This window comes from Nonomuraea sp. NPDC051191 (assembly GCF_044455665.1).
Classification (GTDB): domain Bacteria; phylum Actinomycetota; class Actinomycetes; order Streptosporangiales; family Streptosporangiaceae; genus Nonomuraea.
Genome location: NZ_JBITEZ010000006.1, coordinates 559,292 through 615,175 on the forward strand (window position 1 = coordinate 559,292; position 55,884 = coordinate 615,175).

General features: G+C 73.3%; 53 protein-coding genes (2 of these 53 only partly in view). 17 read left to right on the plus strand and 36 right to left on the minus strand.

The genetic code is table 11. The features are described 5' to 3' along the window. Together ACIA8R_RS20580 and ACIA8R_RS20585 are read right to left on the minus strand one after the other, a co-directional pair. Positions 1–421, minus strand: partial view of a transcriptional regulator gene (locus ACIA8R_RS20580; RefSeq protein WP_397039768.1) — the 5' portion only. It extends 206 nt beyond the left edge of the window; the window shows 421 of its 627 coding nt (coding positions 1–421); its start codon is at positions 419–421; the stop codon falls past the left edge of the window. A gap of 59 nt (positions 422–480) precedes the next feature. Beyond that, the gene (locus ACIA8R_RS20585; RefSeq protein ID WP_364098165.1) at positions 481–1,605 is read right to left on the minus strand and encodes a winged helix DNA-binding domain-containing protein; all 1,125 of its coding nucleotides are present in this window, start codon (positions 1,603–1,605) and stop codon (positions 481–483) included. Between the two features lie 239 nt (positions 1,606–1,844). Here ACIA8R_RS20585 and ACIA8R_RS20590 point away from each other — a divergent pair, with 239 nt between their 5' ends. Both ACIA8R_RS20590 and ACIA8R_RS20595 read left to right on the plus strand, forming a co-directional pair. Then, entirely contained in the window at positions 1,845–5,213 is a 3,369-nt protein-coding gene (locus ACIA8R_RS20590) for an OmpL47-type beta-barrel domain-containing protein (protein ID WP_397039769.1), read from the plus strand. Positions 5,214–5,303: 90 nt separating this feature from the next. After that, the gene (locus tag ACIA8R_RS20595; protein ID WP_397039771.1) at positions 5,304–6,719 is read left to right on the plus strand and encodes an amino acid permease; all 1,416 of its coding nucleotides are present in this window, start codon (positions 5,304–5,306) and stop codon (positions 6,717–6,719) included. A 9-nt stretch (positions 6,720–6,728) separates the two neighbouring features. Here the strand turns inward: ACIA8R_RS20595 and ACIA8R_RS20600 are convergent, their stop codons facing one another. Together ACIA8R_RS20600 and ACIA8R_RS20605 are read right to left on the minus strand one after the other, a co-directional pair. Next, the gene (locus ACIA8R_RS20600) at positions 6,729–8,858 is read right to left on the minus strand and encodes a hypothetical protein (RefSeq protein ID WP_397039772.1); all 2,130 of its coding nucleotides are present in this window, start codon (positions 8,856–8,858) and stop codon (positions 6,729–6,731) included. Next, on the minus strand, positions 8,855–9,238 hold the full coding sequence (locus ACIA8R_RS20605) for a hypothetical protein (protein WP_397039774.1): 384 nt from the start codon (positions 9,236–9,238) through the stop codon (positions 8,855–8,857). Before ACIA8R_RS20605 ends, ACIA8R_RS20600 begins: the two co-directional genes overlap by 4 nt. Before the next feature lie 367 nt (positions 9,239–9,605). On the opposite strand from ACIA8R_RS20605, the gene ACIA8R_RS20610 reads away from it, so the two are divergent. From ACIA8R_RS20610 to ACIA8R_RS20620, 3 genes are all read left to right on the plus strand, one after another. After that, positions 9,606–12,647, plus strand: coding sequence for a M4 family metallopeptidase (locus ACIA8R_RS20610; protein WP_397039775.1), 3,042 nt, complete (start codon positions 9,606–9,608; stop codon positions 12,645–12,647). A gap of 158 nt (positions 12,648–12,805) precedes the next feature. Next, positions 12,806–13,396, plus strand: coding sequence for a hypothetical protein (locus ACIA8R_RS20615; RefSeq protein ID WP_397039777.1), 591 nt, complete (start codon positions 12,806–12,808; stop codon positions 13,394–13,396). 44 nt (positions 13,397–13,440) lie between these two features. After that, positions 13,441–13,926 carry a DUF4232 domain-containing protein gene (locus ACIA8R_RS20620; RefSeq protein ID WP_397039778.1) on the plus strand — a complete coding sequence of 162 codons (486 nt, stop codon included), beginning with the start codon at positions 13,441–13,443 and terminating at the stop codon, positions 13,924–13,926. 186 nt (positions 13,927–14,112) lie between these two features. Here the strand turns inward: ACIA8R_RS20620 and ACIA8R_RS20625 are convergent, their stop codons facing one another. Further along, positions 14,113–14,685, minus strand: coding sequence for a dienelactone hydrolase family protein (locus ACIA8R_RS20625; RefSeq protein ID WP_357705518.1), 573 nt, complete (start codon positions 14,683–14,685; stop codon positions 14,113–14,115). A gap of 261 nt (positions 14,686–14,946) precedes the next feature. Between ACIA8R_RS20625 and ACIA8R_RS20630 the strand changes: the two genes are divergently transcribed. Together ACIA8R_RS20630 and ACIA8R_RS20635 are read left to right on the plus strand one after the other, a co-directional pair. Continuing rightward, a complete protein-coding gene (locus ACIA8R_RS20630; protein ID WP_357705519.1) occupies positions 14,947–15,330 on the plus strand; it encodes an STAS domain-containing protein in 384 nt (127 codons plus the stop codon). Then, positions 15,330–15,722 (plus strand): STAS domain-containing protein, encoded by a 393-nt coding sequence (locus ACIA8R_RS20635; protein ID WP_357705520.1) that lies wholly within the window; start codon positions 15,330–15,332, stop codon positions 15,720–15,722. Before ACIA8R_RS20630 ends, ACIA8R_RS20635 begins: the two co-directional genes overlap by 1 nt. A 21-nt stretch (positions 15,723–15,743) precedes the next feature. Here ACIA8R_RS20635 and ACIA8R_RS20640 read toward each other — a convergent pair whose 3' ends face one another. The 3 genes from ACIA8R_RS20640 to ACIA8R_RS20650 all read right to left on the minus strand — a co-directional run bounded on the left by ACIA8R_RS20640 (position 15,744) and on the right by ACIA8R_RS20650 (position 18,232). Further along, positions 15,744–16,310 (minus strand): YciI family protein, encoded by a 567-nt coding sequence (locus ACIA8R_RS20640; protein ID WP_397039780.1) that lies wholly within the window; start codon positions 16,308–16,310, stop codon positions 15,744–15,746. Positions 16,311–16,334: 24 nt separating this feature from the next. Continuing rightward, positions 16,335–17,510, minus strand: coding sequence for a macrolide family glycosyltransferase (locus ACIA8R_RS20645; protein ID WP_397039781.1), 1,176 nt, complete (start codon positions 17,508–17,510; stop codon positions 16,335–16,337). Positions 17,511–17,575: 65 nt separating this feature from the next. Continuing rightward, positions 17,576–18,232: a CatB-related O-acetyltransferase gene (locus ACIA8R_RS20650; protein WP_397039783.1), complete on the minus strand. Its 657-nt coding sequence runs from the start codon at positions 18,230–18,232 to the stop codon at positions 17,576–17,578. Positions 18,233–18,322: 90 nt separating this feature from the next. Here ACIA8R_RS20650 and ACIA8R_RS20655 point away from each other — a divergent pair, with 90 nt between their 5' ends. Then, positions 18,323–18,958, plus strand: a complete 636-nt coding sequence (locus tag ACIA8R_RS20655; RefSeq protein ID WP_397039784.1) for a TetR/AcrR family transcriptional regulator — start codon at positions 18,323–18,325, stop codon at positions 18,956–18,958. Positions 18,959–19,027: 69 nt separating this feature from the next. Here ACIA8R_RS20655 and ACIA8R_RS20660 read toward each other — a convergent pair whose 3' ends face one another. Beyond that, on the minus strand, positions 19,028–19,465 hold the full coding sequence (locus ACIA8R_RS20660) for an NAD(P)-dependent oxidoreductase (RefSeq protein ID WP_397039786.1): 438 nt from the start codon (positions 19,463–19,465) through the stop codon (positions 19,028–19,030). A 67-nt stretch (positions 19,466–19,532) separates the two neighbouring features. Next, positions 19,533–19,988: an SgcJ/EcaC family oxidoreductase gene (locus tag ACIA8R_RS20665; protein ID WP_397039787.1), complete on the minus strand. Its 456-nt coding sequence runs from the start codon at positions 19,986–19,988 to the stop codon at positions 19,533–19,535. 178 nt (positions 19,989–20,166) lie between these two features. Here ACIA8R_RS20665 and ACIA8R_RS20670 point away from each other — a divergent pair, with 178 nt between their 5' ends. After that, positions 20,167–20,592, plus strand: coding sequence for a MerR family transcriptional regulator (locus ACIA8R_RS20670; RefSeq protein ID WP_397039789.1), 426 nt, complete (start codon positions 20,167–20,169; stop codon positions 20,590–20,592). An 85-nt stretch (positions 20,593–20,677) separates the two neighbouring features. Here ACIA8R_RS20670 and ACIA8R_RS20675 read toward each other — a convergent pair whose 3' ends face one another. Beyond that, complete coding sequence (locus tag ACIA8R_RS20675) at positions 20,678–22,147, minus strand: MFS transporter (protein ID WP_397039790.1); 1,470 nt, start codon at positions 22,145–22,147, stop codon at positions 20,678–20,680. Between the two features lie 136 nt (positions 22,148–22,283). On the opposite strand from ACIA8R_RS20675, the gene ACIA8R_RS20680 reads away from it, so the two are divergent. Next, positions 22,284–22,628, plus strand: a complete 345-nt coding sequence (locus ACIA8R_RS20680) for a helix-turn-helix domain-containing protein (RefSeq protein WP_357705529.1) — start codon at positions 22,284–22,286, stop codon at positions 22,626–22,628. 146 nt (positions 22,629–22,774) lie between these two features. After that, positions 22,775–23,998, plus strand: a complete 1,224-nt coding sequence (gene fxlM / locus ACIA8R_RS20685; protein ID WP_397039792.1) for a methyltransferase, FxLD system — start codon at positions 22,775–22,777, stop codon at positions 23,996–23,998. A gap of 12 nt (positions 23,999–24,010) precedes the next feature. Here the strand turns inward: fxlM and ACIA8R_RS20690 are convergent, their stop codons facing one another. Both ACIA8R_RS20690 and ACIA8R_RS20695 read right to left on the minus strand, forming a co-directional pair. Continuing rightward, complete coding sequence (locus ACIA8R_RS20690) at positions 24,011–24,634, minus strand: GDSL-type esterase/lipase family protein (RefSeq protein ID WP_397039794.1); 624 nt, start codon at positions 24,632–24,634, stop codon at positions 24,011–24,013. Positions 24,635–24,655: 21 nt separating this feature from the next. After that, a complete protein-coding gene (locus ACIA8R_RS20695) occupies positions 24,656–25,201 on the minus strand; it encodes a YceI family protein (RefSeq protein ID WP_397039795.1) in 546 nt (181 codons plus the stop codon). A 90-nt stretch (positions 25,202–25,291) separates the two neighbouring features. On the opposite strand from ACIA8R_RS20695, the gene ACIA8R_RS20700 reads away from it, so the two are divergent. Continuing rightward, a complete protein-coding gene (locus tag ACIA8R_RS20700; protein WP_364098218.1) occupies positions 25,292–25,747 on the plus strand; it encodes a MarR family transcriptional regulator in 456 nt (151 codons plus the stop codon). Here the strand turns inward: ACIA8R_RS20700 and menC are convergent. The 11 genes from menC to ACIA8R_RS20755 all read right to left on the minus strand — a co-directional run bounded on the left by menC (position 25,731) and on the right by ACIA8R_RS20755 (position 39,862). Further along, positions 25,731–26,849 (minus strand): o-succinylbenzoate synthase, encoded by a 1,119-nt coding sequence (gene menC / locus ACIA8R_RS20705; protein WP_364098221.1) that lies wholly within the window; start codon positions 26,847–26,849, stop codon positions 25,731–25,733. The two genes, ACIA8R_RS20700 and menC, sit on opposite strands and share 17 nt — an antisense overlap. Then, the gene (locus ACIA8R_RS20710) at positions 26,846–27,643 is read right to left on the minus strand and encodes a GNAT family N-acetyltransferase (RefSeq protein ID WP_397039797.1); all 798 of its coding nucleotides are present in this window, start codon (positions 27,641–27,643) and stop codon (positions 26,846–26,848) included. The genes menC and ACIA8R_RS20710 overlap by 4 nt, the downstream gene beginning before the upstream one ends. 53 nt (positions 27,644–27,696) lie before the next feature. Continuing rightward, a complete protein-coding gene (locus tag ACIA8R_RS20715) occupies positions 27,697–29,313 on the minus strand; it encodes a PucR family transcriptional regulator (protein WP_397039799.1) in 1,617 nt (538 codons plus the stop codon). Beyond that, positions 29,310–30,860, minus strand: coding sequence for an amidohydrolase family protein (locus ACIA8R_RS20720; protein ID WP_397039800.1), 1,551 nt, complete (start codon positions 30,858–30,860; stop codon positions 29,310–29,312). The genes ACIA8R_RS20715 and ACIA8R_RS20720 overlap by 4 nt, the downstream gene beginning before the upstream one ends. Before the next feature lie 39 nt (positions 30,861–30,899). Further along, complete coding sequence (locus tag ACIA8R_RS20725) at positions 30,900–32,612, minus strand: oligopeptide/dipeptide ABC transporter ATP-binding protein (RefSeq protein ID WP_397039802.1); 1,713 nt, start codon at positions 32,610–32,612, stop codon at positions 30,900–30,902. After that, positions 32,605–33,462, minus strand: coding sequence for an ABC transporter permease (locus ACIA8R_RS20730; RefSeq protein WP_364098236.1), 858 nt, complete (start codon positions 33,460–33,462; stop codon positions 32,605–32,607). The genes ACIA8R_RS20725 and ACIA8R_RS20730 overlap by 8 nt, the downstream gene beginning before the upstream one ends. Further along, entirely contained in the window at positions 33,459–34,406 is a 948-nt protein-coding gene (locus tag ACIA8R_RS20735) for an ABC transporter permease (protein WP_364098239.1), read from the minus strand. Before ACIA8R_RS20735 ends, ACIA8R_RS20730 begins: the two co-directional genes overlap by 4 nt. Continuing rightward, positions 34,406–35,965 carry an ABC transporter substrate-binding protein gene (locus ACIA8R_RS20740; protein WP_364098242.1) on the minus strand — a complete coding sequence of 520 codons (1,560 nt, stop codon included), beginning with the start codon at positions 35,963–35,965 and terminating at the stop codon, positions 34,406–34,408. Before ACIA8R_RS20740 ends, ACIA8R_RS20735 begins: the two co-directional genes overlap by 1 nt. A 121-nt stretch (positions 35,966–36,086) precedes the next feature. Beyond that, the gene (locus tag ACIA8R_RS20745) at positions 36,087–37,655 is read right to left on the minus strand and encodes a serine hydrolase domain-containing protein (protein WP_397039803.1); all 1,569 of its coding nucleotides are present in this window, start codon (positions 37,653–37,655) and stop codon (positions 36,087–36,089) included. A 97-nt stretch (positions 37,656–37,752) separates the two neighbouring features. Then, the gene (locus ACIA8R_RS20750; protein ID WP_364098248.1) at positions 37,753–39,186 is read right to left on the minus strand and encodes an MFS transporter; all 1,434 of its coding nucleotides are present in this window, start codon (positions 39,184–39,186) and stop codon (positions 37,753–37,755) included. 64 nt (positions 39,187–39,250) lie between these two features. Next, positions 39,251–39,862, minus strand: a complete 612-nt coding sequence (locus tag ACIA8R_RS20755; protein WP_397039804.1) for a TetR/AcrR family transcriptional regulator — start codon at positions 39,860–39,862, stop codon at positions 39,251–39,253. A 69-nt stretch (positions 39,863–39,931) separates the two neighbouring features. Here ACIA8R_RS20755 and ACIA8R_RS20760 point away from each other — a divergent pair, with 69 nt between their 5' ends. Continuing rightward, positions 39,932–41,251: a M14 family zinc carboxypeptidase gene (locus tag ACIA8R_RS20760; protein WP_397039806.1), complete on the plus strand. Its 1,320-nt coding sequence runs from the start codon at positions 39,932–39,934 to the stop codon at positions 41,249–41,251. Positions 41,252–41,281: 30 nt separating this feature from the next. Here the strand turns inward: ACIA8R_RS20760 and ACIA8R_RS20765 are convergent, their stop codons facing one another. Genes ACIA8R_RS20765 through ACIA8R_RS20780 form a run of 4 tightly spaced genes read right to left on the minus strand, consistent with a single transcriptional unit; the run spans position 41,282 to position 45,460 of the window. Then, a complete protein-coding gene (locus ACIA8R_RS20765; protein WP_397039807.1) occupies positions 41,282–41,968 on the minus strand; it encodes an alpha/beta hydrolase family protein in 687 nt (228 codons plus the stop codon). Between the two features lie 2 nt (positions 41,969–41,970). Further along, complete coding sequence (locus ACIA8R_RS20770) at positions 41,971–43,296, minus strand: FAD-dependent oxidoreductase (RefSeq protein WP_397039809.1); 1,326 nt, start codon at positions 43,294–43,296, stop codon at positions 41,971–41,973. Continuing rightward, positions 43,293–44,558, minus strand: a complete 1,266-nt coding sequence (gene kynU / locus ACIA8R_RS20775) for a kynureninase (RefSeq protein ID WP_397039811.1) — start codon at positions 44,556–44,558, stop codon at positions 43,293–43,295. The genes ACIA8R_RS20770 and kynU overlap by 4 nt, the downstream gene beginning before the upstream one ends. Before the next feature lie 14 nt (positions 44,559–44,572). Next, entirely contained in the window at positions 44,573–45,460 is an 888-nt protein-coding gene (locus tag ACIA8R_RS20780) for a tryptophan 2,3-dioxygenase family protein (RefSeq protein ID WP_364098264.1), read from the minus strand. A gap of 152 nt (positions 45,461–45,612) precedes the next feature. Between ACIA8R_RS20780 and ACIA8R_RS20785 the strand changes: the two genes are divergently transcribed. Then, a complete protein-coding gene (locus ACIA8R_RS20785; protein WP_357705569.1) occupies positions 45,613–46,047 on the plus strand; it encodes an Lrp/AsnC family transcriptional regulator in 435 nt (144 codons plus the stop codon). An 18-nt stretch (positions 46,048–46,065) separates the two neighbouring features. Here ACIA8R_RS20785 and ACIA8R_RS20790 read toward each other — a convergent pair whose 3' ends face one another. The 7 genes from ACIA8R_RS20790 to ACIA8R_RS20820 are packed head-to-tail and all read right to left on the minus strand — an operon-like array spanning position 46,066 to position 52,203. Next, on the minus strand, positions 46,066–47,268 hold the full coding sequence (locus ACIA8R_RS20790; RefSeq protein WP_397039813.1) for a carboxylesterase family protein: 1,203 nt from the start codon (positions 47,266–47,268) through the stop codon (positions 46,066–46,068). Continuing rightward, on the minus strand, positions 47,265–48,242 hold the full coding sequence (locus ACIA8R_RS20795; RefSeq protein WP_357705570.1) for an amidohydrolase family protein: 978 nt from the start codon (positions 48,240–48,242) through the stop codon (positions 47,265–47,267). The genes ACIA8R_RS20790 and ACIA8R_RS20795 overlap by 4 nt, the downstream gene beginning before the upstream one ends. A gap of 2 nt (positions 48,243–48,244) precedes the next feature. Continuing rightward, complete coding sequence (locus ACIA8R_RS20800) at positions 48,245–48,787, minus strand: 3-hydroxyanthranilate 3,4-dioxygenase (RefSeq protein WP_357705552.1); 543 nt, start codon at positions 48,785–48,787, stop codon at positions 48,245–48,247. Further along, a complete protein-coding gene (locus tag ACIA8R_RS20805; RefSeq protein ID WP_364098270.1) occupies positions 48,784–49,212 on the minus strand; it encodes a RidA family protein in 429 nt (142 codons plus the stop codon). The genes ACIA8R_RS20800 and ACIA8R_RS20805 overlap by 4 nt, the downstream gene beginning before the upstream one ends. Further along, positions 49,209–49,955, minus strand: a complete 747-nt coding sequence (locus ACIA8R_RS20810) for a fumarylacetoacetate hydrolase family protein (protein WP_364098273.1) — start codon at positions 49,953–49,955, stop codon at positions 49,209–49,211. Before ACIA8R_RS20810 ends, ACIA8R_RS20805 begins: the two co-directional genes overlap by 4 nt. Further along, positions 49,952–50,761 (minus strand): fumarylacetoacetate hydrolase family protein, encoded by an 810-nt coding sequence (locus ACIA8R_RS20815; protein ID WP_364098276.1) that lies wholly within the window; start codon positions 50,759–50,761, stop codon positions 49,952–49,954. Before ACIA8R_RS20815 ends, ACIA8R_RS20810 begins: the two co-directional genes overlap by 4 nt. Before the next feature lie 8 nt (positions 50,762–50,769). Then, a complete protein-coding gene (locus tag ACIA8R_RS20820) occupies positions 50,770–52,203 on the minus strand; it encodes a 2-hydroxymuconic semialdehyde dehydrogenase (RefSeq protein WP_357705556.1) in 1,434 nt (477 codons plus the stop codon). 173 nt (positions 52,204–52,376) lie between these two features. Between ACIA8R_RS20820 and ACIA8R_RS20825 the strand changes: the two genes are divergently transcribed. The 3 genes from ACIA8R_RS20825 to ACIA8R_RS20835 are packed head-to-tail and all read left to right on the plus strand — an operon-like array spanning position 52,377 to position 55,346. Next, positions 52,377–53,687 carry an MFS transporter gene (locus ACIA8R_RS20825; protein WP_357705557.1) on the plus strand — a complete coding sequence of 437 codons (1,311 nt, stop codon included), beginning with the start codon at positions 52,377–52,379 and terminating at the stop codon, positions 53,685–53,687. A 31-nt stretch (positions 53,688–53,718) separates the two neighbouring features. Then, positions 53,719–54,687, plus strand: coding sequence for a LysR substrate-binding domain-containing protein (locus ACIA8R_RS20830; RefSeq protein ID WP_364098283.1), 969 nt, complete (start codon positions 53,719–53,721; stop codon positions 54,685–54,687). A gap of 5 nt (positions 54,688–54,692) precedes the next feature. Further along, on the plus strand, positions 54,693–55,346 hold the full coding sequence (locus ACIA8R_RS20835) for a GntR family transcriptional regulator (RefSeq protein ID WP_364098286.1): 654 nt from the start codon (positions 54,693–54,695) through the stop codon (positions 55,344–55,346). Positions 55,347–55,359: 13 nt separating this feature from the next. Here the strand turns inward: ACIA8R_RS20835 and ACIA8R_RS20840 are convergent, their stop codons facing one another. Beyond that, a protein-coding gene (locus ACIA8R_RS20840; protein WP_397039817.1) for an amidohydrolase crosses the window boundary here: on the minus strand, positions 55,360–55,884 show its final stretch. The gene runs 669 nt beyond the window's last position; only the last 525 of its 1,194 coding nucleotides appear in the window; its start codon lies beyond the right edge, outside the window; its stop codon occupies positions 55,360–55,362.

Here is a 55,884-nt window from a genome sequence, read left to right on the forward strand (position 1 = left end):
GGACGCGATCGGTCCAGTCCTGCTCGAACAGCGCCTCGGGGCGGGGCGCCGACGGCGCGGCGAAGGCGGCCAGCAGGGTCGCGGCCTGCTCCAGCGGGGTGCGGTCGAGGTTCACGCAGAGCACCGCGGACGGCTCGCCGTCGGGGTCGCGCAGCACGGCGCTCACCGACGACAGCCGCCGCCCGTCGGCCGTCAGCTTCTCGTAGGGGCCGTAGACGCCGTTGGGCGAGGAGTCGAGCCGGTCCAGCTCGCCGAGCAGCGAAGGGGCGCCGGGGGCGCGCCCGGACATCGGGTTCCACACGCCCAGCACCCGGTCGCCGCGGACGTCGTGCAGGATCACCTCGGCGTACGGGGCCAGCAGCGCCGCCACCGCCTCGCACACCGGTGACCACAGCCGCACGCGGGCATCCGTCTCCGTCACATCTCGGATCTTATGTCCAGTTCGGACAGTCTGTCCAAACGGGACGGCCGGGCCGACCGTCAGGCGTGCGCGCCCACGGTCACCGGGCCGATGGTCAGGCGCGGCCTGCCCTCCAGGATCTCCGCCACCCGTTCCACCTGCTCGTCGAGCTCGCGGAGCTGGGCGGCGGTCAGGCCGGACAGCGGTTCGACGGTGACGTCGATCCTGCCGCCGGAGCGCCGCTGGTGCCACACGCCGCGGACCTCGCCGTCCACGAGCAGCACGGGGAAGTTGCCCGCCTGGCCGCCGGCCAGCGCCCGCCGGAAGGCCGGGCCGGGATAGAGCAGCTCGCGCGGGCGGCCCGCGACCAGGTACGCGTCGAAGTACGGCAGCAGCCGCACACCGCGCGGCGGCCCGTCCGGCACCGCCGTGTCCCCCGCCAGCACCTGGGCCGGACGCCCGTCGAACAGCACCTCCTCGGTCTCCACCGACGCGAACCCCTCGGCCGCCCACCGCACCGGCGCCCCGGCCCACTGGGCGAACTGGGCCGGGGTGGCCGGCCCGTACGCGGCCAGGTAGGCCCTGACCAGGCCGGCCCGCCCGTCCGCCGGCACGGGGACGTCCGGCGCGACGCGGTAGGTGACCTTGCGTCCCCTGGCCGGCCCGTACACGAACGCGCCCCGGTGCGCCGCCGTGGCCATCGCCTGCCGCCAGCGCGGCCACATGCCCTGGAACGCCGGCATGACCAGGTCGCCCGCCCACGGCCCGGTGGCGGCGATGACCGCGTCGCTCAGCTCGTCGATCGTCATGTCGGCCACGGACAGCACGTCGCGCACGGCCCGGACGACCTCGTCGGTCTGCTCGGCCGTCATCCGGGCACCCTCGGCCCCGGCGGGCCCGGCGGGCATCGACGACAGGGCGCCCCACCACATGGGCAGCTCGGCCGCCGGGAGCAGGTGCACGGTTCCGCGCGGCCCGTGCGTCTTGACCAGGGCCTGCTCGCCCCACAACGCCTCGCGCACGTGGAGGCGGGTGACGCCGTCGAGGCGCAGGCCGATCGAGAGCTCGGCCGCCGACATGACCTGGGCGTGCGCCCCGCACATGGCGGCCACGACGGCGGCCTGGCCCTTGTCCGCGGCGGGGGCGGCCAGGTGGGCGCGCTCCAGACGCCGCGCGCTGACCTGCGGCCACGACAGTTCGATCACGAATTCCTCCTCGATGCGTTCCCCTTCACCGTAGGAGGTGATGCGGCAAGGTTCGTTCCTCATTCCCCCCGCGACGAAAGATCCGATCATAAGCAGAGCACGAAAGGGATTCAGGGGCTGTTTCAGCCTCACTTGGCGAGTACAGGCGTTGATAGATCGGATGAAACGTGACCTCGGCGTGATCGTCTTCACCGGAGGGGTTGGCCACAATGAGGGCCATCCCCCGACTGGAGGCCCTTGTGCGCCATGGCAAGCCCTGGCGGCTGCTCCTCGCGGCGGCTCTCGCCGCGACCGGACTGACCGCCCTCACCCCAGCCTCCGCCAACGCGGCCGGCACCGTCTTCCACGTCTCCCCCGACGGCGACGACAGCGCCGCCGGCACCGAGGCGGCGCCGTTCAGGACGATCGCGCGCGCCCAGCTCGCCGTGCGCGCGGCCCTGACGTCCGCGCAGGAGCCGCCCCGGGTACGGGTCCGCGGCGGCGTCTACCACCTCGCCGAGCCCCTCACCTTCACCCCCGCCGACTCCGGCGCCGTCTACGAGGCGGCCCCCGGCGAGCAGGTCGTGCTCAGCGGCGGACGCCGGCTGACCCCCGCCTGGACCCCGTACCAGGGCGCGACCCTGGTCGCCGACATCGGTCCGGGGCTCGACTTCGACGAGCTGTTCCTCGACGGCACGCGGCAGGTCCTGGCCCGCTACCCCAACGCCGACCCCACGGTCGCCGTGCTCGACGGGTACGCCGCCGACGCGATCTCCCCCGAACGGGTCGCCCGCTGGAAGAACCCGACGACCGCGCTGGTCCGCGGGCTGCACCAGGGCGAATGGGGCGGGAACTCCTTCAAGGTGACCGGCGTCGCCCCCGGCGGCGACCCGATCCTGAAGTGGGTCGGCGACAACAACCGGGGCGACGGCCTGCACCCGCAGAAGCGCATGGTCGAGAACGTCCTGGAGGAGCTGGACGCCCCCGGCGAGTGGTTCTACGACAAGGACGCCGGCCGCCTCTACCTCCAGCCGCCCGCCGGTCTCGACCCTGCCGAGGCCCGCGTCGAGACCGCCGAACGCGAGGAACTCGTCCGCGTCGTCGGCGACTCGCCGTCCGCGCCGGTGCACGACCTCACCTTCACCGGGTTCACCTTCACCCAGACCCACCGCACGCTGTTCAGCCGCCCGTACGAGAAACTGCAGCTCGGCGACTGGGCGATCGTCCGCGCCGGCGCGGTCTACCTGAAGAACAGCAAGCAGATCACCATCCGCGACGCCCGCTTCGACCAGGTCGGCGGCAACGCCGTCTTCATGGACGGCTACGCCGAGGGCAACGTCGTCTCCGGCGGCGAGTTCCGCGAGTCAGGGGCCAGCGACGTCGCCATCGTCGGCTCGCCGGCGGCCGTCCGCGAGCCGTCCACCTGGGACGACATGCGCCGCACGATCACCGACACCACGCCGGGCCCGAAGACCGAGGACTACCCGCGCGACATCACCGTCAGCGGCAACCACATGACCCGCAACGGCCGGTTCGAGAAGCAGAGCTCCGGCGTGCAGATCTCGATGAGCCGCCGGGTCACGGTCTCCGGCAACACCGTGCACGACGGCCCGCGCGCCTGCGTCAACATCAACGACGGCACGTGGGGCGGGCACGTCATCGAGGACAACGACATCTTCGACTGCGTCAAGGAGACCTCCGACCACGGGCCGATCAACTCCTGGGGCCGCGACCGGTTCTGGCCGCTGACGGCCGGCGACGCCCAGAAGAAGGCGTACGCCAAGCTCGACGCGACGGAGACGACGAAGATCCGGCACAACCGGATCCGGCACTCCTCCCAATGGGACATCGACCTCGACGACGGCTCCTCCAACTACGAGATCACCGGGAACCTGCTGCTCAACGGCGGGGTGAAGCTGCGCGAGGGCTTCCACAGGACCGTGCGCGGCAACGTCTTCGTCAACGGCGGCGGCCACTTCCACGTCTCCTACGAGAACAACGGCGACGTCGTCGAGAAGAACATCTTCGTCACCGACGACCCCTACGACTTCATCCAGAGCGACCCGTCCACCTCCGGGACCGTCTACGACGACAACCTGTTCTGGAACAACGGCAGACCCGTCGCCGACATCACCGCCGCCTGGCGGGCCCGCGGGCTCGACACCCGCTCGGTCGTCGCCGACCCGCTGTTCGAGGGGCCGAGCCCGTACGCCGACCCGGCCAAGCTCGACTACACGCTCAAGGCCGGCTCCCCCGCCCTGACGCTGGGCTTCCAGCCGTTCCCGATGACCGGCTTCGGCAGGCCCGGCGCGCCCACGCCGCCGCCGCTCACCTGGCGCGAGCCCGAGACCGGCATGACGATCGGCAACCTGGCCGAGCCGCTCATGGGCGCCACGGCCACCGAGATCCACAGCGACGAGGTGAAGTCCTCGGTCGGGCTCACCGACTACGACGGCCTGTTCCTGGCCGCCGTCCCGGCCGGGTCCCACGCCCACGGGCAGGGGCTGCGCACCGGCGACGTGATCAGGGAGATCGCGGGTACCAAGGTCACCGACCGCGACAGCTTCTGGAAGGTCTACAACCGCACGCCCGCCGGGCGTCCGGTGGCGCTGAAGGTCTGGCGGGCGCAGGCGCTGACGGACGTGAGCCTGACCAAGGCGTACGGCGTGGAGACCATCGACAACGTCTCCGGCGTCACCTACACCGGCCAGGGCTGGGACTGGAAGAACGACCGGCGCGGCGGCGCGGGCTCGACCCTCGACGACCTGCACGCCACCCAGAACGACGGCGACTCCTTCGAGCTGGCCTTCCACGGCACCGGCGTCGAGTACGTCGCCCAGGTCAACTCCGACGAGGGCAAGGTCGACCTCTACCTGGACGGCAAGCTCGACGCCACGATCGACAACAGCAACCCGACCCGGGTGTACCAGAAGGTCGTCTACCGCAAGACCGGGCTCGCGCCGGGCCCGCACACGCTCAAGGGCGTCAAGAAGGACGGCTCGTACTTCATCGTGGACGGCTTCAAGATCCACTCCGCTCCCGCGACCGAGGACGGCGAGGCGCCGGTGACGACCGCGTCCGGGGTGCCCTCCGGCTGGTCGGCCGAGCCCGTCACCGTGGTCCTGACCGCCGCCGACGCGGGCTCCGGCGTCGAGCGCACCGAGTACCGGCTCGGCGACGGAGCCTGGCAGCCCTACACGGCCCCCGTGCGGGTGGACCGCGAAGGGGAGAGCGTGCTCGCCTTCCGCAGCGCCGACCGGGCGGGCAACGTCGAGGAGCCCAGGACGGTCACCGTCCGGATCGACGCGACGGCCCCCACGCTGACCGTCACGCCGGACCCCGCCCGGCTGTGGCCGCCGAACCGCAGGCTGGTCCCGGTGCGGGTCGCGCTGAAGGCGTCCGACGCCGGGCCCGTCACCGTCACCCTGGTCTCGGTCACCAGCTCCCAGGGCGACGCCGCGGACGACGTCCGCGGGGCCGACCCCGGCACCGACGACACCGCCTTCGCGCTGCGCGCCGAGCGGGACGGCGCCGAGGACCGGGTGTACACGGTCACGTACCGGGCGGTCGACCGGGCGGGCAACGCCACCGAGGCCCGCACCCGGATCACCGTGGGACGCGTCGGCTAGGTCGCGGACGGGCCGGCCCGCCTTGAGCCGGCCCGTCCGACTTCCGGTGTCATGCGCATGGCGGGCATCCTGTCAGGGCAGGACCCCGCCATGACGTCTGCGCGAGACTTCGGCGGCGGGTCCGGGATTTTCCGCCGCAAACCGGTAGAACAGATCGCCACCGAGCACGAAGGTGAGCTCAACCGCGTGCTCGGGCTCTGGCAGCTCACCGCGATCGGGGTGGGCGGCATCATCGGCGCCGGCATCTTCGCGCTCGCCGGCGCCGTCGCCAACCAGACCGCCGGGCCCGCCGTCGTGATCTCCTTCCTGATCGCGGGCATCGCCAGCGCCGCCGCCGCGTTCTCCTACGCGGAGTTCACCGGCATGATCCCGAAGGCCGGATCGGCGTACACGTACGGCTACGCGGTGCTCGGCGAGATCGTCGGCTGGTTCATCGGCTGGGACCTGCTGCTGGAGTACACCGCCATCGTCGCGGTCGTGGCGATCGGCATCTCGGGCTACTTCGGCTTCCTCCTCGGCCAGCTCGGCATCGACCTGCCCGCCTGGATGCTCGGCGCGCCGGGCACCGGCCCGGGGCACGTCGTCGACCTGTTCGCCGGGATTCTGTGCCTGTTCATCGCGTTCCTGCTCAACCTCGGGATGCGGTCGGCCGCCCGGTTCGAGACGTTCGTCGTCATGATCAAGGTCGCGGTGGTGCTGCTGGTGATCGTGGTGGGCTTCTTCTACATCCGCACCGAGAACTACACGCCGTTCTTCCCCTTCGGGTTCGGCGGGGCGGTGACCGGCGCGGCCACCGTGTTCTTCGCCGTCTTCGGCTACGACGCGATGAGCACGGCCGCCGAGGAGTCGAAGGACGCCCAGCGGCACATGCCCAAGGCCATCCTGTACTCCCTGGCCATTTCGATGGTCCTGTACGTGCTGGCCTGCCTCGTCCTCACCGGCATGCAGAACTACCAGGACATCGACCCCGAGAGCGGCTTCTCCTCGGCGTTCGCGTCCGTCGGGCTGTCGGGACTGGCCAGCGTGATCGCGGTCGGCGCCATCGTCGGCATCCTGACCGTCATGTTCACGTTCATGCTCGGCGTGACCCGCGTGTGGTTCGCGATGAGCCGCGACGGGCTGCTGCCGTCCTGGTTCGCCAAGCTCCACCCCGTACGGCACGTGCCGGTCAGGGTGACCTGGATCGTCGGCGTCGCCTCGGCGCTCATCGCCGGGTTCCTGCCGATCAGGGAGGCGGCGGAGCTGACCAACATCGGCATCCTGCTGGCCTTCGTGGTGGTCTGCGCGGCGGTGATCGTGCTGCGCTACCGGCGTCCCGACCTGCCGCGCGGGTTCCGCATGCCGGGCATGCCGGTGGTGCCGGCGATCGGGGTGCTCTTCTCCATCTGGCTGATCACGTTCCTGGAGCCGCTGACCTGGCTCAGGTTCGTCGTGTGGTTCCTGATCGGGCTGGTGATCTACTTCGCCTACGGGCGCCGCCACTCGGCGCTGAACCGCCGCGACTGACGTGCCGCCTCAGTTCGTGTCCTGGTAGACCGTGGGCCCGATGGCCCTGTACGCCGCCTTCGAGGCGTCCTTGAGCCAGGGCCGGGTGCTGGTGGCGTTGGCGCGGTTGGTGTAGACGGCCATGGTGTGCAGCAGGTAGCGGTGGGTGTACCCGACCCATCCCCAGGTCTGGGCCCTGCTCCAGCTCGTCGAGTGGCACAGCCCGGAGCCGGGGCCCTTCCTCGGGCACACGATCCCCCAGGCGTCGGCGTAGGCGTCGTCGAGGCGCGCGTACGCGGTGTCGGCCCGGCCGTCGTTCTTCAGCGGCACGACCCACACCGAGACCATGATGCGCTTGTTCGCCGGCGCGCCCGGGTTCACGTACGAGCCCTTGACCATCTTGGAGCAGCGCGCCTTGCGCAGCACCGAGCGGACGTTGGCCGCGTGGTAGGCGTCCGGGCACTTGTCCACGCCGCTCGACCGGAGGGTGTAGCGCACGCCCTTGGCCGTGGTGAAGGAGCGGGGCAGCAGGGCGCTCGGCGTCAGCGGGGTCGGGTCGGTGTCCTGGCGGTCGAGGTCGCCGGGGTCGAACGGCTCGTCGGTGGGCAGGTCGAGCGTGGGCGTCTCCGTGGGTGGGTCGGTGGGGGTCGCCGTCGGCTGCTCGCTGGGGCCCGGGGTGACTGAGGACGGCGACGGCCAGGGCGTCGGGACGGTGGCGACGGGCGGGCCGGAGGACGCCGCGGTCAGCAGGCTCTCCCCGCTTCCCCGGTCAAGACCCTTCACCGCCGACACCACGACCACCGCCCCCACCACGGCAAGCACCACACCGATCACCCCGACCCCGGCCCCGAGTCCGACCTTCATCCCGGTGCTGAGCCCGCTGCCGGACGGAGGCGGTGGCATCTGCCCTGGCCGCATCGGCCCCGGCGGCACCGGGCCAGGCGGCACCGGACCACGCGGAGGCCCGAGGCCGGCCGATGGCCCGAAAGCAGGCGACGGTCCCAACGCGGGCGGCGGCCCCTGGGAGGGTGGCGGCCCCTGGGAGGGTGGCGGTCCAAGCGCGGACGGCGGTTCGGGGGCAGACGGCGATCCGAACGCGGGCAATGGCCCAAAAGCAGGCGACGGTCCCGACGCGGGCGGTGATCCGAGGGCGGACGGTGGTTGGAGGGTGGGCGGTGATCCCGGAGCGGGTGGCGGTTCGGGGGTGGGTGGCGGGTTGGTGGTGGGGAGCGGGTTGGTGGTGGGGGTGGGGAGCGGTTTGGGGGTGGGGGTGGTTGAGGATGCGGCTTGGCGCAGTTCCTTCGCCCACTGCTCCGGGCGGGGACGCTGGTCCGCAGGGCCGCCGAGCGCCGCCGTCGCGAGGTCGGCGAGCCCGGGGCCGACGGCGGCCAGCCGGCCGGGGTCCGTGGAGGTCCGGTCGCGGGCCAAGAGCCGGACGGCCAGCAGCGCGAACTTGTAGGCGTCCGTCTGCGGGGTGCCTTTGGGCTCGTCGGCGGGGAGCTGCCAGCCGGGCGTCTCGACCTGCGGTAACGCCTCCGTCCCGGCCAGCCGCATCGCGTCGCAGCCGATGAGGAAGCACTCCGGGGAGCCCTCCGTGGCGAACAGCAGGCTCGTGGGCGACAGGTCCCCCACGACGATGTCCATCGCGTGCAGACGGGCCAGCGTGTCGGCCAGGTCGGCCAGCAACAGCAGACGGTCGCGCTCGCCGACCCGCGGGCCGACGTGCGGGCCGGTGCCGACGGCGTAGGCGTTGTCGTCGAGCAGGAGGTTCATCGTGGCAGGGCGGTGTTCGGTGCCTGACGGCGTCTGCCTGGCGAAGGAGAACCGGTGGGGCACCGACCGCATGAGGAAGCCGCAGACCACCCCGCCGGACTCGACGACCTCGGCGGGCCAGGCGGTCCTGTCGCACAGCCAGGCAGCGTCCCATCCGGAAAGCCGGCCGATCAGCCCGGCCATCTCGGCGAGCACGCCGGCGTCGAGGCCGGGCAGGACGGCGGGGTCGTACTCCTTGTAGACGACGTCCCACTGGCCGTTGATCCGGCGGCCGGGCACCTCGTGGACCGTCCCCCGGCCTCCCTGCCCGAGACGCCGGCCGAGAACGAGGTCCGCCCGGTCCACCCGGTCCGCGCCGCCCATGGGACCTCCCGTCGGGCCGCTCATCGGGCCGCGTCCCTCGGCCACGGGGCGAGCAGCGTCCGGTCGTCGTCGAGATGTCGGAGGGCAGCGGTGAGATCGGGGGCCGGACGGCCCTCGTCGGGCTGGGCGTGGACGGCCCACACCGAAGCGCGGCACGCCTTCGACGCCCCGACCGTCGAGGCGGACGCGCCGGGCAGCCCGGCGTCGGGGCACGCGTCGCCCTGCGGGCGCGGCGGCTCCGACCCGAACGACCCGAACGGCCTGAACGAGCCGAACGGCCTGAACGAGCCGAACGGCCTGAACGAGCCGAATGGCCCGAACGGCTCGAACTCCGGGCCGGGCATGTCGACCGCGACCCGCCCCCAGGCGCGGATCCCGCCTGCCTGCTCCGGTGCGTGCTGCACGTGCCCTCCTGCGTCCGTACGCGGTGTCAGACCTCGTCGATCGCCGGCCGGAACCGGTCGGGCCGGTTCACCACGGGCCGCGGGTCGCCCTGCGCCACGGACGGCGGCCCGTGGCGGGTCCGTCGTCGGTGAGCCGTGCGTCCCCCGCCCTTCGAGCCCGCCCTTTTTCGGAGGATATCAGCGTCCATTTGATGAAGATCAAGGACTTGCGGACCCGGAGCTCCCGGTGCGCCCGGCATACCGTGGCGTTATGGAAATTTGTGAGCTGTTCGCCTGACGACCTTGGGTGGCAAGTTTAATCAAGCCCCAGCCAAAGGGCTCCTTCGATCCCCACACCCCCGGGGACATGTGAGAGGAGTCACCCAGAGTGAACAGCACGTTCAAGTCGGGCGCCATCGCCATGTTGGCGGCGGCGGCCCTGGCCGTCCCGATGACGGGCGCCGCCGGCGCCACGTCGAAGGCACACTTATCCACCACGCCATCCAGCACGGCATCCAGCACGGGATCCATCGCGGCGACCACCGTCGCCCGGACCGAACCGCCGGCGTTCGCGCCCGCGGACCCAAAGTCGCGCGACCGCGCGAAAGTGAACGCCGACGCGGCACTCGCCGCCGACGCCGGACGCCTGCACAAGGGCTCCGGCGACGCCTTCACTCTCTCGGCCAACGTCGCCGGAACCTACGGCCTGCAATATCTGACCTACGAACGCACGTACAAGGGCCTGCCCGTCTTCGGCGGCGAGGTCGTCGTCGGCACCGACCGGGCCGGACAGGTGATCCAGCAGGTGGTCACCGGCCAGACCGCGAAGATCGACCTCGGGGTCAAGCCGTCGGTGACGGGCAAGCAGGCGTCGGCCACCGCCCGAGCCCTCCTGCCGGACGTGGACGAGGTGTCCGCGGCCAAGCTGGTCGTCCACGCGACCACCGCCACGCCCAGGCTGGCCTGGCAGGTCCAGGTCACCGGACGGACGGCCACCGGCAGGCCCAGCATCCTCGACGTGTTCGTGGACGCGCGGTCCGGCTCGCTGATCGACAAGTTCGACAAGGTGCGGGAGGGCACCGGCCGCGGCTACTACGACGGCACGGTGACGATCGACACCAGCGGGTCCGCCGGCTCGTACCGGATGGTGGACACCACCAGGCCCGGCCTCCAGTGCGGCGGCCAGGGCGGGACGGCCTACACCAAGAGCACCGATTCCTGGGGCAACGGGTCGGGCACCGACCTGGAGACGGCCTGCGTGGACGCGCTGTACGCCGCCCAGATGGAATGGAACATGCTGCGGGACTGGCTGGGCCGCAACGGCCACAGCGGGAACGGCCGGTCCTTCCCCATCCGCGTCGGCCTCAACGACGTCAACGCGTTCTGGAACGGCTCGTACACCACCTTCGGCCACAACCAGGCCGGCAATCAGCAGGCCACCCCGATGGACGTCGTCGGCCACGAGTTCGGCCACTCCGTCTTCACCAACACCCCCGGCGGCGACAGCGGCAACAACGAGGTCGGCGGCCTGAACGAGTCCACCGGCGACATCTTCGGCGCGCTGACCGAGGCGTACGCCAACAACCCGAACGACCCGCCGGACTACCAGGTGGGCGAAGAGGTCAACCTCGTCGGGAACGGCCCGATCCGGTACATGTACAACCCGTCCCAGGTGGGCGACCCCAACTGCTACAGCACCGCGATCCCCACCACCGAGGTGCACGCGGCGGCCGGTCCGCAGAACCACTGGTTCTACCTGCTGGCCGAGGGCAACAACCCCGGCGGCGGCAAGCCGAGCAGCCCGATCTGCCAGGGCGGACCGTCCTCGGTGACCGGCATCGGCATCCAGAAGGCCGGCAAGATCTTCATGGGCACACTGCAGGCCAAGACCCAGCCGTGGACCCACGCCAAGGCGCGGGTGGCCTCGCTCAACGCCGCCAAGTCGCTGTTCCCGAACAGCTGCGTGGAGTTCAACGCGGTCAAGGCCGCCTGGGACGCCGTGAGCGTCCGGGCCACCAGCGACCCGAGCTGCGTGGCCAACCCGGACACCTTCTCGTTGCAGGTCAGCCCCGGCTCCGGCGCGGCCGACCCGGGCGGCTCGGCCTCCACCACCCTGACCACGGTGACGACCGGCGGCAACCCCCAGCAGATCCAGCTCAGGACGGGGACGCTCCCGGCCGGCGTGACCGCGACCTTCAACCCGGCCACCATCCAGTCGGGACAGTCGTCCACGCTGACCCTCAACGTGGCGGCGAACGCGGCTCCCGGGGCGTACACCGTGCAGGTGATCGCTCAGGGCACGGCCCAGACGCAGACACAGAACTACTCGCTCACCGTCAACCGGCCCATCCCCGACCAGTTCTCGCTGGCGCTCAGCCCGGCGTCCGGGTCCGTGGACGCGGGCGGCAGCACCGCCTCGACCCTGACCACCACGACGACGAGCGGCAACGCCCAGCAGATCCAGCTCAGGACGGGGACGCTCCCGACCGGCGTGACCGCGACCTTCAACCCGGCCACCATCCAGTCGGGACAGTCGTCGGCGCTGACGATCGCGACGGCGTCCACCGTGCCGGCCGGGACGTACACCCTCCAGGTGATCGCCCAGGGCACGGCCCAGACGCAGACCGCGAACTACACCCTGACGGTCTCCCGTCCCGGTGACCCGGACGCGTTCTCCGTCCGGCTCGACCCGGAGGCGGGCACCGCGACGGCCGGGAGCACCGCGGCCACCACGGTGAACACGGCGACGACCGGCGGCCAGCCGCAGCAGGTCACGCTGTCTGCCACCAAGCTGCCGAACGGCGTCACCGTGGCCTTCGACCCGGCCACGATCCAGTCGGGCCAGTCGTCCAGGCTAACCTTCACCGTCGCCTCGACGGCGAAGAACGGCACCTACCCGATCACGGTGACGGCCGCCGGCACCGCCCAGACGCAGACGGCGAGCTACGCGCTCACGGTCACCGGCGGCACGCCGGCGGGCGACTTCACCGTCGCCGCCGACCCGTCGTCGGCCACCGTCACGGCGGGCGGGACGGCGACCACCACGCTGAGCACACAGGTCACCACCGGCCGGCCGATCCCGCTGACGCTGGCGGCCGACGGCGTGCCGCCGGGCGCGACCGTGACGTTCAGCCCGGCGTCCATCAACTCGGGCGAGTCGTCCACGGTGACGGTGACCACGTCGGCCGGCACGCCGGCGCAGACGTACACGATCACCCTCAACGCGAACGGCGCCGCCAGCCACGGCACGTCGTTCTCGCTGACGGTGAACGGTGGCGGCGGCGGTGACACCTGGCAGGAATGGCACGCCTACAACGCCGGCGACGAGGTCACCTACCAGGGTGTCCGCTACCGCTGCGTGATCGCCCACACCTCGCAGCCGGACTGGACGCCCGACGTCGTACCGGCTCTCTGGCAGCGGATCGGATGACGATCCGCCCGGCGCCCCGCAACCCGGGGGGTGACTGAGGGCCGGAACGGAGGGGGTCCACCCGGACCCCCTCCGTTCTGGTTTCCCACTGTTTGATCACGTACGTGGCCCTTCAGTAGGGTGGGCGCCTCGGTCGCCTGTCCTGGGTGGGAGTGCCCGTGCGCCGCTACCGTTTCGGCCTCGTCGCGATGCCCGTCGCGGTGGCCTACGTGGTCCTTGTCCTCGGCCTCGGCGTCTTCTCGCTGGTCACCCATGAGGTTTCCCCGCTCTGGTTCGCCGTCGTCCGCGGGTGGGCCATGGACCCGCCCGACTCCTGGTGGCTCGTGCCGGTGCTGGTGCTGGTCGGCGCGGTGCAGGGCTGGGTCTACTGGCAGATGCTGCGCGGGCCCCGGCGCGGTGCGCGACCGGCCGCCGACCGCCGGATCGCCCTGCTGCGCGCCGTCCTTTACGTCGACGTCGCCCTCTCCCTGCCGCCCTTCTCGCTTCTGTACTCCTTGCCGGAGCCGTACGCCGGCTGGGTGTCGGTCGCCGTGCTGCTCGTCCAGGGGGTGGCCGGAGCGCTCACCGCCGAGCGTTCCTCGATGCGCGATCCGTCCGGTGACCTGCCGCTGTATCCCGACGGCCTGTTCGTCACCGACCCGGGGGAAGGGCTCGCCTTCGGGCTCTCGCCGCTGTGGTTCAGCGCGGCCCTTCTCGCCGCCGCCGGCGTCCTGGTGCTGCTGTACGCCTCCCGCGAACGGGCCGGATGACAGCCGGTCATAACTTTCGCCGCGTTCCCTGCGTCAAACACACCATGAGACGCTTCACCACCGCCACGCTCGTGGCCGGGCTGTTGCTGGCGGGCGGGGCCGCCCCCGCGATGGCCGGCCAGTCCTCGCCCGTCCGCCGCTGCTCGGCCGCCCAGCTCCAGGTGCGCCTGGGCACGATCGACGCCGGCGCCGGCAACAGGAACGCGCCGCTGGTGTTCACCAACAGCTCACGCACCACCTGCACGCTGTACGGCCACCCCGGCCTGATCATGATCGACAAGCAGGGCGACGCCCTCCGCACCCGCGTCCGCCGCGCCGCCGGGACCAAGCACCAGGTGACGGTCAAGCCGGGCGGCAGCGCCAGTACGACGCTGCACTGGACGGTCGTCGAGACCGGCGACGAGACCCACTGCCCGAGCCCGGCCCGCCTGCTGGTCATCCCGCCGGACGAGCAGTCGTACGTCAACGTCCCGTTCGACGCCGGCCAGGTGTGCGACGGCGGACGGCTCGACGTCAAGCCACTGGCCTGACGTCCGGGGGGCCGGTCAGCGCAGCCAGTTGACGACGACCGTCAGCACGATCGACAGCAGCAGCGAGATCAGGATCATCGCCAGGCAACCGATCCAGCCGCCCAGCGGTCGCACGTCCCAGCCCCCGAACCTCATCCCCGGCCCCTACCCCTGGCGGCCGGGGTCGTATCCCGGCCGGCGCGGGCGTCAGAGACCGGCGACGAAGTCGAGGGCGACGGCCCAGGCGCGTTCGGCCGCCGGGGCGTCGTGGTCGGGCAGGCCGGGGTCGGTGAACAGGTGGCCGACCCCCGGATACCGGAAGACCTCCACGTCGGCCCCCGCCCGGCGCATCTGGAGATACCAGGCGTTGAGCCAGTCGACCGGCTCGTAGAAGTCTGGGTCGGCGACGTGGAGCTGCACCGGCAGGTCGTCGGCGGTGGCGCCCTCGGCCATGTCGGAGGTGCCGTGCATGAGCAGCAGCCCCCGGGCGCGCTCGTCGCCCAGGGCGAGGTTCTGGGCGATGGCCGCGCCGAGGGAGAAGCCCGCGTACACCAGGCCGTCGCCGGACAGCGGGGCCGCCGCCGCGATGGCCCGCTTCAGCAACTCCTCGCTGCCGATCTCCTCCTTGATCGCGATGCCCTCCTCGGACGTGTCGACGACGCGCCCGTCGTACAGGTCGGGGACGTGCACCTCGTGCCCCGCCTCCCGGAGCCTGTCGGCCGCCTGGTGGACGGCGGGCCGCAGGCCGTACATCGAATGCAGGAGGAGAATCCGCGCCATACGCGCAGCTTAGCGACCCCGAGCGCCCGCGGGACGCGTGCCCCGGCGGGTCAGGCGTCCTGGCCGGACGGTCCGCAGGGGCGTCCCGGACCCGCCGAGCGGTCACCTGAAGATCGTATGACGAAACCTCTTTCCTGCAACCAGCTTCGCCCCTAATCTTGGTGCTGGGGCGGCTCGATGCCGTTCCGACCGGCCAGGCCCACTTGGGGAACAACAGATGTCCGTCGCCCAGACGTACCTTGCCGTCGCCACCGAGCCGCCATGTCCGTGCTCGACATGACCTGCCGGCCGGTCCCGGCCGGCGTGCTGCTCACGGTCTCCGGCGAGCTCGACGCCACCAACGCCGATCGACTGGAGTCCGCCATCCGCGACGCCCGTCGACCCGGCCGATCCCTGGTCCTCGACCTGGGCGAGCTCACCTTCATGGACAGCAGCGGTCTGCACGTGCTGCTGCGGGCGCACGACGACGTCCGCGGCGCGGGCGGCTGCCTGCGCCTGGCCGCCGTACGGGACATCCCGGCCCGCATCCTGCAGATCACCGGGGTGTGGGACGTGCTGCACATCCATGCCTGCGTGGACGAGGCCGTCGCAGCGGCCCGGGGCGCCTCGCCCGATCGACTGCCGGATGATGTGGAGCGGTTGTGATGCACCTGGCCAGCAGCTACCTGCCGGGGATCACGGTGGTCACGGTGGCCGGCGAGGTCGACGCCACCGCCTCCGGCCATCTGGAGGCCTACCTCGACCAGGTACGCCGCAGCCTGGACGAGCACCTGATCTTCGACGTGAGCCGGCTGGCGTTCCTGGACAGCTCCGGCCTGTCCGTCCTGCTCGCCGCCGCCACGCTGGCCCGCGCGCACGGCGTGGACGTGCACCTGGCGGGCCTCCGGCCCACGGTGGCCCGGCTGCTGGAGATCACCGGCACCGTGGAGCTCGTGACGATCCACGACCACGTCACCCGGGCCGTCGCCGCAGTGGAGGCGCTCCGGGACGCCAGGGCCGGGGCGCTCGAAGCCGCCGGCCCCACCGAAGCCGTCTGACGTCCTGGTGGCCGGCAGGTGTCAGCGCCGGCCGCCGAACTCCCAGTCGTGCACCTCGATGTCGGCGTACCGGCCGGCGGTGAGGACGGCGCGGGCCGCGTCCGCGTCGGGCGCCCGGACCAGCAGGGCGGTGCCGACCCAGGTGGCGCCGTCGTCGGACAGCAGCGGCCCGTACGCGATCAGCTCGTCGCCGCCGGCCGGCGGGACGAGGTCGGCGGGCTGCCCGGAGCCGAGGCCCAGCACCAGATACCGGTTGCCGCCCTCCCGGCCGCCGGGGAACTCCCACATGGTGCGTCCCAGCACGTTGCGCCACCGGCGTACCAGCACGTCGCGGTAGACGCCGGCCTGGCAGTTGGGCTCGTCGAAGGCGAACGCCCGCACGGAGGCGAGGTCGGGCAGGTCGACGATGTGCACGCTGCCGGTGGCCGTGTCGGTGTCGCGGTCGAAGGTCGGGCCGCGGGCGATCAGCTCGGCCTCGTAGCGGTCCATGTAGGACCAGTGCGCCTCGACCAGTTCCGCGCGCAGGGCGCCCGAGTCAGGACGGTCACGGTGATAGCAGAAGAACTCCATGCGGAGAGTACCTACCACAGATCATCTCCCAGTCCGGGCGGCTCAGCCCAGCAGCTGCTCGACGAGGTCGGCGGCGCGGGCGGTGCCGCCCTCGGCCCGTGCCTCGGCCTGAAGGCGCGTCAGGCGGCGGGCCACCTCCGGGTCGGCGGTCAGCTCGCCGAGGGCGGCGCGCAGGGTCTCGGCCGTGGCGTCCGGGGTGTCGATGCGGCGGGCCACGCCCAGCTCCACGAGCCGGTCGGCGTTGGCGAACTGCTCGGCGCCCTGCGGCACGGCGATCATCGGCACACCGGCCAGCAGCCCCTCGCAGCAGCCGCCCATGCCCGCGTGGGTGACGAACGCGTCGGCCTGGTCGAGGATCGCCCGCTGCGGCACCCACGGGTGCACCTCGACGTTGGACGGGATCTCGCCCAGCTCCGCCGCGTCGGTGTACCTGCCGATCTGCAGGACGACGTGCCACCCCGGCAGGTCGCCGAAGGCCGCCAGGCACTGGCGGTAGAACTCCGGCTGACGGGTGTAGGCCGACCCCAGGGAGACCAGCAGGACGTTCGCGGCGTCACCGGGACGGGTCCAGCCGCCCTGCTGCCCGCGCGGGTCGTGGCAGGGGCCGACGTAGGTCACGGTGCCGGTGTCGACCCGGTCGGCCTGCGGCTGCATCGCCCGCGGGATCAGGGCCAGCGTGTGCGGCGGGCGGCCGGAGAAGGTCTCCACGTCGGTGGTGGAGACGCCGCAGTCGGTGAGCCAGCGGGCGAACCTGGCCAGGTAGGCGTCGGCTCCCGGCAGTCGCCACAGCTGCGCCGCCACCTCCTCGGAGTATCCCTCCCAGGCCACGAACGTCGGCGACAGCTGCATGAGGGGACGGCCCTGCGTCTCGGCCAGGGCCCGCGCGGCGTAGGCGCCGATGTCGTACAGGTAGAGGTCGGCGGGGTCGGCGTCGTAGGCGGCGCGCAGTTGCGGGAGTGCCTGGACGGCGTCGTCCAGGAAGAGGCTCATCGCCGCGACGGGGTCGTCGGGCCACTTGTTGTCGGCGACCGGCAGCGTCGAGGAGCAGGGGACCAGCTCGGCGCCGGTGCCCGTGACCAGCTCGCCGACCGCCGGGTCGTTGGCGTACGTCACCCGGTGGCCGCGCGCCACCAGCTCGCGGACGATCTCCAGGCTGGGCAGGACGTGGCTGACGGCGGGGATGCCGACCATGGCGATGTGGGCGCGGCGGCGGGACATGGACGATCACTCATTTCGGGTTCTACGCGACGTTCGAGCGGTGGAACGGGCGGCGGGCGGGCGGTTCAGGCGCGGCGGGCGCCCGGGGCGGCGGCCTCCAGGTCGGCGACGCTGCCCGACATGATCGTGCGCACGTGCTCGGTGATGTGCTCGGCGGGCCAGTCCCACCAGGCCAGTGCGAGCAGGCGGGCGACGTCGTCGGCGGGGTAGCGGGTGCGGATGAGACGGGCCGGGTTGCCGCCGACGATCCCGTAGTCGGGCACGTCGGAGGTGACCACCGAGCCGGCGCCGATGATCGCGCCGTGGCCGATGCGCACGCCGGGCATCACCGTCGCGCCGTAGCCGAACCAGACGTCGTTGCCGACGACGGTGTCACCGCGGTTCGGCAGGCCGGTGAGCAGGTCGAAGTGGTCGGACCACGAGCCGCCCATGGTGGGGAAGGGGAAGGTCGAGGGGCCGTCCATGCGGTGGTTGGCGCCGTTCATGATGAACCGCACCCCGGTGCCCAGGGCGCAGAACCTGCCGATGACCAGCTTCTCCGGGCCGTAGTGGTAGAGCACGTTGCGGGTCTCGAACGCGGTCGGGTCGTCCGGGTCGTCGTAGTAGGTGTACTCCCCCACCTCGATCAGCGGGGACTTGACCAGTGGCCGCAGCAGCGCCACCCGTGGCTGGCCGGGCATCGGGTGGATGACGGTCGGGTCGGCGGGGGCCTGGGCGTTCATGGATCTTTCCTTCCGCCACTGCTAATGCGACAACTTGTACATTAAGATGGTGTCATGTCGCCGTCCGCCTCGCAAACGGGAAAGGGAGCGATGACGTCCGAGAGCCCGTCGCCCGGTCCGCGCCGCCGTCCGGGTGGCCGTACCGGTCGCATCCGTACGCAGGTTCTCGACGCGGTCCGCGCCGAGCTCGGGGAGCACGGCTACGACGGGCTGACCCTCGACGCCGTTGCGGCCCGCGCGAGCGTGCACCGCGCGACGGTCTACCGGCGCTGGCGGGACGTCGGCGGCCTGCTCGCCGACGTGCTGGAGGCGACGGGCGACGACGACTGGCTGCCCGAGGACACCGGGTCCCTGCTGGGCGACCTGGCCGCGCTCAACCACGAGAACCAGGCGGCCCTGACCGCGCAGCCGTCGATCGCCGCGGCCCTGATCGCCGCCTCTTTCCGTTCCGAGGAGGCCGCCCGCGGGCTACGGCGGCTCTGGGAGGACCGGTACACCCGGTGCGAGGTCATCGTGGGGCGGGCGGTCGAGCGGGGCGAGCTTCCGGCGGACACCGACGCGCAGCGGCTGCTCGTCGCCGCGACCGCGCCGCTCTACCACCACCTGGTGCTCCTTCGCACGCCCCCGGACCCGGACCTCCCGGACCAGGCTGCGCGGACGGCCGTGCTGGCGGCGTCCGCGGGCGCCTTCACCCGTACCGAGCCCGCCTCTTCGCCGGACGCGTGAGGCCGGGTCTCCGCAGGCGGACCGCGGCCGGGTCGAGGCCGTTCCGCTGGGGACGGCGTCCGGTCGCGGTCAGGAGGAGACGGCGACGGGGAGGTGGTGGGTGCGCGGGTCGCCGAGGTGGTCGACGATGAAGGCGGCCAGGTCGGCGCGGGAGGTACGGGCGCCCAGGCGTTCGGTCGCGCCGATCGAGACGCGGGGACGGCCGGCGCCGGGCCTGTCGGTCAGGCCGGTGGGGCGGACGGCCGTCCAGGTGAGCCCGATCCCGGAGAGCGGCTGTTCCATGCGGGCCATGTCGGCGTACGGATGGCGCATGACGTGGTGCAGGACGCGGCCGAAGAGCCGGGCGACGGGCCCCGCGTCGGCGCGGCGGACGAGCCGCGGATGGTCGAGGCCGAGCTCACCGGGACGGCGGGCGATGGCGGTGACGGTGTGTCCGGCCGCCAGGGCGCGTTCGACGACGAGGCGTCCGGTGCGGCCCGTGGCGGCGATGACGGCGAGGGAGGTCATGCGCGGCCTTCCGTGGCGGGTGTCATGGGGCTGGGTCTTCTGTGGCGGGATCTTCCGGGGCTGCGGTTCAGGCGTGGGCGGCGGGCTTGCTGGCGGGCTGGAACTTGAAGGAGATGGCCTCCATGAGGGCCTGGTGCTTGGTGTTCTGGAAGGCCGCGATCTTCCAGTCGCCGTCCGCCTGGCGGACCATCGTGTAGGTCTGGATCTTGTGCAGCTTCCCGGACTTGCCCTTGTAGGTGTCGCCGCGGGTGATCACCAGGGCGGTGTCGGGGCCCGCGAGGCGGATGCCGAGGGTCTCGCTGGCCAGCCTGGTGCCCTTGACGAAGCTGTCGAACAGCGCCTGGTGGGCGTCGCCGATCTCCTGGGCGCCGGTGTAGAGGGTGCCGACGTACGTGATGTAGGTGGCGTCGTCGGTGAACAGGGCCCCGTACGCGTCACCGTCGGCCCGCTGCCAGGCGTCGGCGAGGCGGTCGAGCACGGCGTTGATGGCGGCGGCGTCGGCGGCGGTGAGGGTGTTGTGCATGGTCGTTGCCTTCCTTCAGCAGCTTCTCGGAAGCATTTACTTCTTTGAAGATTTATCTGCACCGAAGAAGAGATTAGAGATGACGCCGACCACTGTCAACACCGGCCGCGTCCCGGCCCCCGCGAAGGAGCGGCTGCTCGATCGCCGACGCGGGCCCGACACGTATGCTTGGCGTTCCATGAGTGAGCAGTTGACGATCGGCGAGCTGGCCGAGCGCACCGGGGTCGCCACTTCCGCTCTGCGCTACTGGGAGGAGCTCGGGCTGATCCCGGAGCCGGAGCGCGTCTCGGGGCAGCGGCGCTATCCGCCGTCGGCGGTCGAGCTGGTCGCCGCGATCCTGCTGCTGCGCGAGGTCGGCCTCACGTTGCGCGAGGTCAAGACGTTCCTCGCGGTCCGGTCCGAGCCGGGCGACGCGTGGCGGGAGCTGTATCGGCGCAAGCTCGACGAGCTGGACGAGCGCATCGCCCGGGCCCAGGTGGCGCGCACCGCCATCGCGCACGGCATGGCGTGCCCGCACGAGAACGTCTTCGAGTGCTCGTCCTTCACCGGCGTGGTCAAGGCGCGGCTGGCGGGGGCGTCCCTGGAAGAGGCTCACCGGCACTGACCGGCCGGGCGTCACGTCGGCGGCGGGTTCCTGTTCCGCGAGCACCCGGGGTGCGGGCCAGGTGCTCGCGGGCGACGACGTGCGGTCAGCCGGTCGCGAGCGACTCGTCCGGCTGCACGGGCGCCGGGGGCCGGGGAGTGCGGCGGGGCAGGGTGAGGGTGATCAGCAGCCCGGCGATCATCGCCGCCGCCGTGAGCAGGACGACCAGGAACTCGCCGTCCGCCGTGGCGGCGCGCAGGGCCTGACCGGTCCTGCCCTCGGTGCCGAGGTCGGCGATGACGGTGAAGACGGCCAGGCCGATGGCGTTGCCGATGTTGAGCGCGGTGGAGGCGATGCCGTTGGCGACGCCCTGTTCGTGGGCGGGGGTCCCGGTGGCGGCGGCGATCCACATGGCGGTCCAGACGATGCCCTGGCCGAGCCCGGAGACGACCAGGCCGGGGATCAGCAGGCCGTACCCGGCGTCGGCGTCGAAGCCGAGGGCCAGGACGGCGGTCCCCACGACACCGACGGCGAAGCCGATCAGCAGCGTGGGACGGGTGCCGATCCGGGTCGCCAGACGTTCGCCGCTCTGCGTGCCGGCGGCGATGGCCAGCGAGGGGATGAGGAAGGCCAGCCCGGTCTGCAGGGCGCTGTAACCGTGGACGCTCTGCAGCAGCACGGTGAGGAAGTACGGCAGGACGCCGAACGTGGCCATGTAGACGAAGGTGACCAGCATGCCGACGGTCAGGCTCCGGTTGCGGAAGAGCCGGAACGGCATGAGCGGATCCGCGCTGCGGGCCTCGACCAGCGCGAAGATCACCAGCAGGACGGCGGCCAGCGCGAAGGCGCCCACGACCGGCGAGCTGCCCCAGCCCAGTTCGGGCCCCTCGACCAGGGCGAAGACCAGCAGCGTGGACCCGCCGGTGACGGTGAGCGCCCCCGGCAGGTCGAACCTGCGCCGTTCCCCCCTGGCCGGGTCGCGCGGGATGACGGCCAGGGCGGCCAGCGCGACCAGCCCGGCCAGGGGGACGTTCACGAAGAAGACGGCGGGCCAGCCGAAGTTCTGGGTGAGGACGCCGCCGAGCAGCGCGCCGATCGTCAGCCCGCTGGCGCCCGCGCCACCCCAGACGGCCAGCGCCCGGTTGCGCTGCGGCCCCTCCGCGAACAGGCTGTTGAGCAGGGCCAGCGTCGAGGGCAGCAGCAACGCCCCGCCGATGCCCTGGACCGCGCGGGCGACGATGATGACGACGGGACCGCCGGCCAGCCCGCCGGCCAGCGAGGACAACGCGTAGAGGGCCAGGGCGAGCACGAAGACGCGGCGGCGGCCGAGCAGGTCGGCGGCCCGGCCGCCCAGCAGCAGGAAGCCGCCGGCGAAGACGACGTACGCGCTGACCACCAGCTGCTGGGTCTGGCCGGGGAAGCCCAGCTCGGTGCCGATCTGCGGAAGCGCGACGAAGACGATGTTGAGGTCGAGCGCGTAGATGAGCTGGGCCAGGGCGAGCAACGCCAGGGTCCAGCCGAGTCGCGGCTTGACGCCGTCCGCGACGGCCGCGGGCAGCGTGGATGGTGTGGACATGGAACGCCCTTCGGAGGGAGCCGGGGAGCGGGCACGCGGAAGCCCGCCGCACGAAACGATCGTACGAGGATTTACGTACAGTCGTACTATGCCAGACCGGAGAAGGATTGTTCGACAGTCGCGGTACAGTTGAACCATGGCTTTCCGTCATCCCGACCGCGACCAGATCCGGGTCGAAGACGTGCTGTCGGCGCTGGGGAACGGCGTGCGTCTGTCGGTCGTCCGCATCCTCGACGCCGGGGGCGAGCACAACTGCACCAGCGTCCTGAACACGCTGGGGATCACCGCGAAGTCGACCATGACGCACCATTGGCGGGTGCTGCGCGACAGCGGCGTCATCCGGCAGCAGCCCTCGGGGCGGGAGAACCTGCTCGTCCTGCGGCGCGAGGATCTGGACGCCCGCTACCCCGGCCTGCTCGACGCCATCCTCTCCGGCGCCCGCACCGACGCCGCCACCCAGCACCCCGACTCCGCCGCCTGACCACGGGGCCCCGGCGCCTCGCATTGCCTTCAGCGCCGCGGAACGGTCACGTTTGCTTCGGTGCAGGGCAATATGGTCGCCGAGGTGTCCCGCGCCACGCCTCGAATCTCCGTTCCACCCCGCAGGGCCCGGCTACCCTCGCTGTGGTGACCACCCTGTCGTCCGACTCCCCCGACCGTCTCCGGGCCGAGCTGGTCGCCGAGCTCAGGCGGGGCGGCTGGGTCCGCTCCCCCGAGGTCGAAGCGGCGTTCGCCAAGGTGCCGCGGGAGCGCTTCGCGCCTGAGGTGTCGCCGAGCGCGGCCTACTCGGCCCACGACGTCGTCGTCACCAAGCGCGGGCCCGACGGCAGGGCCACGAGTTCGATCAGCGCGCCTTGGCTGCAGGCCGACATGCTCGAAGCGGCACGGATCCGTCCCGGCGCGAAGGTCCTGGAGGTCGGTTCCGGCGGCTGCAACGCCGCCCTCATCGCCGAGATCGCCGGGCCGGACGGGCTGGTCGTCACCGTGGACATCGACCCCTTCGTCACCGGGCGCGCGGGCCGTTTCCTCGCCGAGACCGGCTACGGGCAGGTGAAGGTCGTCCTGGGCGATGCCGAGCATGCGGCCGAGCAACACGCGCCGAGCGGCGGCTTCGACGCCGTCATCGTCACCGTCGGCGTCTGGGACGTTCCCTGGGGACACCTTCTCGCGCCGGGCGGCCGGATGGTCGTGCCGCTGCGCTTCTCCACCGTCAGCCGGTCCTTCACCTTCGTCCGCGAGGGCGACCACTTCCTGGGGCTGAACCCGACGGTCTGCGGCTTCGTCCCCTGCCAGGGGGCCGGAATGCTGCCCGACCAGGAACCGGTTCTGGCGGGCGGAGCCGTCAGGCTGACCCTGGAGAGCGGCCCCGCGCTCGACAGGGCCGCCCTCGACCGGGCGCTGGGCGGCGACCGGACCGAGCTGTGGACCGGCGTCACCGTCGGCCATGGTGAGCCGTTCGACTCGATGCACCTGTCGATCGCGGCGGTCGACGCGCGGTTCGGCATGTTCTGGCAGGATCCCGAGCGCGATTGCGGGCTCGTCCGGCCGGCCATGCGCTGGTACTGTCCCGCGCTCATCACCCGCGACAGCTTCGCCTATCTCACCATCCGCGAGTCGTGCGTCCGCGAGGACGACCGGCGGCGCTGGGAGTTCGGGGCCTCTGGCCACGGCCGCGAGGGCGCCGGGCTCGCCCGGGAGCTGGCCGATCATGTGCGGACCTGGGATCACCGCCTGCGGGACCGTCCGGACCCGGTCTTCACCCTTCACCCCGCGGGCGCCGTCGTGCCGCCTCCCGCCGCCGGTCGGGTCTTCCGCAAGCGTCACACCCAGCTGGTCATGGCCTGGCCCTGATCGTGCGGGGCGTCACAGGGCGTCGAGGTCGACGGCTCGGGCGAGGGCGTCGTAGCCGCGATCGTCGAGATGGACGCCGTCGCCCGAGTCGTACTCCGGGCGCAGGGAGTCGGGGTCGTCGGGGCGGCGGACGGCCGCTTCGAAGTCCACCATGTGGTCGTACGCGCCGCTGGTGCGGATCCATTCGTTGACCTGGTCGCGTACGGCCTCCGCCGCCGGGCTGTAGGCGAGCGGCGAGCCCTTGACGGGGGTGAGGGTGGCGCCGACGGCACGGATGCCCCGGGCGTGGGCGGCCCGGATCAGCTCCTTGTGGCCGTCGATGATCCGGCGGGCGGTCGCCTGGTGAGGCTTGTTCCATTCGGCCAGGTCGTTGATGCCGTCCATGATGATGACGGTGCGGACGCCGGGTCTCGGGACCCCGGCGGGCGAAGCCGTCCTCGGACCAGTTGGGGCCGTACCAGGAGGTGCTGGGGGTGGCGGGCTGGACGGCGGCGCCCCACGCCGCCACCCATCGGCGCGATGCGCGCCGGCTGGGGTGATGCCCAAGGCCAGGGCGAGCACGACGGTGAGGGCGGGAACGGCGAGCCTGCGCACGACGGGCCTCCCCGAGATTCCAGAAAGGAGGGGATTGCTCATGACGGGGGTCCTGGGGTGTGGTCAGGCGGAGCGGACGGCGGACAGGTCGAACTCCAGCGTGATGCGATCGGAGATCATCACCCCGCCGGTCTCCAGCGCGGCGTTGTACGTCATGCCGAAGTCCTTGCGGTTGACCGTCACGCTGCCCTCGAAGCCGACCCGGGTCAGCCCCTGGGCGTCGACGGCGGTGCCGGTGTAGTCGAGGGGGACGGTGATCCGCCGGGTCACCCCGCGGATCGTCAGGTCGCCGGTGACCTCGAAGCTGTCGCCGCCCGCGTGCACGACGAAGGCGGACTCGAAGGTGATGTGCGGATGGGCGGCGGCGTCGAGGAAGTCGCCGGTGCGCAGGTGGTTGTCGCGCATCTGGTTGCCGGTCTGGATGCCGGCCACGTCGAGCACCACGCGGACGGCGGAGGCGGCGGGGTCGGCCGCGTCCAGGCGGGCGGTGGCCTCCTGGACGGGGATGCTGCCGCGCACCTTGGTCACCATGGCATGGCGGGCGACGAACCCGAACCGGCTGTGGTCCGGGTCGATGGTGTAGTGGCCGCTCAGCTCGCTGGGGTACATGGTCGCGCTCCAATTAGTTCAGCACTGGAAGATTCGGCACGACAGTACATAGCTTTATTTCAGCACGCAACTTTCCAGTACGCTCGACGCATGACCCGCTGGCTCACCGACGACGAACAACAGGCGTGGCGCGCCTTCGGCCTGGCCACCCGCCTGCTGACCGATCGTCTGGAACGCGACCTGATGGCGGCGGCCGACATGCCGCCCACCTACTACGAGCTGCTCGTCCTGCTGTCGGAGGCCCCCGCGCGCACGATGCGCATGAGCGAGCTGGCGCACTGGACCAACTCCAAGCCGAGCCGCATCTCACACGCGGTCAACAAGCTGGAGCAGAAGGGCTGGGTGCGCCGGGAGCACTACGCCGGCGACCGGCGCGGCTGGCTGGCGGTGCTCACCGACGACGGGCTCGCCGCGCTCCGGGCCGCCGCCCCGGAGCACGTCGCCAGCGTCCGCGAGCACCTGGTCGACCTGCTCACCGAGGAACAGCTGCGACAGCTCGCCGACATCAGTCAGGTCCTGCTCGACCACCTCATCGAGAAGGGGTGACGCGTACGGGCGGCTCGGCGGTGAACGCCGCCAGGGCGTCCGGGTCCGGCGCGACGCCGATCCCGGGACCGTCGGGGACCGTGATGGAGTCGCCGGTCAGCACGACCGGCGCGGTGAGGTCGCGCTCGAAGTAGCGGGCGGTCGCCGAGATGTCGCCCGGCAGGGTGAAGCCGGGCAGGCTGGCCAGCGCCAGGTTCGCCGTCCGGCCGAGCCCGGTCTCCAGCATCCCGCCGCACCACACCGGCACGTCGGCGGCCCGGGCCAGGTCGTGGATCCGGCGGGCCTCCAGGTAGCCGCCGACCCGGCCGGGCTTGATGTTGATCACCGAGCAGGCGCGCGCCCTGATGGCGGCGGTGGCGGCGCGGGCCGAGGTGATCGACTCGTCCAAGCAGATCGGCGTGTCCATGCGGGCGGCGAGCAGGGCGTGGCCGTGCAGGTCGTCCGGGGCGAAGGGCTGCTCCAGCAGGGTCAGGCCGTACGCGTCGAGGCGGGCCAGGTGGCGGGCGTCGGCGGGGGCGTATGCGGTGTTGGCGTCGGCGGTGAGCATCAGGCCGGGGCCGAACGTCTCGCGCACCAGCCGGACCGGCTCCAGGTCCCAGCCGGGCTCGATCTTGAGCTTGATCCGGGCGTACCCGGCGCCGACGTGCCGGTCCACGGTGTCGAGCAGGTCGTCGAGGGTGGCGGCGATGCCGACCGACACGCCGACGCGTACGCTGCGCCGCACCCCGCCCAGGTAGGCGGCCAGTGACAGGCCGCGCGCCTTGAGCACGGCGTCCAGGACGGCCGTCTCGACGGCGGCCTTGGCCATCGGATGGCCGCGCAGGTGCGCCAGCGCGGGCGCGACGCCGGCCGGGTCGAGGCCGGGCACCGCGAACAGGGCGGGCAGCAGGAAGCGGCGGATGAGGTCGGCCGCGCCCTCCAGGTACTCGGGGCTGTAGGTGGGCTCGTCCTCGGCCACGCACTCGCCCCAGCCCTCCTCCCCCTCGGCCCCGCGCACGCGCACCAGCAGCGCCCGGCGCTCGGTCTGCGTGCCGAGCGAGGTGCGGAACGGGGTGAGCAGCGGCAGCGCGACCGTGTGCAGCTCGGCCTCGGCGATCCTCACGCCGCACGCTCCAGCACGTACCAGCCGTCCCTGGTGAAGGTGGCGATCCGGTAGCCGCGGGCGAGCGCGCCGCCCAGGGCGGCCCGCTGGGCGGCCCGCCACCGCGCCGCCTCCGCAGGGTCCTCGCGCCGCAGCCGCTCGGCGTCGGCGGGCGTCGCGCAGCGCAGTACGGCCGCGCCGCCCGGCTCGCGCGGCGCCCCGGTCTCGTCGAGGATCACCTCGGCCTTCTCGGTCCCGCCCAGGACGGACAGCCCCGGGTCCGGGGCCGCCGGGACAGGGCTCCGCGCCGGATCCAGGGCAGGGGCAGGGTTCACGGGCCAGTGGGCGAACAGACGATCGGTGAGGTCGCCGCCGTTGATGCCGTCGTTCATCGGCCCGTAGAAGTCGGGGACGTACCGCTCGGCCCGCGCTCCGAGCCTGCCCAGGTTGAAGAAGGCGTTGCGGCGTACGAGCGGGTCGAAGGTCCAGGAGATGGAGCTCAGGCCGCGTTCGGCGGCCCACGCCCGCTGGTGTGCCTTGATCGCCTGGCCGACCCCCCGGCCCCGCGCCTCGGCGGCCACGCCCACCACGTGGGAGTGCAGGGCGGCCCCCTCGGCCAGGAACCCGGAGGCGGCGGCGACGAGCTCGCCGGCGAGGAAGGCGCCACTGACGTACCCGCCGGTGTGCTCAAGGGCGCACATGAGGTCGACGGCCACCGGCGGATCGTCGCCCGCCCTGGTGTTCCAGACGCGGCGCAGCAGCCGGTCGGCGGCCTGGAACTCGGAGGTTCCGTGGAGGATGCGGATTTCGAGCATGGCACCAGCATTCCGCCGGACCGCCGCCGGATCGTTGGCGCGCAAGCCCAACTTCAGCCGCCGCTGTTTGTGCCGGACGCCGGGCTCCGGCCGCCCGCCGTTCCGCCCGTGCCGCCCGCGCCGATCTCGGCCAGCCGGAGCTGAAGGCCCAGCACGAGCCGGACGTCGGGGTCGTCGAGCGGGATCAGCTCGCCGATGCGGCGCAGCCGGTACCTGAGCGTGTTGGGGTGCAGCGACAACGTCTCGGCCGCCCTGGGTACGTCGTAGTGGGCGGCCAGCCAGACCCGCAGGCTGCGGACGTAGTCGGTGCCGTGCCCGGCGTCGTGCTCGGCCACCAGGGACAGCGGCTCGCCTGCCGCCGCCGGGCCGGACCGCATCGAGGCGGCCGCGTCCAGCAGGAACAGCGCCGCGGCCAGCTCCTCGTGCAGGCCCACCTCGCCGCCCGCGAACGGGCCGCCCATCGCACGCAGCGCCTCGTCGGCCTGCCGGGCGGCGGCCGGGACCTGGGCGAGCGAGGCCGCGGTCCGTCCGACGCCCGCCCGCCAGTGCCCGCCGAGCCGGTCGGTGATCCGGGCGAGGGTGTCGGCGGTGACGCGGCGCAGCAGCGGGGTCCCGGCGCCGGCCGCCACGATCGCGTACGTCCGGCCCTCCACGGCGCCGACGGCGGCCCTGATCCGGTAGACGGCGTAGGCGGTGCGCAGCAGGTCGGCGGCGTGCGTGGCGGCGAAGACGTCGGTCCGCCCGGCCGGGTCCCCGGCGGCCACCACCCTGACCGGCTCGTCCGGGCGCAGGCCCAAGGAGGCGGCCAGCTCCCCGGCGGGGCCTGCGCCGCGCAGCAGCCGGCCCACCCACTCGTCCCTGGTCCGGCGGGCCTCGTCGGCGGCCAGGCTGAGGCGGGCCAGGTGCGGGGCGGCGGTCCTGGCGGCCTCGGCGAGCACCGCGTCGGCGTCGGGCGCGAGCGGCTCGTCGGCCTGGATGGCCCAGATCGTGCCGAGCGCCTCGCCCCTGGCGCGGACCGCGATGGCCAGCCGGGGCAGGTACTCGCGCGGCTCGTGGCTCCACACGGCCCCCTCGCAGCGCAGGACGGCGGCGTACTCCTCGGCGTTCGTCGGGTGCTCGGGCACGCGCCGACCGAGGATGCCCTCCCTGCGCAGGTCGTCGATCGGCTGGCCGATCGTGGAGTAGGCCAGGACGCGCATGGCCAGGTCCTCGATGGCCACCGCGCCCCCGACGCGGGCGGCGACCTGGTTGGCCAGCGCGAACAGGTCGCCCGCCTGGCCGCCGCCCAGGTCCGCGGCCGGGGCGACGAGCGCGAGCAGGGCGTCCACCAGGGCGTAGAGCTGGCCCCAGGCCAGGCCGGGGGCGGCGGCCAGCAGCGCCACGCCCGCGCCGCGGGCCGCCTCGGTCAGCGCGGCGGCGTCGCCGATCCCGGCCCGGACGACGACCGCGCTCACGCCCGCCCCGGCCGCGCTCTCCAGCAGGGACGGCTCCGGCCTGCCGGTGGCCAGCAGCAGCGCCCCGGCGTGGGCGGCCAGCGGCTCGTCGGAGCCGTGGATGACCGGCGCGCCCACCATCGCCTGGCGGCCGGACGGCAGGCACAGCGCGCTCACCGTCTCCGCGCCGAGGCTGTCGAGCAGCACGCCGAGCGTCACCCGGCCCTGGCCGCTCACGCCCGCCCCCCGCGCAGGAGGCGTCCGTGCCGGCCGCCGGTGAACTCGCCGTCGTCGATCACCATGCGGCCGCCCAGGAGCACGTGGGTGACGCCGGCCGGGCGGGTGGCGGGCTCGTCGTAGGTGCCGTCGTGGCGGATGGCGGCGGGGTCGAACACGCACACGTCGGCGACCGCTCCCCTGCCCAGCCAGCCCCGGTCGGCCAGGCCGAACTGGGCCGCGGTGGCCGAGCCGACCTTCCTGATCGCCTCGGCCATCGGCACGAGCCCGCGTTCGCGCACGTACTCGCCGAGGAAGGTGGGGAAGGTGCCGTACGTGCGCGGATGGGTCGGCCCGTCGGGCGGCCCGCCGTCGGAGCCGATCGACACGAGGGGGTGCCGCATGATCCGGGTGACGTCGTCGTCGTGCATGGTGTGGAAGACGCCGTCGGCGTGCGGGTCGGCCATGAGCAGGTCGCACAGCGCGTCCCAGGGCTCGCGGCCGTCCAGCAGGTCGGCCAGCGAGCGGCCGGTGACGCCGGCGGAGGTGTGCCGCAGCAGCCGCACGTCCTCGGGGTGCGTCTCCCGCCACAGGCCGACGCCGGTCGTGCGCTCGGGATCCTCGGCCAGCGCGCGCAGCGCCCGCCGTTCCGCCGGGTCGGCCAGCCTCCTGAGCAGCTCCGGCTCACCGCCTTCGCACGCGGTGGGGGGCAGCAGCGCGACCAGCCCGGTGCAGAACGCCCGGTACGGGTACACGTCGGCCCGCACGTCCACTCCCCGGACCCGGGCGGCCGTCAGCTTGTCCAGCAGCATGGCCGACGAGCCGTGCACAGCCCGGCCCGACGCCTTGCAGTGGGAGATCTGCAGCCGCACCCCGGCCGCCGCCGCGACCTCGACGGCCTCGTCCAGCGCGCCGGCCAGCCCCTCGCTCTCGCTGCGCAGGTGGGTGGCGTAGACGAGGTTCCAGCGCCGGGCCGCGCGGGCCAGCGCGATCAGCTCGCCGGTGCCGGCGTAGGCGCCCGGCACGTACTCCAGGCCGCTGGACAGCCCGCACGCGCCCGCGGCGAACGCCTCCTCGGCCAGCTCGGTCATCCGGTCGAGCGCGCCGGGCGGCGGCGCGGCGTCCATGCCGCAGACGGCCGTGCGCAGCGTGTTGTGGCCGACGAGCGCGGCCAGGTTGTTGGTCGTGCCCTCCCGCTCCACGGCGTCGAGGTAACCGCCGAAGGTGGTGAAGGCGTGCTCGCCGAAGATCCCGGGGGCGAAATGGGCCGACTCGGGGTAGGCCGGTCCGCAGGAGAAGCCGCAGTTCCCGATGATCTCGGTGGTGACGCCCTGCCACAGCTTGAACGGCTGCTCCCCGGCCATGAACGGCACGGTGTCGGAATGGCTGTGCGGGTCGATGAAGCCGGGCGCGACGACCATGCCGTCCACGTCCACCACGCGGGCGGCCCGGCCGAGGTCGCGGCCGGTCGCGGTGACGCGTCCGCCACCGATGGCCACGTCCGCGGTACGGCCGGGCGAGCCGAACCCGTCGTGCAGAGTGCCGCCGCGCAGGATGAGGTCGTGCATGCAGGTATTACCTTTCCCATACGAGATTCGTCGGTCATGTCAGGGGACGGCCGCCACCAGGCGCCTGGTGTAGTCGTGGGCGGGGGCGTCCAGGACGGCCGAGGTGGTCCCCTCCTCCACGACCACGCCCTTCAGCAGCACCACGGTCCTGGCGGCGACCTGGCGGACGACCGCCAGGTCGTGGGTGATGAACAACATCCCGGTGCCGAGCTCCCGGCCGATGCCGCGCAGCAGTTCGAGCACGTGCGCCTGGACCGACACGTCCAGGGAGGCGACCGGTTCGTCGCAGATCAGCAGCGCGGGCCGGACGGCCAGGGCACGGGCGACGGCGACGCGCTGGCGTTCGCCGCCGGACAGCGCCTTGGGGCGGCGGGCGGCGTACGCGGCGGGCAGGCCGACCAGCTCCAGCAGCTCGCCCACGCCGATCCGGTCGGCGGGCGCGGCCCTGGCGATCGCCTCGGCCAGCGTCGCGCCGACGGTCATGGCGGGGTTGAGCGAGGTGGAGGGGTCCTGGAAGACGCACTGGACGAGCCGGTGCACCCGGGCGCGCTCGCGCGGGTCCAGGGCGGCGCGGTCGGTGACGTCGAGTCCGGCCAGCCGGATCCGGCCGCCGTCGGGGGTCAGCAGGCCGAGCACCGAGCGGGCCAGCGTGGTCTTCCCCGAGCCCGACTCCCCCACCAGGCCGACGGTCTCGCCGGGGTTCACGTGCAGGCTGACGCCGCCCAGGGCGGTGTGGGCGCCGTACCGTTTGCGCAGGCCCTCGACGTGCAGCAGCGGTTCGCCGCCGGCCGGGACGGCGGGGAGCGCGGCCTCGCGCAGCGGCGGGCGGGCGGCCCCGGCGGTGTCGTGGACGCAGGCGGTCAGCCGGTCACGGCCGATCGGGCGCAACGGCGGCCTGGCCGCGGTGCAGGCGTCCGCGACCCGGTCGCAACGGGTGGCGAACGCGCAGACGCCGGCCACCGCGTCCGCCCGCGGCACGGCGCCCGGGATGCCCACCAGGCGTTCCAGCGTGAGCTCGGCCGAAGGCAGCGCGCCCAGCAGCCCCGAGGTGTACGGGTGCGCGGGCGCCGCGGCCAGCTCCGGGCCCGGCCCCTGCTCGACGACGCGCCCGGCGTACATCACGGCGACCCGGTCGCAGACGGCGAACGCCACGCGCAGGTCGTGGGTGATGAGCAGCACGCCCATGCCCCGCGCCTCCTGCACACGGCGCAGCAGCGCCAGGATCTCGTGCTGGGTGGTGGCGTCCAGCGCGGTGGTGGGCTCGTCGGCGACGAGCAGTTCGGGGTCGCCGGCCAGCGCGGCGGCCAGGGCGACGCGCTGCCGCATGCCGCCCGAGAGCTGGAAGGGGTAACGCCCGGCCACGGCGGGGTCGTCGATGCCGACCTCGGCCAGCCTGCGCGCGATCTCCTGCCGGGACGTCCGGCCGCGCAGGGTCTCGGCGATGTGCGCGCCGGCCGTGCGCAGCGGGTTGAGCATGGCGAAGGGGTCCTGCATGAGCAGCGAGATCCGCCGTCCGCGCACGCCGCGCAGCAGCCGCTCGGACGCGCCGACGAGCTGGGCGCCGCCGACCTCGACCGACCCCTCGGCGCGCAGGCCGCGCGGGAGCAGGCCGACGAGGGCGCGGGCGGTCAGGGACTTGCCGCTGCCGGACTCGCCGACCAGCCCGACGGTCTCGCCCGCGGCGACCGTCAGGTCCACGCCGTCCACGAGCACCCGGTCGCCGACGACCCGCAGGCCGCGTGTCTCAAGCATCGGAGAGCCTCTCGAAGAGCTGGTCGCCCAGCAGGGTGGCGGCGGTGGCGGCGACGGTGACCAGCGCGGCGGGCACCACCGCGGCCCACGGGTTGAGGTCGAGCAGGCCGCGGTTCTCCTCGATCATCAGCCCCCAGTCGGGCGTGCCGGCGGGCAGGCCGATGCCCAGGAAGGACAGACCGGAGAGCGCGACCAGCGCGGCGACGAAGCTGAGCAGCGCGCCCGCCACGACCGTGGGCGCGATGTTGGGCAGCAGGTGCCTGAACATGATCCGGGTGCGGCTGAGCCCGAGCGTGCGGGCCGCCTCGGCGTAGGCCAGCTCGCGCTGGGCCATGGTGAGGCTGCGCACCACCCGGATGTCGCCGGGCGTGAACAGCACCGCCATCGCCAGCACCGCCCAGCCGATGCCGCCGCCGAGCACGCCCACCAGGACGATCAGCATGAGCAGCCCCGGCATCGCGATGAGCAGGTCCACCACGCGCATCATGACGGCGTCGATCCAGCCGCGGCGGTAGCCGGCCAGCAGCCCGAGCGAGGTGCTCATCGCGCAGGTGCCCAGCGCGACGACGACCGGCCACAGCAGCGCCGAGCGGGCTCCGGCCAGGCAGCGCGACAACACGTCCCGGCCCAGCTCGTCGGTGCCCGCCCAGTGGGCCCAGCCGGGCATCGTCGCGCCGAGCGCGAGGTCCTGCGCGGCCGGGTCGTAGGGGGCGATCCACGTTCCGAACAGGGCGGCTGCCGCCATGAGGGCCAGGATCCCGCCCGACAGCAGCGTCAGCGGCCCCGGCCCGGTCCGGCGCAGCCGGCGCGCCCGTCCGCCGAGGCGCACGGTCCCCGGCACGACGCTCACGCGGCCACCGCCCCGTGGCGCACCCGCGGGTCCACCGCGAGGTAGGCCAGGTCGATCAGCAGGTTGACGGCGACCACCACGGCGCCTCCCATCAGGACGAGCGCCTGGACGACGGGCAGGTCCTTCTGCCCGACGGCGCTGACGAGCAGCTCGCCGACGCCGTGCAGCCCGAAGGCCCGTTCGACGAACAGCGCGCCGGTGAGGTTGGCGGCCAGCAGCAGGCCGCCGACCGTGAGGACGGGCAGCGCGGTGTTGCGCAGCGCGTACCCGATCCAGTAGCGGGCCCGGCCGACGCCGCGCGCCCGGGCGAAGGTCATGTAGTCCTGCCCGGCCAGGTCGAGCGCGGCCGCCCGCATCTGTCTGATGACGACCGCCGCCTGCCCGGTGGCCAGCGCGATCGCGGGCAGCGTCAGGTGCGCGACCCGCTCGGCGAACGTCTCGCCCGCGCCGAAGACGGGGAACCAGCCGAGGGTGACGGCGAAGCCGTACAGCAGCAGGATGCTCATGGCGAACGGCGGGATCGCGAGGCCGACCAGCGCGGAGAGCGTGATGCCCCGGTCGAGCGGGCCGCCCCTGCGCATGGCGGCGGCCAGCCCGGCGGGCAGGCCGACGGCCAGCGTGAGCACGATCGCGTAGGCGGCCAGGCCGGCGGTGACCGGCAGGCGGTCGGCGATGACGCCGGCGACCGGTTCGCGGCTGTAGAGGGAGGCGCCGAAGTCGCCGCGCACGGCGTCGCCGAGCCAGGTGGCGTAGCGGACGGGCAGCGGGTCGTCGAGGTGGTACTGCGCGCGGACGGCGGCGCGCGACTCGGCGGTGGAGGGCCGCGGCCCGAGCAGGACCTGCTCCGGGTCCCCGGGGGCGAGCGCCAGCAGCGCGTAGGTGAGCACGGACAGCACGCCGAGCAGGAGCAGCGCGGCGGCCAGGCGGCGGGCGACGAAGGCCATCAGGCACCGGCCCCCGGGCGGATGGTGCTGAAGACGTTCATGGTCCAGGTGCCGAACTGGCCGGTGAACCGCTTGCGCAGCGCGACGGCGGCCTCCTTGGTGTAGAGCGGCACGTACGGCACCTGGTCGGCGATCTCGGCCAGCACCTCGGTGACGGCGGCGGCACGGTCGGCGCCCTCGTGCGTGCCGAGGTCGTCGAGCCGGGCGTCGGTCTCGGGCGAGCCGTAGCCGCTGAAGTTGAAGCCCTGGGGCCCGGCCGAGGCGCGGCTGACCAGGTCGGGCAGCACCTCACCCGGGTCGGGGGTGCCGTAGAGCAGGTCGACGAGCTGTAGCGGGGTGTCCTGGTGGCTGAACATGCGCTGCCGGTACTGCTCGGTGGGCAGCGGCTGGAGGTCGAGCTTGATGCCGATCACCGCCAGGTCGGCGGCGATGGCCTGGAGCGCCTTGACGTCGTCGCTGCCGCTGTCGTACGGCGCGGCCAGGGTGAAGCCCCCGGGGTGGGCCGACTTGGCCAGCTCGGCCTTGGCGGCGTTCACGTCGTAGGGGTGGGCGGGCAGTTTGGGCGGCTTGCCGCCGTACAGGGCGGCGATCTGCGGCTTGGGCAGCATCAGGTCGGCGATGCCGCCGTGGCCGCTGGTCATGAGCGTGGCCAGCGCCTCCCGGTCGAGGGCGTGGGCGATGGCGCGGCGTACGTGCACGTCCTTGAGCGGGCCCTCGCGGACGCCGAGGGACAGGTAGGCGATGTTGTTGGCCGGGTAGAAGGCGGTCGTGACGCCGGACAGGGCGCTCCACTTGCGCGTCTCGCTGACCTGGATGTCGTTGGTGCCGTCCACCTCGCCGGAGGAGACGGCCAGGCGCAACGTCTCGGGGTCGCCGATCGCCTTGACCTCGATCCTGCGCAGCGCCGGCTTCGGCCCCCAGTACAGCTCGTTGCGTTCCAGCGTCACCCCCGAGGTGAGCGAGAACTTGGTGACCTTGAAGGGGCCGGAGCCGAGGGTGCCGACCTCGGGCGAGCCGAGGTCCTTCGGGTGCGCGGCGGCCAGCTTCTTCGGCACGATCTGCCAGGCCAGCGCGGCGGTGGCCAGGAAGGCGGGGCTGGGCTTGCCGAGGGTGACCTTCACCATGCGCGGGCCGGTGACCTCGGCCTTCTTGACCTGCGTGACGTAGCTGGCGGCCTGGGAGGTCACGGCGGGGTCGAGGTGGCGGGTCAGCGAGTAGGCGGCGTCCTCGGCGGTGACCGGCGTGCCGTCGCTGAACCTCGGGCCCTCGCGCAGGGTGAAGACGTACGTGCGCGGGTCGGGATGGGTCCAGGAGGCGGCGATGCTCGGGATGACCCTGCCGTCCGGGCCGAGGGTCACCATCGTGTCGAGGACGGCGAACTGCACGGTGGTGGAGGCGTCGTTGAAGCCGTGGGCGATGTCGAGGCTGTTGGGGGCGAGCCCCATCGCCCAGCGGAGCGTGTCGGGGGCCGCGCCGGAGCTCGCGGCTCCGGCGCAGCCGGTCACCAGCACGAGCAGAGCGCCCGTCGCGAGCCTGGCGAGTGCGGTTGCGGATGTCATGGAACCACCTCGGGGAGTGAGCGGGGGGAATAGTCGGACGCTAGAAGCCCGGCCTCCCTCGTTCACTGACCCGGCAGCCAAACTCTGCGCGCCCCGGCTCGTGCTGCAGGCCAACACGGCCCTAGACCAGACCAGGGGGGACGCCGACGGGCGCGGTGCCCTCGGGCTGGGCGGCGAAGCGCAGGCCGAGCAGGCCGAAGCCGCTGAGCAGCAGGTCGCCGTCCCCGTCGAGGCGCAGGGTGAACGGGCCGGCCCGCCACGTCCCGGCGGGTGCGGGGGCGACGGGGGCCTGGAAGGTCAGGCCGACGCGCAGCGTGCCCTCGTCGATGACGGCGAGCACGCCCGTCTCGTCGTTGAGCCAGGCGCCATGCGGGACGGGCCCCTCCCCCGGCGGGTCGCACGGCTCGTACACGTGCGGCCACCGGATCGACCCGTCGTGGCCGAGCAGCAGCCGCCCGTCCTCCGGCACGAGCCAGATCCGGCCGGCCGGCACCTGCGCGTACCAGCGGCCGTCTTCGTCGAGGGCGAGCTCGAAGTCGGTGGCGCCGGTCAGGGAGATTCCGCCGCCGCCGTCGTCGCCGTCGGCGGGTTCGAGGGTGAGGGTGGCGTCGGTCTCCGGGTCGTGCCAGTGGCCGAGCAGGGCGGGCCGCGCCGCCTCGGCGTCGGCCCGGCGGGCGGGGGCCGGACGGGGGGCCGGGTCCTGGCCGGTGAGGGCGCGGGCCAGGCGGAGGCTGAGGCCGACGGGGTCCAGGCCGCTGTGGTTGGTCAGCACGGCCACGCCGAGGCCGGGCTCCGGCAGGTGGAGCAGGTTGCCGACGTAGCCGTGCATGCCGCCGGCGTGGCCGTACCCGGCCGCCTCGCCGACGGCCAGGTGGCAGATGCCGCGGGCGTACCGCAGGACGGCGCCGTCGGCGAGCACGGTCCGCTCCAGCAGCGCGGCGCGCACGTCGGCGCCCAGCACCCGGCCGTCGGCCAGGAAACCGAACCAGGGGGCGAGGTCGGCGACACCGGTCACCAGGCCGCCGTCGCCGACCGCGCTCTCCTGCGTGTCGGCCCGCGCGCCGGCGCCGTCGTAGCCGTAGGCCATCCGCGGCAGCGGGACGGAGGCGTCGTCGCGGAAGACGGTGTCGTCCATGCCGAGCGGGCCGAACAGCCGCTCGCGGGCGAAGTCGGCCAGCGACCGGCCGGTGAGCCGCCGGATTACGACGGCGGCCAGGACGTAGCCGGTGTTGGAGTAGGAGAAGCGGGTGCCGGGCTCGAACGAGGTCCGGCGCACGCCCGCCACGATCTTCATCAGGCGTTCCTCGTCCATCAGGGTGAACGGGACGCCGGTGACGGCCTGCAGGCCGTACCACTCGGGCAGGCCGCCGGTGTGCCGCAGGCACTGGTCGAGCGTGACGGGCACGCCGAGCCGCAGCTCGGGGACGTGCTCGCGGACGTCGTCCGCCAGGCTCAGCCTGCCGTCGCGTGCCAGCAGAAGCAGGCACGCGGCGGTGAACTGCTTGCTGATGGAGGCGATGTCGAAGCGGGTGCGGGAGTCGATCGGGACGCCGAACTCGACGGTCGCCACGCCCCTGGCCGAGGTGTGCAGCACCTTGCCGTCGGCGTAGACCCCGACCGCCAGCCCCGGCCCGTCGGGGCGGAGGCCGGGAAGGGCGTCGAGCGCGCGTTCTACCTGCTCAAAATCCATCGTTCAAGTATCTGGATGTCCTGGTTCGAAACACTTGTCCGGAGCGGCAAACCTGGGGGCCGCGTGGTTGGTCTGCCGCACAGGGCCGTCCTGGCGGTCACGCGCTCTCACCGGGCCGCACGGCCGACTTCGCCGCCGGGGCGGGAGCGGCGTCCCCGGCTCGTGCCCGCCGCCCGGCGGCGGGGATCACGAAGGCGGCGGCGACGGCCAGCAGGCCGAGCGCCGCCGACAGCAGGTATGTGTCGACGAAGCTCTGCTCGGTGGGCACCCCCGCGACCGCGCCGGAGGCCAGCACCATGGCGCCGAGCTGCGCGCCGAACGTGCCGCCGATGCTCTTGGCGACGAAGACCACGCCGCTGACCCCGGCCGAGCGGTCGCCGGGCACGTCGGAGGCCACCGCGTTGAGCCCGGCGGTCAGGCCGATGGAACCGCCCAGCCCCATGACCGTCACCCCGGCCATGACCTGCCACGGGGAGGAGTGCCACAGGGCCAGCCCGCCGGTCCCGGCGCAGACGAGCGCGCTGCCGAGCACCAGCACGGCACGCCGTCCGAGCAGCCTGGTCATCGGCCCGACCAGCGGCGCGACCACGGTGCCCGCGATCCCCATGGGGAACATGTAGATCCCGATCCACAGGGTGTCGGCGCCCAGGCCGTACCCGGTCCCGGCGGGCGCGGCCAGCATCATCGGCAGCGCGACGACGAGGCCGAAGGAGGCGAAGCCGAACACGACCCCCATGGCCGTCACCCCGGCCGGGGTGCGTCCGGCCAGCAGCCGCAGATCCACGAGCGGGTCGGCGACGCGCAGCTCGACGACCGCCCACGAGCCCAGCGTCAGGGCGGCGGCGGCGAACAGGGCGAGGGTGGCCGGGGCCGTCCAGCCCCAGGCGGAGGCGGCGGTCAGGCCCAGCATGAGCAGGGCCACGCCGCCGCCGAGCAGCAGCCCGCCCGTCCAGTCGACGCGACCGCCGGCCGCGCGCGGGGTGGCCGGAACCGTGTACCAGGCCAGGACGAAGGCCGCCGCCACGCCGATCACGGCGAGCAGGAACAGCCACCGGTAGCCGAGAGCCGAGCTGATCGGCCCGGCCAGGATGAGGCCGAGGGCGCTGGCCAGCGCGGCGATGCCGATGACCAGGCCGTTGCCGGTGGCGGCGCGCTCGGGGGTGAGGGTGTCGCGGAACAGCCCCACGGTCAGGGGCAGCACGCCCAGCCAGATGCCCTCGACCGCCATGCCCGCGATCAGCACGGTGATGTTCGGTGCCAGGGCGGCGAGCAGGACCCCGGCGCCGCTGATCGCCATCAGCGCGAGCAGCACCCGCCGTTTGTCGTACATGTCGGCCAGGCGGCCGACGACGGGAGTGCTGATCGCCGAGCTGATCAGCGAGCCGGTGAAGATCCACGCGAGCGCCCCGGGGGAGGCCGCCAGGTCCTGCTGGACGAGCGGGAGCGCGGGCGAGAGCGTCATCTCCATGGTCTGGAGGACGCCGATGAACAACACCGGAGCGCCGATGACGCCGAAGCCGGATCTGGACATGGTTCTGCCTTTCGGGGTGGGGTGACGTGCGGCCGTGTGGTCCCCCCCGAACCCCGGCCGTGATCTAGGCCGGGCCGAGCACCTTCGGCGTGATCAGCGCCTGGGCGGTCTGGACGAAGAACTCCTCGTCGCCCTCGTGGGCGCCGAGCACGACGCCCTGGCCGAGCCCGGCCAGCAGGGCCTTCAGCGCGCGGGCCAGGCGCAGCGCCTGCCCGCCCGTGACGGCGGCGCCGTCGTGCTCGCGGCCGGTGAACAGCGCGGCGAGGTCGACCTCGGTCGAGCTGATCGAGGTGTTGAGCCTGCCGCGCAGCTCGGGGTCGTTGAGCACGAGGTCGAGCACGCGGGTCTCGAACAGCAGCCCGCCTGCGGCCTGCGGGTCGGCCGACATGCGCAGGAAGCGGCGGGCAATCTCGGCCACGACCTCGTCCAGGCGGGTGCTCTGCCCGCCGGCCTCGGTCGCGCGCAGGTCGAGCGGGCCGACGTAGTCGTCGACCATGGCGGCCATCAGCCCGTTCTTGCCGCCGAACAGCGAGTAGACCGCGCCCGTGGTCAGGCCGGCCAGCTCGGCGATGTCCTCCAGCTTCGCCTTCGAGCCGTCCCTGCCGACGATCTCGCGCGCGGCCTCGATCAGCGCGCGCCTGTTGGCGGCCTTGCTCTCCGCTCTGGTCAGCCGCATGGCGTCTCCTGCATGCCGTAACGATAATCTGATTTACTAGAATAATCCAGATTATCAGGAGGCTCGTAGATGGACGTCGCCCCCCAGATGAGCCGCGTGCCCGGCTTCACCGCGTTCCCGACGGTGGACCAGATGCACGCCGAGCTCGACGACCTCGCCGCCGCCCACCCCGACCTGGTGCGCCTGCGCCGCATCGGCACGTCCCGCCTGGGCGAGCCGCTGCGGGTGGCGACCATCGGCGCCGGCCCCCATGACGCCGTGATCATCGGCGGTCCCCATCCCAACGAGCCCATCGGCGCGCTCACCGTCAGCGCGCTGCTGCGCCTGCTCGTCGAGGACGCCGCGCTGCGCGAGGACTTCGGCTACCGCTGGCATCTGATCCCGTGCGCCGATCCCGACGGCGCCCGGCTCAACGAGGGCTGGTACGCCCGCCCGAGCGACCGCCGGGCCTACGCCGAGCACTTCTACCGCCCCGCCGAGGCCGACCAGGTCGAATGGACCTTCCCGCTCACCGGCGAGGACTACTTCTTCGACCGCACCCTGCCGGAGACCGAGGCGCTGATGCGGCTGATGGACGAGGTCCGGCCCGCCTTCGTCTACTCCCTGCACAACGGGGAGCTCCAGGGCGCGTTCTACTACCTCAGCCGGAACGACCCCGCGCTCGCCGCCCGCCTGACCGCCATCGCCATGGCCGAGGGCCTGCCGCTGCACATGGGCCCGCCGGAGCTGCCGGGCGCCGTCCAGATCGCGCCGGCGGCCTACCTGACGCCGCGCGGCGCCGACATCGCCGCCACGTACGGCATCGGCGGCGGCAGCGTCGACTACGCCGAGCGCTTCGGCGCCCTGCACCTGATCGCCGAGCTGCCCTACTGGGCCGACCCCCGCGTCGCCGACCAGACCCCGACCGGCCAGAAGTACCACGAGACGATCCGCGACTCCCTGGCCGGGCAGCGCGAGCTGATCGGCGAGCTGGCCGCCTCGCTCGCCCGCGCCAAGGGCGACCTGACCGTGCGGTCCCCCTTCCGCCGGGCGCTGGAGGACTTCGTCGGCGCCCACGACGAGTTCATCAGCGAGTGGGAGGACCTGCCCGGCACCGACCGCCCGGCCACGGTGGCCGAGGCGGTCGGCGGCCGGCAGCTCGTGCACACCATGCGGCTGCGGTACTGCGGCACCTACCTGCGGATGCTGGACGCCGAGCTGGCCGCGGGCAACCTGACGCCCGTCATCCGGGCCGAGCGCGCCCGGCTCGGCGCGCGGTTCGACGAGTGGTTCGAGGAGGCCGAGTCCGAGGCGATGGGCACGCCGATCCCGCTCCGCTCGCTGGTCGCCGTGCAGCTCGGCGCGGCGCTGCTCGGGGCGGACGCCGCCAGGCGGGCGGACCCGGCCTGAGCCCCGGCGCCCCGGCCGGGGCGCCGCCGGTCAGACGGGCAGGAGGGCGGTCAGCGCCCGCTCGACCAGCGGCCAGGTGCGGCTCTCCGGGTCGATGAGCACGAAGTGGCCCGCCCCCGGGACGCGCACCAGCGACGCCGCCGGATGGGCCGCCGCGTACGACTCCGAGAGCTCGACGGGGACGCGCTCGTCCGCCGTGCCGTGCACGATCACCAGCGGGCCCGCCGGGGCCGGGAGCCGGACGGGGTCCAGGCCGGGATGGTCGTCCGGCGGCCCGCCGAGGAAGTCGGTCACCGCGCCGCCGTCGAGCCCCAGCCGCGCCGCGAGCCGCAGGTCGGCGACGGGGGCCAGGGCGAGGACGGCCGCCCCGGCCGGCGCGGCGCACAGGGCGAGGTGACCGCCGGCCGAGTGCCCGACGACGACCGACGGCTGAAGGAGCCCGACCGCGGCCCGCAGGTCCGCGACCGTCGCCGCCGGATCGCCCGGCCTGCGGCGGTACTCGACGGCGGCCACGCTGTACCCCGCCCGGTGCAGCGCGTTGGCCATCGGCCGCAGGTGCGTCCGGTCGTACTCCGGACGCCAGAACCCGCCGTGGACCAGCGCCACCACGGGCCCCTCGTCCGGCCAGAGGTCGATCACCTGGTCGGCGTCCGGCCCGTACCGCAGGGCGCGGACGGGACCGGGGGCCGGGCGGGTCAGGACGGCGCGGTTCTCCACCGTCACCTCCCGGCCGGCCGGCGGGACCACAGCCGGGCGACCCCGGCCGCGCCCGCCGCCAGCAGCGCGGCCCCGGCTCCGGCCAGCGCCAGGTGCTGCCGCCGCACCCGCCGCCTGACCTGCGTGTACGGCACCGTGGAGAAGGACACCAGCTCATACCGCGACACGTAACGGCCGGGCAGCGCGCGTTCGAGCCGGTGCTCGACGCTCTTGGTCAGCCGGTGGACCGGGGAGGCGACCTTGTCGCGCATCTCGACGAAGTTGGCCAGCGCCATCTCGGCGATCGCGTCGGTGTCGTCCCTGCGCCGCCGCTCGAACAGCGGCAGCGCGCGGGCCCAGTCGCCGTCGGTGTCGGTCAGGCACCGGTCCAGCACGGTCACGTCCTCGAAGCCGCAGTTGGCGCCCTGGCCGTAGAAGGGCACGATGGCGTGCGCCGCGTCGCCGATGAGGCCGACCCTGCCGTCCGCCTGCCACGGCGCGCACCGGACGGTGCCGAGCAGGCCGACCGGATTGTCCAGGTACTCCCGTACCAGACCGGGCGCGAGGGGGGGCACGTCCGGGTAGTGGTCGTGGAAGTGGCGTTCGATCGCCGCCGGGCTGCTCAGGGAGGCGAAGCTCGACGTGCCGCCGGTCGGCCAGAACATCGTGCAGGTGAAGGAGCGGTCGGGGTTGGGCAGCGCGATCATCATCGAGGTGCCGCGCGGCCAGATGTGCAGGGCGCCGGGGTCGAGGGCGAACTCGCCGTCCGCGGACGGGATCGTCAGCTCCTTGTAGCCGTGGCCGAGGAAGTCCAGGCTCTCGTGGATGCCCCGGTGGGCCAGCAACTGTCCCCGTACGGCCGAGTTCGCGCCGTCGGCCCCGAGCACGACGTCGGCCTTCGCGTGTACCGGGCCGTCGGCGGTCTCGAAGGCCATGGCGCCGGTCGCCGGGTCGAGGCCGGTCAGCCGGTGCCCGAAGAAGATCTTCACGCCCGGCGCGGACTCGGCGGCGTCCAGCAGCGTGTTGTTGAGCGCGCCGCGGCCGATGGAGTTGATCGAGCGCACCCCGTCATGGCTGTACGGCTGGAAGTCGAGCGGCCCGCGCACGGGGTGGATCATCCGGCCGCGCATCGGGAGCGCGTCGGCCATGATCTTCTCCTCCAGGCCGATCCGGCGCAGCGCGTCCAGGCCGCGTTCGGAGATGGCCAGGTTGATCGACCGGCCGCGCGGCGCGTTGCCGGCGCGCGGGTCGGGCCGCCGTTCGTGGACGGTCACGTCCAGGCCGCGGCGGGCCAGGTAGCAGGCCAGCAGGCAGCCGGTGAGGCCCGCCCCGATCACGGTGACGTTCATCGGTCCTCCTCGACGCACTCGGCCAGCGCCACGGCGGCCCGCCAGCAGTCGTGATAGGTGGAGTACAGAGGCGTCGGCGCGAGGCGGACGACGTCCGGCTCGCGGGCGTCGGCGATCACCCCGTGCTCGTGGCGCAGCCGCCGGGTCAGCTCGGCGGCGCCGCCGCGCCCGACCCGCAGGGAGAGCTGGCAGCCCCGGCGGCCGGGGTCGCGCGGCGTGATCACCGTGATCGGCCTGGTGGGGGTGATCCGGTCGAGCAGGCTCTCCAGGTATCCGGTGAGCCGTACGCTGCGGGCCCGCAGGGCGGTCATCCCGATCCGGTCGAACAGGCCGAGCGAGGTGCGTACCGGGCCCATCGCGTGGATCGGCGGGTTGGAGATCTGCCAGGCGTCGGCGCTGGCCGGCGGACGGGAGACCGGCGCCATCTCGAACCGGGTCGCCTGTTCGGTGCTCCACCAGCCCTCCAGCCTCGGCAGCGCCGGGTCGCCCAGGTGCCGCTGGTGGACGAACACGCCGCCGAGCGCCCCGGGCCCGGAGTTGAGGTACTTGTAGGAGCACCAGGCGGCGAAGTCCGGCCCCCACGCGTGCAGCTCAAGCGGGACGTTCCCGGCGGCGTGCGCGAGGTCCCAGCCGACCGCCGCGCCGCTCGCCCGCCCGGCCGCCGTGATCGCCGGGATGTCCAGGAGCTCGCCGGTCAGGTAGTTGACGCCGCCCAGCAGGACCAGCGCGACCGTGTCGCCCTCGCGGGCCAGGAAGTCGAGCACGTCCTGGCCGCCGCCCAGCCGGACCACCGTCTCGTCCGGGTCGAGGCCGTGCAGGCGGGCCTGGCTGCGCACGGCGTAGCTGTCGGAGGGGAACGCGGTGTCCTCGATGACGATCCGGGTCCGCGCGCCGCGCGGCCGGTAGAACGAGACCATCAGCAGGTGCAGGTTGACCGTCAGCGAGTTCATCACCACGGTCTCCTCGGGCAGCGCGCCGACCAGCCGGGCCGCCGGTCCGGTGAGCCGCTCGTGGTAGGGCAGCCAGGGGCGGGCCCCCTCCAGATGTCCCTCCACGCCGAGCCGGGCCCATGCGTCGAGGTCCTCGGCCAGTTCCGCCGCGGTCGCCCGGGGCTGGAGGCCCAGGGAGTTGCCGGCGAAGTAGGCGCACTCGGGGTGGCCGCCGCCGGTGGCGGGCGGGATGAGGAAGAGGTCGCGGTGGCCCGGGTCGTCGCGGTCGCGCCGGAGCGCGTCCTGCTCGGCGGGCTTCCGGTCGTCGGTCACGTGGGGTCCGCCCTTCACATGTGGGTCCGGGCGGACCACAGCTCGGGGAAGACCACCCGCGCCATGCTGCGTTCCAGCCAGGCCAGGCCGTTGGAGCCGCCGCTGCCGGGCTTGGCGCCCATCGACCGGCGGACCGCGGTGACGTGCGCGTACCGCCAGTCGCCGAACAGCTCGGCCACGTCGGTCAGCGCCTCGCCGAGCAGCCGCAGCGCGTTGCCGGGGCCGCTGTCGCGGTAAACCTCGACCCAGGCCCGCTCGACGGCCGGGTGCGGCTCGTGCTCGGCGGCGAAGTCGCGCTCCAGCAACTCGCCGGGCAGGTCGTGGCCGTCGCGGGCCAGCAGGGCGATGGCGTCGTCCCACAGGCTCGGCGACTCCAGGGTCCTGAGCAGGTCGCGGTGGGTCCTGTCCTGGCGTCTGAACGGGCGCAGCAGCGCCGGGTTCTTCAGCCCCAGCAGGAACTCCACGTGCCGGTACATCGCCGACTGCAGGCCGCTGGCCTCGCCGAGCTCGTCCCGAAAGCGGTTGAAGTCCGCGGGGGTCATCCAGCGCAGGCCGCGCCAGCTCGCGTTCAGGCCCTCCAGGTGCAGCGCGGTACGGCGCAGCGGGTCCAGCGCGGCCCACACGTCGTCGGCCCGCAGCCGCTCCTGGGCGTTGCGCAGTTCGAAGGCGATGAGCTTGAAGTACAGCTCCATCACCTGAGTGATCATCAGGAACGACATCTCGCCCGCGTCGTCGCTCATCGGGTGCTGCAACTCGTGCAGCACGTCGGTGCGGACGTAGGCGTCGTAGGGGGTGCGGGTCTCGAAGTCCAGGGTGGGGGCGCCGCCGGTGGTCCTGGCTCGTTCGGCGCGTTCCTCCGCCGTGGTCGGCCGCAGTGCCGATAACTGTCGCGTCGCGTCCACGCGCTTGCCCTTCTCGTTGTTCTCCCCTCCATGATGGCGTCGGGAGGGCGGCGAAGGAATGCCATATGAACGGCTATATCGCGATATAGGCTTATGTTTCGGGATAAATCGTGATTTGGGGTTTACGAACGGAAGGCTTGATCGTGGATGAGATGGACTGGGAGCTGCTGCGCGAGCTCCAGGACAACGCCCGGCTCTCCCTCAAGGAGCTGTCCCGCCGGATCCACCTGTCCCCGCCCGCGGTGGCCGACCGCGTACGCAAGCTGGAGGAGTCGGGGGTGATCACCGGCTACCACGCGACGGTCGACCCGGTGCAGGCCGGCTGGCCGGTGTCGGCCTTCATCCGCATGTCCTGCTACGGCGCGCGCTGCGTGCTGCGCGACCCGGAGGTGGCCGGCTGGCCCGAGGTGCGCGAGATCCACCGGGTCACCGGCGACGTGTGCAGCATCCTGCGGATCGTGGCGGTCTCCATGGTGGCCTTCGAGGACCTGATCGACCGCCTGGCGGTCTACGGCCCGCCGTCCAGCACCATGATCCTCTCAACCCCTCTCCCCGGCCACCCCCTCACCGCCCCCGACGGCCCCTGACGGTGTCCCGCCGGCGGGTCAGCCGGGGGGTGGGGCCCCGTGGCAGAAGTGGGCGAAGTCGGTGGTCATCGAGTGCGCCAGCGCGTCCACGTGCGGGCCCGTGCCGGTCAGCGGGGTCCCGTGGGTGCCGAGGTAGAGGGGGACGTCCACCAGGTGGCAGGCGCCCAGCTCGATCCCGCCGTGGCTCATGGGCGAGCGGTGCCCGCAGATCCGGTGCCCGGCGGGGCCGTGGTGAGCCGCGGCGATCTCCTGGGCGGGGCCGGTGAAGACGGCATCGGTGTCCAGGCCGTCCTGGCCGATCGCGCTGAACAGGCGGGTCTCCTCGGCCGTCGTCGTCACCAGCAGCGGGACCGGTGCGGCGGCGCCCGTGCGGATGGCCTCCATCGGGTGGACGGCCAGCAGGTCGCCGTCCACGACGGGTGCGACGGGCAGCAGGCCGTCCGGGGCCGGGCCGCAGGCGCGTACGGCGGCCTCCTCGGCGGCCAGCAGGTCCGCGAGCGGCACGGCGTACGGGTCCGCGTACGGGTCCGCGCCGAGCGCCGAGCGGGCCGCCGCGGTCCAGTCGGCGGCCTGGGCGGGCGTGCGGAACCCGTACGGGACGGGGCTCATCGCCGCGGCCCTGGCGAACAGGCCGGGCGCGCACGTCAGCAGGGCCAGCACGCAGGTGCCGCCCGCCGAGTGCCCGGCCAGGGTGACGTCGGCCGGGTCGCCGCCGAGGGCCGCGATGTTGCCGCGCACCCATTCCAGGGCGGCGATCTGGTCACGCAGGCCCAGGTTGGCCGGGACGCCGTCGCCGTGCCAGAAGCCCGGCAGGCCGAGCCGGTAGTTGACGGTCACCACGACCAGGCCGTGGTCGCGGGCGAGCGCGGTGCCGTCGTACATCGCCTGGGCGCCGGAGCCGAAGACGAACGCGCCGCCGTGCAGGAACACCAGCACCGGACGGCGTCCCTCGGTGGAGGGCGTCCAGACGTTGAGGAACAGGCAGTCCTCGTCCGACGCGGCCGGGTCGATCTCCAGGCCCGGCACCCACGCCATGCGGCCGGGCCGCTGCGGCGCGGGCGGGCCGGGCGTGCGGGCGTCCGCGACGCCCCGCCAGGGGCGCGCGGGCTCCGGCGCGGCGAGGCGGCGGGCGGGCGCGGCGTACCGCACCCCCTTGAACGTGCTCACGCCGCCCGCCCGGACGCCGCGCAGCGCCCCGAGAGGCGTGTCGGCGACCGTCATCCCGCGAGCCCGAGGAAGGCGGCGGCGTTGCCGCCCAGGACGGCGGCGCGGCCCTCGTCGTCCAGCTCGGCGCAGGCCCGTACGACCGCGCCCGGCTCCTGCTCCCCCAGCGGGAACGGGAAGTCGGTGCCGAGCATGACGCGGTCGGCCCCCATCACCTCGACCAGCAGCCGCAGGGCGCGCGGGTCGAACACGGCCGAGTCCACGTGGAAACGGTCGGTGTAGGCCGACGGCGGCCGCGGCGAGTGCTCGCGGACGATGTCGCGGTGGTGCCAGGCGTTGTCGGCCCGTCCCAGCAGGTAGGCGAAGCTGCCGCCGCCGTGGCAGAAGCACAGCCGCAGCGAGGTCGGCAGCCGCTCGAACGCCCCGGACAACATCAGCGACAGGATGCCGAGGTGGGTCTCGGCCGCCATGCCGACCAGCCACGGCATCATGTGGCCGCGCATGCGGTCGGCGCCGAGCATGTCCCAGGGGTGGACGAGCACCGGCATGTCCTGCTCGGCGCAGTGGGCGAGGAAGGCGACGATGTCGGGGTCGTCCAGGTTGCGCGGGCCGACGTGGTTGCCGATGTGCACGCCGCGGTGGCCGGCCGCCTTAGCCTCGGTGACGGTCCTGGCGGCCAGGGCGACGTCCTGAAGCGGCACCTGGCACAGCGGCAGCAGCCGGTCGGGGGCCTGCGCGCAGTGGTCGAGCACGCGGTCGTTGACCATGGCGCACCACTCGGCGGCGCGGGCCGGGTCGGCCGCGTAGCCGAACAGCAGCGGGGTCGAGGAGATCGCCTGGACGTCCACGCCGGTGCGGTCCATCGCGGCCACGCGGGCCTCGGGGTCCCACAGCTCGGGCGTGACCGGGCGGTAGTCGTCCTCGCCGCTCATCATCATGCCGTCGCGCAGCCACGGCTCGCCGGCGCCCGCGAGCATCCTCGCCTCCTCGCGGCTGATCCGCGGGAAGACGTGCGCGTGCACGTCGATCATGGTCACCGGACCACCGGCCGCAGATGCTCGGGCCAGTCCTTGCCGGGGTGCTCGGCGCCGCAGTGGGGGCAGGTGCGGTCGCCCTCGTGGAAGGCGCGGAAGACCGGCGGCAGGTCGTCGACGATCGACTGGAGCTGCACCTCGGCGCGGTGGACCAGGCGGTGGCAGTTGACGCAGTACCACTCGAAGGCGTCGAGCGCGCCCTGCGGACGGGCGAACTCGACGACCAGGCCGATCGAGCCGGGCACCGGCCGCTGCGGCGAGTGCCGTACGTGCGGCGGCAGCAGGAAGACGTCGCCCTCCCCGATCTGCACGTCGACCGGCGGCTTGCCCTCCTCCTCCATGACCCGCAGCACCATACCGCCCCTGAGCTGGTAGAAGAACTCCTCGATCGGGTCGTCGTGGAAGTCGGTGCGCTGGTTGGGGCCGCCCACGATCGTCACCATGAGGTCGGCGTCCTTCCAGATCTGCGCGTTGCCGACCGGCGGCCTGAGCAGGTCCTGGTGCTCGTCGATCCACTTGTTCAGGTTGAAGGGGGGGATCATGCCGGACTCCTTTGCGGGATGAGGGCGGTGCAGGAGATCTCGATCAGCAGGTGCGGGTGCGGGAGCTGGTGGACGGCGACCGTGGTGCGGGCCGGGCCGCTCTCGTCGAAGTACTCGCCGTAGACCTCGTTGTAACCGCCGAAGTCGTTCATGCTGACCAGGTACGCGGTCACGTTCACCACGTCCTCCAGGCCGCCTCCGGCGGCGGCCAGCAGGTCGGCGATGTTCTCGATCACCGCCCTGGTCTGCTCGCGGATGTCGAGGCTGGTGGTGCCCAGCTCGTCCGCGCTCGCCCCGGCGAAGGAGCCGTCGGGGCGGCGGGAGCTGGTGCCGGACACGAACACCAGGTCGCCGGCCCGCTTGACGTGCGGGAACCTGCCGCGGGGCCGGGCCTTGCCCTCGACCAGCAGCGCGTCGTCGCTCATCGGGTGGTCACCTCCACGTGTCCGAGGCCGGCGGCGCCGACGCGCACGTGCGCCCCGGCGGGCAGCGGCACGGCCGCCGTGGCCGCCCCGGCCAGGACGATCCAGCCGGCCTCCATCTCGATCCCGGCGGCCCTGGTCAGCCGGGCGGCGGCGGTCAGGGCGCGCAGCGGGTGGCCGAGGATGGCCGCCGACGAGCCGCCGGCGACCTGGCGGCCGTCGATCTCCATGATCAGGCCGACGTTGCCGAGGTCGCCGGCGTCCTGCGGGTGGCGCCAGGGGCCGACGCCGAAGCCGCTGGCCGAGGCGTTGTCGGCGATGACGTCGGGCAGGGTGAAGCTGAAGCCCTCGTAACGGGAGTCGAGCACCTCGTACCCGACCGCGACGCCGCCGACGGCCGAGGCCGCGTCGGCGGGGCCGCGCACCGGGCGGTCCAGCAGGAACGCGATCTCCGGCTCGATGCGCGGGTGGATCAGGCCGGAGGTGTCGAGCCGGGACTCGACGAGCATGGCGTCGGTGAGCAGGCCCCAGATGACGTCGTCCACGCCCATCTGGACCATCTTGGCGCGGCTGGTGAAGCCCATCTTGACGCCGATGATCCGCTCGCCGCGGGCCAGCCGCCGCTCGATCAGGGCGCGCTGCACCTCGTACGCGGCGGGCACGTCGAGGTCGGCCGCGTCGGTCAGGCGGGGGATGGGGCGGCCGGTCAGGGTGGCGTCGTCCAGGCGTTGCGCGAGCGCGTTCACCGGTCCTCCTTCTCGTCGTCGGCGGCGGACCCGTCGGCGAAGGCGGCGCGGACGTCGCCGAGCCCGTCGATGCGGGCCTCCAGCACGTCGCCCGGCCGCACCGGGACGACGGGGCCGAGCGCCCCGGTCAGCACGGTGTCGCCCGCCCGGAGCGGACGGCCGAGCGCGGCCAGCGTGTCGGCCAGCCAGACGGCGGCGTGCAGCGGGTGGCCCAGGCAGGCCGCGCCGACGCCGGTCGAGACCTGCTCGCCGCGCCGCTCGATGACCATCCCGGCCAGCCGCAGGTCCACATCGCCCAGCGGGACCGGGCGGTTGCCGAGCACGTACAGGCCGGCCGAGGCGTTGTCGGCGACGGTGTCGGCCAGGGTGATGTCCCAGTCGCGGATGCGGCTGCCGACGACCTCGATGGCGGGCAGCGCGAACGCCGTCGCGGCGATCACGTCGGCGACCGTGTGGCGCTCGTGCGGCAGGTCGCGGTCGAGCACGAGCGCGACCTCCGCCTCGGCGCGCGGCTGGAGCACCGCGCCGGCCGGGATCTCCTCGCCGTCGGGCACCGCCATGTCGGCGAACAGCACGCCGAAGTCGGGCGAGCCGACGCCGAGCTGCCGCTGCACGGCCTTGCTGGTCAGGCCCACCTTGCGGCCGGTGATCCGCCTGCCCTCGCCGACCCAGCGCTCGGTGAGCAGGCTCTGCACCGCGTAGGCCGCCTCCAGGCCGTCGACCAGGTCGCGGACCGGCTCGCACGGGCTGCCGGACGCGTACGCCTCCAGCAGCCGCGCGGCGGCGGCGCGATGGTTGTCTGTCACTTTCGTCCTCATATCTTGACGCACACGTTGACGGGCTCGGAGAAGAAGTCGAGCGAGTACTCGCCGCCCTCGCGCCCGATGCCGGAGGCCTTCACGCCGCCGAACGGCGTGCGCAGGTCGCGCAGGTTCCAGCAGTTGACCCAGACGATGCCGGCCTGGATCCGGGGCGCCACGCGGTGGGCGCGCGACAGGTCCGTGGTCCACACGGTGGCGGCCAGTCCGTACGGGCTGTCGTTGGCCAGCCGGACGGCCTCGTCCTCGTCGTCGAACGGCGCCACGTGGCAGATCGGGCCGAAGACCTCCTCGCGGACGGTCCTGGCGTGCGGCGGCAGGCCGGTGATCACGGTGGGCTCGACGTGGAAGCCGCCGTCGCGGGCGTCGCCGAACTCCGGCACCCCTCCGCCGGCGAGCACCGTCGCGCCCTCCTCGACGGCGAGCCGGTAGTAGGACAGGACCTTGTCGCGGTGCTCCGCCGAGATCATCGGCCCGTAGCCGCGCAGTTCCCTCGCCCGTTCGGCCAGCGCCCGCGTGAACGCCTCGAAGATCGGGCGCTGGACGTAGACGCGTTCGGTGCACAGGCAGATCTGGCCGGAGTGGGTGAAGCTGGAGCGGATCGTGCCCTCGACGGCCTCCTCCAGGTCGGCGTCGGCGAAGACCAGGGCCGGGTTCTTGCCGCCCAGCTCGAAGGAGACCGGGGTGACGTGCGCGGCGGCGTTGCGCATGATGGCGCTGCCGGTGGCCGAGGCGCCGGTGAAGGCGATGGCGTCCACGCCGGGGTGGGCGGTCAGGTGCTCGCCGGCCGCCCCCGCGCCGTGGCCGTGCACCAGGTTGAACGCGCCCGGCGGCAGGCCCGCCGCGTCGATCACCTCGGCCAGCAGCGTGGCGGTCGAGGGGGTCTCCTCCGACGGCTTGGCGACGACGGCGTTGCCCGCGGCCAGGGCGGGCGCGACCTTCCAGGTGAGCAGCAGCAGCGGCAGGTTCCACGGTGAGATGACGGCGACCACGCCGAGCGGGCGGCGCACGGTGTAGTTGAGCGCCTGCCCGCTGCCGCTCCAGGCCGGGACGCCGGTGGAGTACGCCCGCTCGGGACGGCCGTAGGCGAGGTCGGCGTAGGCGCGGAAGTTGCCGGCGGCGCGCGGGATGTCGACCGTCGCGGCCAGCTCGCGCGGCTTGCCGGTGTCGGCGACCTCGGCCTCGACGAACTCCTCGAACCTGGCCTCGATGCCGTCGGCGATCCGGCGCAGGTACGCGCACCGCTCCTCGGTTCCGGCGGTTCCCCAGGGGCCGTCGAGCGCGGCGCGGGCGGCCCTGACGGCCTCGTCCACGGTCTCGCGGGACGCCTCGGGGACGGTCCCGACGGTGCGTCCGTCGACGGGCGAGATGAGGGGGAAGTCCGTCCCCGCCGTCGTGAAGACGCCGTTGACGTAGTGCGCGGGCTTCATGGCCGACATTCTCCAGATTGCCCGCCATAACAGTCCAATACCGAAATATCGCCTGGCCATCCTTATTTCGTTATATGTCAGTTCTGCTATGCCTCCCGACCGAATCGGTATTCGTTCTGGCATACCACCAGCGTGCATCCTCTTCCGTACCCATATCCGGAAGGCACAGAGTGATGGACACAGATCGCCGTCTGGCCGCCCGCCGCGTCACGCGGGCCGCCTTCATCGGCACCGCCATCGAGTGGTACGACTTCTTCCTCTACGGCACCGCCGCGGCCCTCGTCTTCAACAAGCAGTTCTTCCCCGCCATGGACCCGGTCGCCGGATCCATCGCCTCCTTCGGCACCATGACCGTGGGATTCCTGGCCCGCCCGCTCGGCGGCATCGTCTTCGGCCACTTCGGCGACCGGATCGGGCGGCGCAACACGCTCGTCGTCTCGCTGCTCATCATGGGCATCGGCACGACGCTGATCGGCGTGCTGCCGACGTACGACAGCATGGGCGTCTGGGCGGCGGTGCTGCTCGTGGTGATGCGCGTCGCCCAGGGCATCGGCCTGGGCGGCGAGCTCGGCGGCGCGGTGGTGCTCACGATGGAGCACGCGCCCAAGGGCCGGCGCGGCCTGTACGGGGCGTTCCCGATGATGGGCACCCCGGCGGGCATGCTCTGCGCGAACGCCGTCTTCCTCGGCACGTCCTCGCTGCTGGGCGAGGAGAGCTTCATGGCCTGGGGCTGGCGGGTGCCGTTCCTGCTCAGCATCGTGCTGGTGGCGGTCGGCCTGTACCTGCGGCTGCGCATCGAGGAGAGCCCCGACTACGCCGACCTGGTCGAGCGGCGCAAGCCGGTCAAGCTGCCGATCGCGGTGGTGCTGCGCGACCACTGGCGCGAGGTGGTGCACACCATCGGCGTGATCATCGGCAACAGCGCGCTGGCCTACATCTTCATGGTCTACATCCTCGGCTACGGCGAGGCCGCGGCCGGTCTGTCGCGGACGTTCCTGCTGAGCTGCGTGATCGGCGGCGCCGCCGTGTGGCTGGTCACCGCGCCGCTGTGGGCGCACCTCGGCGACCGGCACGGGCTGCGTTCGGTCTTCGCCTGGGGCTCGGTGGTGCTGCTGGCCGGCGCCCTGGCGATCCTGCCGGTCGTCAACACCGGCAACAAGCCGCTGATCGTGGTGTTCATGCTGGTGATGGGCGCGGTGCTGGCCATGACGCACGCGCCGCAGGGCACGCTGACCGCCAGCTTCTTCCCGGTCGCGATCCGCTACTCCGGCACGTCGGTGGCCTACCAGCTCGCCTCGCTGCTGGGCGGCGGCATCACGCCGCTGGTGGCGGCCTCGCTGTTCGCCTCGACCGGGACCTCGCTGTCGATCACCGCCTACCTGACCGTGGTGACGGTCATCAGCCTGGTCGCCGCGCTGCTGATCCCCCGCAACGACGCCGAACGCCTGGGCGACCAGCCGGCCCTCGCCGACATAGCGAAATAGAGCAGGTTCACCCTGCTCATATGATGATTTCGTGATATCTCGTCCGCTGGACCTGCTGAACGGCCGGCTCAAGCTGAGGCACCTCGTGCTCGTGACCACCATCGCCGAGCAGGGCGGCGTCCTGCGCGCCGCCGAGCACCTCCACCTGGCCCAGCCCGCCGTGACCCGGGGGCTGCGGGAGGTGGAGCAGATCCTCGGGGTGGAGCTGTTCACCCGCGGATCGCGCGGCGTCACGCCCACCCTCTTCGGCGAGGCGTTCATCGACCACGCCCGCGCCGTGCAGGCCGAGCTGCGCCGCGCGGGCGAGCGCATCGCCGGTCTGGCCGACGGGACGGCCGGCACGGTCACCGTCGGCACCCTGCTGGCCGCCACGAACGTGCTGCTCCCCCGCTCGATCGCCGCCCTGAAGGCCGAACGGCCGGGCATCACCGTGATCGTCAAGGAGGGCACGTTCGACTCGCTGGTCCCCCAGCTCACCGGCGGCGACCTTGACCTGATCCTCGGCCGGCTCAACCCGATCGAGGACCGCCCCGACCTGCGCCAGCTCCCGCTCTACAACGAGCCCGTGCTGCTGGTCGCCCGCGCCGGGCATCCGGCCGCGCACGCCCGCGCGCTGGCCGACCTGCTGGCCTACCCGTGGATCCTGCCGCTGGAGCAGACCTCGCTGCGGCGGGAACTGGAGCAGGTGTTCCACCGCAACGGGCTGCCGCTGCCGCCCGACCGCACCGAGTGCACCTCCATCCTGACGATCCGCTCCCTGCTGCTCGGCACGGACATGATCGCCGCGCTGCCTGCGCTCTTCGTCAGGACCGACCCCCAGCTCCTCGAACTCCAGGTGCCGCTGCCGTCGGTGCGCCGCTCGGTCGGCGCCACCCTGCCCGGCGCGCGCGCCCTCACGCCCGCGGGCAAGGTCATGCTCTCCCACCTCCAGCAGCAGGCCCGCGACCTCGACACCGGCGAGACGGGCGACCCGTCCGACGCGGCGCCGGTGGGAGACTGAGGGGCATGATGGCAGGAGCCGGGTTCGAGCCCGAGTCCGTACGCGTCATCCGGCGGCTGCGCGACGACATCCTCGACGGCGTCCGCCCGCCGGGCAGCAAGCTCGTCGAACGCGATCTGGCCACCGAGCTCGGCGTGAGCCGGGTGCCGGTGCGCGACGCCCTGGCCACCCTGGCCGCCGAGGGGCTGGTGACGTTGCGTCCCCGCACCTGGGCCGTGGTGCGCGAGTTCAGCACCCGCGACGTCGCCGACCTGGTGGAGGTGCGCTCGGCGTTCGAGGCCGTCACCTTCCGGCTCGCCGCCCTGCGGCACGACGCCGAGGGCCTGCGGCGGCTGCGCGCCGACCTCGACGCGGAGCTGCGGGCGGCGGACGCCGGCGACGCGATCCGCGCCCGGCGCGCCGCCGCCGACTTCCACGAGACGGCCGCCGCCATCGCGGGCAACGATCTGCTGGTCGAGCTCGGCCAGGTCCTGCGCAGCCGGATGCGCTGGCTGCTCGGCCGGCACGACGACCTCCAGCTCGTCGCCGACGAGCACCGTGAGCTCTACGAGGCGATCGCCGACCGCGACGTGGCCCGCGTCGGCGAGCTGGTCGCCCGGCACGAGGAGACCAGCGGCCGCCTCACCAGGGAGCACGCGGACCGGCGGGCCCGTCCCTGACCCTGCGTGGGCGTCAGGCGTCCAGGAGCGGTTCGCCGTCTCGGGCGACCACCCGGCCGCCGGCGACCACGAGCGCCCGCGCCGGCACCCGTACGAGCGCGTCCGGCACGTTCTCGGCGTCGATGAGCACGACGTCGGCCCGCGCCCCCGCGACGAGGTCGTGCCGGTCGCGGTGCACGAACGGCGCCGCCTTGGTCGTGGCCAGCTCGACGGCGGCGGTGAGCTCGTCGTCGGCGCGCAGCCCGTGCAGGCGGGCGAAGCCGAGGGCGATGCGCAGCATGTCGCCGTCGCCGAACGGCGACCACAGGTCCCTGATCCCGTCGGTGCCGAGGCCGAGGCCGATCCCGCGCTCGGCCAGGCCCCGCCACGGAAGGGGCGCGGTGCGCACCGGCGCGACCGTCGCCCAGGAGATGCCCGCCGCGCCGAGGTCGTCGAGCAGGGCGCGCTGGCGTTCGGGGGCCAGCTCGCCGAGGGCGAAGCCGTGGGAGACGGTGACCTTGCCCTGGAGGCCCGTCCTGAGCGTGCGGTCGATGATGAG

Bases quoted from the DNA above. Each gene is read 5' to 3' on its own strand.
- ACIA8R_RS20680 (WP_357705529.1), top strand. From the start codon at position 22,284: ATGGCTTTCCGTCATCCCGACCGCGACCAGATCCGGGTCGAAGACGTG.
- ACIA8R_RS20690 (WP_397039794.1), bottom strand. From the start codon at position 24,634: ATGAGCAATCCCCTCCTTTCTGGAATCTCGGGGAGGCCCGTCGTGCGC.
- ACIA8R_RS20740 (WP_364098242.1), bottom strand. From the start codon at position 35,965: ATGACATCCGCAACCGCACTCGCCAGGCTCGCGACGGGCGCTCTGCTC.
- ACIA8R_RS20790 (WP_397039813.1), bottom strand. From the start codon at position 47,268: ATGACGGTCGCCGACACGCCTCTCGGGGCGCTGCGCGGCGTCCGGGCG.
- ACIA8R_RS20670 (WP_397039789.1), top strand. From the start codon at position 20,167: ATGAGTGAGCAGTTGACGATCGGCGAGCTGGCCGAGCGCACCGGGGTC.
- ACIA8R_RS20800 (WP_357705552.1), bottom strand. From the start codon at position 48,787: ATGATCCCCCCCTTCAACCTGAACAAGTGGATCGACGAGCACCAGGAC.
- ACIA8R_RS20750 (WP_364098248.1), bottom strand. From the start codon at position 39,186: ATGTCCAGATCCGGCTTCGGCGTCATCGGCGCTCCGGTGTTGTTCATC.
- ACIA8R_RS20645 (WP_397039781.1), bottom strand. From the start codon at position 17,510: ATGTCCCGCCGCCGCGCCCACATCGCCATGGTCGGCATCCCCGCCGTC.
- ACIA8R_RS20735 (WP_364098239.1), bottom strand. From the start codon at position 34,406: ATGGCCTTCGTCGCCCGCCGCCTGGCCGCCGCGCTGCTCCTGCTCGGC.
- ACIA8R_RS20665 (WP_397039787.1), bottom strand. From the start codon at position 19,988: ATGCACAACACCCTCACCGCCGCCGACGCCGCCGCCATCAACGCCGTG.
- ACIA8R_RS20700 (WP_364098218.1), top strand. From the start codon at position 25,292: ATGACCCGCTGGCTCACCGACGACGAACAACAGGCGTGGCGCGCCTTC.
- ACIA8R_RS20650 (WP_397039783.1), bottom strand. From the start codon at position 18,232: ATGAACGCCCAGGCCCCCGCCGACCCGACCGTCATCCACCCGATGCCC.
- ACIA8R_RS20635 (WP_357705520.1), top strand. From the start codon at position 15,330: ATGCACCTGGCCAGCAGCTACCTGCCGGGGATCACGGTGGTCACGGTG.
- ACIA8R_RS20745 (WP_397039803.1), bottom strand. From the start codon at position 37,655: ATGGATTTTGAGCAGGTAGAACGCGCGCTCGACGCCCTTCCCGGCCTC.
- ACIA8R_RS20820 (WP_357705556.1), bottom strand. From the start codon at position 52,203: ATGAAGCCCGCGCACTACGTCAACGGCGTCTTCACGACGGCGGGGACG.
- ACIA8R_RS20595 (WP_397039771.1), top strand. From the start codon at position 5,304: ATGACGTCTGCGCGAGACTTCGGCGGCGGGTCCGGGATTTTCCGCCGC.
- ACIA8R_RS20620 (WP_397039778.1), top strand. From the start codon at position 13,441: ATGAGACGCTTCACCACCGCCACGCTCGTGGCCGGGCTGTTGCTGGCG.
- ACIA8R_RS20675 (WP_397039790.1), bottom strand. From the start codon at position 22,147: ATGTCCACACCATCCACGCTGCCCGCGGCCGTCGCGGACGGCGTCAAG.
- ACIA8R_RS20660 (WP_397039786.1), bottom strand. From the start codon at position 19,465: ATGACCTCCCTCGCCGTCATCGCCGCCACGGGCCGCACCGGACGCCTC.
- ACIA8R_RS20710 (WP_397039797.1), bottom strand. From the start codon at position 27,643: ATGCTCGAAATCCGCATCCTCCACGGAACCTCCGAGTTCCAGGCCGCC.
- ACIA8R_RS20805 (WP_364098270.1), bottom strand. From the start codon at position 49,212: ATGAGCGACGACGCGCTGCTGGTCGAGGGCAAGGCCCGGCCCCGCGGC.
- ACIA8R_RS20795 (WP_357705570.1), bottom strand. From the start codon at position 48,242: ATGATCGACGTGCACGCGCACGTCTTCCCGCGGATCAGCCGCGAGGAG.
- ACIA8R_RS20695 (WP_397039795.1), bottom strand. From the start codon at position 25,201: ATGTACCCCAGCGAGCTGAGCGGCCACTACACCATCGACCCGGACCAC.
- ACIA8R_RS20785 (WP_357705569.1), top strand. From the start codon at position 45,613: ATGGACTGGGAGCTGCTGCGCGAGCTCCAGGACAACGCCCGGCTCTCC.
- ACIA8R_RS20600 (WP_397039772.1), bottom strand. From the start codon at position 8,858: ATGAGCGGCCCGACGGGAGGTCCCATGGGCGGCGCGGACCGGGTGGAC.
- ACIA8R_RS20825 (WP_357705557.1), top strand. From the start codon at position 52,377: ATGGACACAGATCGCCGTCTGGCCGCCCGCCGCGTCACGCGGGCCGCC.
- ACIA8R_RS20835 (WP_364098286.1), top strand. From the start codon at position 54,693: ATGATGGCAGGAGCCGGGTTCGAGCCCGAGTCCGTACGCGTCATCCGG.
- ACIA8R_RS20720 (WP_397039800.1), bottom strand. From the start codon at position 30,860: ATGCACGACCTCATCCTGCGCGGCGGCACTCTGCACGACGGGTTCGGC.
- ACIA8R_RS20625 (WP_357705518.1), bottom strand. From the start codon at position 14,685: ATGGCGCGGATTCTCCTCCTGCATTCGATGTACGGCCTGCGGCCCGCC.
- ACIA8R_RS20755 (WP_397039804.1), bottom strand. From the start codon at position 39,862: ATGCGGCTGACCAGAGCGGAGAGCAAGGCCGCCAACAGGCGCGCGCTG.
- ACIA8R_RS20630 (WP_357705519.1), top strand. From the start codon at position 14,947: ATGTCCGTGCTCGACATGACCTGCCGGCCGGTCCCGGCCGGCGTGCTG.
- ACIA8R_RS20655 (WP_397039784.1), top strand. From the start codon at position 18,323: ATGACGTCCGAGAGCCCGTCGCCCGGTCCGCGCCGCCGTCCGGGTGGC.
- ACIA8R_RS20760 (WP_397039806.1), top strand. From the start codon at position 39,932: ATGGACGTCGCCCCCCAGATGAGCCGCGTGCCCGGCTTCACCGCGTTC.
- ACIA8R_RS20770 (WP_397039809.1), bottom strand. From the start codon at position 43,296: ATGAACGTCACCGTGATCGGGGCGGGCCTCACCGGCTGCCTGCTGGCC.
- ACIA8R_RS20725 (WP_397039802.1), bottom strand. From the start codon at position 32,612: ATGCTTGAGACACGCGGCCTGCGGGTCGTCGGCGACCGGGTGCTCGTG.